The organism is Bacteroides mediterraneensis (assembly GCF_900128455.1).
Taxonomy (GTDB): domain Bacteria; phylum Bacteroidota; class Bacteroidia; order Bacteroidales; family Bacteroidaceae; genus Phocaeicola; species Phocaeicola mediterraneensis.
Map to the genome: position 1 here is coordinate 3,551,916 of NZ_LT635783.1, position 57,671 is coordinate 3,609,586.

The 57,671-nt window shown below is 45.0% G+C and carries 34 protein-coding genes and 3 pseudogenes (2 of these 37 cut by a window edge); 19 read left to right on the top strand and 18 right to left on the bottom strand.

Annotated elements, in window-relative coordinates:
- Positions 1–271, bottom strand: the 5' portion of a protein-coding gene (locus BQ7480_RS15235) for a RagB/SusD family nutrient uptake outer membrane protein (protein ID WP_072543511.1). 1,178 nt of this gene lie to the left of the window's left edge; only the first 271 of its 1,449 coding nucleotides appear in the window; the start codon lies at positions 269–271; its stop codon lies beyond the left edge, outside the window.
- A gap of 19 nt (positions 272–290) precedes the next feature.
- Positions 291–3,173 (bottom strand): SusC/RagA family TonB-linked outer membrane protein, encoded by a 2,883-nt coding sequence (locus BQ7480_RS15240; RefSeq protein ID WP_072543512.1) that lies wholly within the window; start codon positions 3,171–3,173, stop codon positions 291–293.
- Positions 3,174–3,413: 240 nt separating this feature from the next.
- Here BQ7480_RS15240 and BQ7480_RS15245 point away from each other — a divergent pair, with 240 nt between their 5' ends.
- A complete protein-coding gene (locus BQ7480_RS15245) occupies positions 3,414–4,970 on the top strand; it encodes an ATP-binding protein (protein ID WP_072543513.1) in 1,557 nt (518 codons plus the stop codon).
- Between the two features lie 95 nt (positions 4,971–5,065).
- Here BQ7480_RS15245 and BQ7480_RS15250 read toward each other — a convergent pair whose 3' ends face one another.
- The 3 genes from BQ7480_RS15250 to BQ7480_RS15260 form a co-directional block, all read right to left on the bottom strand.
- Positions 5,066–6,520: a SusD/RagB family nutrient-binding outer membrane lipoprotein gene (locus BQ7480_RS15250; protein WP_072543514.1), complete on the bottom strand. Its 1,455-nt coding sequence runs from the start codon at positions 6,518–6,520 to the stop codon at positions 5,066–5,068.
- Between the two features lie 18 nt (positions 6,521–6,538).
- Complete coding sequence (locus BQ7480_RS15255; RefSeq protein WP_072543515.1) at positions 6,539–9,520, bottom strand: SusC/RagA family TonB-linked outer membrane protein; 2,982 nt, start codon at positions 9,518–9,520, stop codon at positions 6,539–6,541.
- A gap of 347 nt (positions 9,521–9,867) precedes the next feature.
- Positions 9,868–11,031 (bottom strand): site-specific integrase, encoded by a 1,164-nt coding sequence (locus BQ7480_RS15260; protein ID WP_072543516.1) that lies wholly within the window; start codon positions 11,029–11,031, stop codon positions 9,868–9,870.
- 340 nt (positions 11,032–11,371) lie between these two features.
- Here BQ7480_RS15260 and BQ7480_RS15265 point away from each other — a divergent pair, with 340 nt between their 5' ends.
- Both BQ7480_RS15265 and BQ7480_RS15270 read left to right on the top strand, forming a co-directional pair.
- Positions 11,372–14,539, top strand: a complete 3,168-nt coding sequence (locus BQ7480_RS15265; protein WP_083581846.1) for a SusC/RagA family TonB-linked outer membrane protein — start codon at positions 11,372–11,374, stop codon at positions 14,537–14,539.
- Between the two features lie 25 nt (positions 14,540–14,564).
- A complete protein-coding gene (locus tag BQ7480_RS15270) occupies positions 14,565–16,163 on the top strand; it encodes a RagB/SusD family nutrient uptake outer membrane protein (protein WP_072543517.1) in 1,599 nt (532 codons plus the stop codon).
- A gap of 144 nt (positions 16,164–16,307) precedes the next feature.
- Here the strand turns inward: BQ7480_RS15270 and BQ7480_RS15275 are convergent, their stop codons facing one another.
- Positions 16,308–17,213 carry a glycosyltransferase family protein gene (locus BQ7480_RS15275; RefSeq protein ID WP_072543518.1) on the bottom strand — a complete coding sequence of 302 codons (906 nt, stop codon included), beginning with the start codon at positions 17,211–17,213 and terminating at the stop codon, positions 16,308–16,310.
- Between the two features lie 133 nt (positions 17,214–17,346).
- On the opposite strand from BQ7480_RS15275, the gene BQ7480_RS15280 reads away from it, so the two are divergent.
- The 15 genes and pseudogenes from BQ7480_RS15280 (at position 17,347) to BQ7480_RS15350 (ending at position 39,923) form a co-directional block, all read left to right on the top strand.
- Complete coding sequence (locus BQ7480_RS15280) at positions 17,347–21,963, top strand: translocation/assembly module TamB domain-containing protein (RefSeq protein ID WP_072543519.1); 4,617 nt, start codon at positions 17,347–17,349, stop codon at positions 21,961–21,963.
- Positions 21,938–24,271: a translocation and assembly module lipoprotein TamL gene (gene tamL, locus BQ7480_RS15285; protein WP_072543520.1), complete on the top strand. Its 2,334-nt coding sequence runs from the start codon at positions 21,938–21,940 to the stop codon at positions 24,269–24,271. Before BQ7480_RS15280 ends, tamL begins: the two co-directional genes overlap by 26 nt.
- A 105-nt stretch (positions 24,272–24,376) precedes the next feature.
- A complete protein-coding gene (locus tag BQ7480_RS15290) occupies positions 24,377–24,781 on the top strand; it encodes a hypothetical protein (RefSeq protein WP_139255797.1) in 405 nt (134 codons plus the stop codon).
- A 109-nt stretch (positions 24,782–24,890) separates the two neighbouring features.
- Entirely contained in the window at positions 24,891–25,241 is a 351-nt protein-coding gene (locus tag BQ7480_RS15295; protein WP_072543522.1) for an NADH-quinone oxidoreductase subunit A, read from the top strand.
- Positions 25,232–25,822 carry an NADH-quinone oxidoreductase subunit B gene (locus BQ7480_RS15300; protein ID WP_072543523.1) on the top strand — a complete coding sequence of 197 codons (591 nt, stop codon included), beginning with the start codon at positions 25,232–25,234 and terminating at the stop codon, positions 25,820–25,822. The genes BQ7480_RS15295 and BQ7480_RS15300 overlap by 10 nt, the downstream gene beginning before the upstream one ends.
- A 14-nt stretch (positions 25,823–25,836) precedes the next feature.
- Positions 25,837–27,456 carry an NADH-quinone oxidoreductase subunit D-related protein gene (locus BQ7480_RS15305; protein ID WP_072543524.1) on the top strand — a complete coding sequence of 540 codons (1,620 nt, stop codon included), beginning with the start codon at positions 25,837–25,839 and terminating at the stop codon, positions 27,454–27,456.
- Positions 27,457–27,513: 57 nt separating this feature from the next.
- A complete protein-coding gene (gene nuoH / locus BQ7480_RS15310; RefSeq protein WP_072543525.1) occupies positions 27,514–28,605 on the top strand; it encodes an NADH-quinone oxidoreductase subunit NuoH in 1,092 nt (363 codons plus the stop codon).
- 16 nt (positions 28,606–28,621) lie between these two features.
- Complete coding sequence (locus tag BQ7480_RS15315) at positions 28,622–29,071, top strand: NuoI/complex I 23 kDa subunit family protein (RefSeq protein WP_072543526.1); 450 nt, start codon at positions 28,622–28,624, stop codon at positions 29,069–29,071.
- A gap of 16 nt (positions 29,072–29,087) precedes the next feature.
- Complete coding sequence (locus tag BQ7480_RS15320; RefSeq protein WP_072543527.1) at positions 29,088–29,603, top strand: NADH-quinone oxidoreductase subunit J family protein; 516 nt, start codon at positions 29,088–29,090, stop codon at positions 29,601–29,603.
- 12 nt (positions 29,604–29,615) lie between these two features.
- Positions 29,616–29,933 carry an NADH-quinone oxidoreductase subunit NuoK gene (gene nuoK / locus BQ7480_RS15325; protein WP_007557857.1) on the top strand — a complete coding sequence of 106 codons (318 nt, stop codon included), beginning with the start codon at positions 29,616–29,618 and terminating at the stop codon, positions 29,931–29,933.
- A gap of 26 nt (positions 29,934–29,959) precedes the next feature.
- Positions 29,960–31,849, top strand: coding sequence for an NADH-quinone oxidoreductase subunit L (gene nuoL, locus BQ7480_RS15330; protein WP_072543528.1), 1,890 nt, complete (start codon positions 29,960–29,962; stop codon positions 31,847–31,849).
- Positions 31,850–31,869: 20 nt separating this feature from the next.
- Entirely contained in the window at positions 31,870–33,351 is a 1,482-nt protein-coding gene (locus BQ7480_RS15335; protein ID WP_022355004.1) for a complex I subunit 4 family protein, read from the top strand.
- A 24-nt stretch (positions 33,352–33,375) separates the two neighbouring features.
- Positions 33,376–34,794, top strand: a complete 1,419-nt coding sequence (locus BQ7480_RS15340) for an NADH-quinone oxidoreductase subunit N (protein WP_072543529.1) — start codon at positions 33,376–33,378, stop codon at positions 34,792–34,794.
- 280 nt (positions 34,795–35,074) lie between these two features.
- Positions 35,075–38,119 (top strand): annotated as a pseudogene (locus BQ7480_RS15345) (SusC/RagA family TonB-linked outer membrane protein).
- Positions 38,120–38,132: 13 nt separating this feature from the next.
- Positions 38,133–39,923, top strand: coding sequence for a RagB/SusD family nutrient uptake outer membrane protein (locus BQ7480_RS15350; RefSeq protein ID WP_072543530.1), 1,791 nt, complete (start codon positions 38,133–38,135; stop codon positions 39,921–39,923).
- Between the two features lie 242 nt (positions 39,924–40,165).
- Here the strand turns inward: BQ7480_RS15350 and BQ7480_RS15355 are convergent, their stop codons facing one another.
- From BQ7480_RS15355 to BQ7480_RS15365, 3 genes and pseudogenes are all read right to left on the bottom strand, one after another.
- Complete coding sequence (locus BQ7480_RS15355; RefSeq protein WP_235816700.1) at positions 40,166–41,266, bottom strand: RagB/SusD family nutrient uptake outer membrane protein; 1,101 nt, start codon at positions 41,264–41,266, stop codon at positions 40,166–40,168.
- A 14-nt stretch (positions 41,267–41,280) separates the two neighbouring features.
- Positions 41,281–42,441 (bottom strand): annotated as a pseudogene (locus tag BQ7480_RS15360) (SusC/RagA family TonB-linked outer membrane protein); the annotation flags it as partial.
- Positions 42,437–44,917, bottom strand: a pseudogene (locus tag BQ7480_RS15365) (SusC/RagA family TonB-linked outer membrane protein); the annotation flags it as partial. The pseudogenes BQ7480_RS15365 and BQ7480_RS15360, both read right to left, overlap by 5 nt.
- A gap of 294 nt (positions 44,918–45,211) precedes the next feature.
- Between BQ7480_RS15365 and BQ7480_RS15370 the strand changes: the two are divergent.
- Positions 45,212–46,498, top strand: a complete 1,287-nt coding sequence (locus tag BQ7480_RS15370) for an IS1380 family transposase (RefSeq protein ID WP_048318236.1) — start codon at positions 45,212–45,214, stop codon at positions 46,496–46,498.
- A 448-nt stretch (positions 46,499–46,946) separates the two neighbouring features.
- Here the strand turns inward: BQ7480_RS15370 and BQ7480_RS15375 are convergent, their stop codons facing one another.
- The 9 genes from BQ7480_RS15375 to BQ7480_RS15415 all read right to left on the bottom strand — a co-directional run.
- Complete coding sequence (locus tag BQ7480_RS15375; protein WP_072543531.1) at positions 46,947–47,834, bottom strand: helix-turn-helix domain-containing protein; 888 nt, start codon at positions 47,832–47,834, stop codon at positions 46,947–46,949.
- Between the two features lie 132 nt (positions 47,835–47,966).
- Complete coding sequence (locus BQ7480_RS15380) at positions 47,967–49,619, bottom strand: MFS transporter (RefSeq protein WP_072543532.1); 1,653 nt, start codon at positions 49,617–49,619, stop codon at positions 47,967–47,969.
- A gap of 37 nt (positions 49,620–49,656) precedes the next feature.
- The gene (locus BQ7480_RS15385) at positions 49,657–50,733 is read right to left on the bottom strand and encodes an HlyD family secretion protein (protein WP_072543533.1); all 1,077 of its coding nucleotides are present in this window, start codon (positions 50,731–50,733) and stop codon (positions 49,657–49,659) included.
- Between the two features lie 23 nt (positions 50,734–50,756).
- Positions 50,757–52,094: a TolC family protein gene (locus tag BQ7480_RS15390; RefSeq protein ID WP_072543534.1), complete on the bottom strand. Its 1,338-nt coding sequence runs from the start codon at positions 52,092–52,094 to the stop codon at positions 50,757–50,759.
- A 170-nt stretch (positions 52,095–52,264) separates the two neighbouring features.
- A complete protein-coding gene (locus BQ7480_RS15395) occupies positions 52,265–53,425 on the bottom strand; it encodes a TlpA disulfide reductase family protein (protein ID WP_072543535.1) in 1,161 nt (386 codons plus the stop codon).
- 98 nt (positions 53,426–53,523) lie between these two features.
- Positions 53,524–55,590, bottom strand: a complete 2,067-nt coding sequence (gene mutL / locus BQ7480_RS15400) for a DNA mismatch repair endonuclease MutL (RefSeq protein ID WP_072543536.1) — start codon at positions 55,588–55,590, stop codon at positions 53,524–53,526.
- Complete coding sequence (locus BQ7480_RS15405; protein WP_072543537.1) at positions 55,587–55,883, bottom strand: hypothetical protein; 297 nt, start codon at positions 55,881–55,883, stop codon at positions 55,587–55,589. The genes mutL and BQ7480_RS15405 overlap by 4 nt, the downstream gene beginning before the upstream one ends.
- 3 nt (positions 55,884–55,886) lie before the next feature.
- The gene (locus tag BQ7480_RS15410; RefSeq protein ID WP_235816701.1) at positions 55,887–57,620 is read right to left on the bottom strand and encodes an OstA-like protein; all 1,734 of its coding nucleotides are present in this window, start codon (positions 57,618–57,620) and stop codon (positions 55,887–55,889) included.
- A gap of 15 nt (positions 57,621–57,635) precedes the next feature.
- Positions 57,636–57,671, bottom strand: the final stretch of a protein-coding gene (locus BQ7480_RS15415) for a peptidylprolyl isomerase (protein WP_139255834.1). Its footprint extends 1,323 nt past the window's final position; 36 of the gene's 1,359 nt are visible here — the last part of the coding sequence; its start codon lies off the right edge, out of view — the gene reads right to left on this strand; the stop codon is at positions 57,636–57,638.

Here is a 57,671-nt window from a genome sequence, read left to right on the forward strand (position 1 = left end):
AAGTAAAAGCACTATAACTGTACATGTGCCCAGATGAAGCACTTCCTGTACTCATGCCGCTACAGAAATCACCGACAGTGGTTGCATAATTTCCCAGAAAAGGATAACTTCCTACCCGATAATAAATACCATTCAAGCTGTTTTCAATATCTTTCAGCGTAGTATAGGCTCCCTCTCCCTCTTTCTGATCATAGATTTCAGAATCAAGGCTACAGCTTCCCAAAGTTAATGTGCATGCCAAGCCTAATATCAAATATTTTTTTATCTTCATGTAATTTTCCTCCTTAATATTAAATTCCTACTGTGACACCGAACATGAAGCTACGTGCTTGCGGATAGTTCCACCACTGAACTCCATTGGCATCGATACCGGCTGGATCGAATCCGATATAATCGTCTGCAGTAAACGTATAAAGATTTTCTGCTTCCATGAATATACGTACATTATTCAGGAAAGTACCACGTAACCATGATTTAGGCAATGTATAGCCAACCGACAATGAACGAATTTTCAAGTAATCACCATTCATCAAGAAGCGTGAAGAACCTTGGTTTGCCTGTGAACCGTCTGTGTCCAAACGGGGGACATTGGTAATATCACCGGGCTTCTGCCAACGATTATCATAAACATAATTGATATAGTTCTCATAAAATGCAGAACCGATGTTGGCATCATAGCGCAAGTTATCACCATAGATCTTGGCACCCGTAGAGTAGTTGAACTGAACAGCCAAGTCGAATCCGTATGCTTCCAAGTTTGTGCTGAAAGAACCGAAGAATTTAGGATTGGCATCACCCAGATAGCGTTTTGCAGCTTTGTTGTAATCTGTGGTTGTTTCGTTGCCTTCTTCATTTAAATACCACATTGCGTCACCGGTTTCAGGATCAACTCCTGCATATTCCTTCATCTTCCACTGATAAATAGGATAGCCAACTTCTGTAGTTGATATGCTGCCTTCAATCGGGTAGTCTGTAGAAAGTTTCTTTACCTTATTTTTGTTGATAGAACCATTCCATGCAAATGTCCATGTAATATCCTTATTCTTGAAAAGTACGGCATTCAAACTTGCTTCAAAACCTTTATTTTCCAATTTACCTACATTCTGATAGATAGAAGACATACCGGTAGCAAAAGACAAAGGTACAGAGAATACCATGTCTGTAGTCTGGTGGTTATAATAGTCCAAGCTGATGTCAATACGTTTGAACAAGTTCAAATCTACACCGACATTGAACTTCTTGGTCATCTCCCATTTCAGGTTTTCATTACCGAACTGTTCCAGCTGCATACCCGGTTTGCTGTTATAATTATATCCAAAACCGTACAAGTTAGAAGCTGCATAATAACCACTTCCTACTTCCTGATTACCAGTTGTACCGTAGCTTGCACGAATAGTCAGGTTAGACAACCAGTTGCTTGTGGATTCCATGAATTTTTCTGCAGTCAAACGATATTTACCGCCGACAGACCAGAATGTAGCCCAACGGTGTCCATCCGCAAAACGTGAAGAACCATCAGTACGTAAGCTGGCAGACAAATAATATTTATGATTATAGTCATACTGACCGTTGAAGAAGTAAGAGTTCAGTAACAACTGCATTTGAGTAGTTGCAGCAGAACTTGGAGTTGCAGCCAAAGACACATCATTCAAATCTTCTACAGGGTAGTTAGAACCAGCCAGATATGCTTGTTTGTAGTTTTTCTTCTGTCCTTCCTGACCTACCATCAAGTTCAGATTATGTACATCACTAAATGTTTTAATGTAGTTCAACGTGTTGGTGATGGTCAACATGATACGAGTTGTGTTGGCATTTTCACCCATCGCATTCATTTCAGCACCTTGAGGTTGAAGGAATGACCAGTAGCCAAACTCATCAATAAAGTAAGCATCTACACCTCCCCGGCTCATGAAGAAAAGTTCCGGAGTAAAGTTAATCTGTACATACGGACTTAACAATACACGATATTGTTTAGCCAAGCTCTTGTCACCATATTCAGAACGGATAGCTACAGGGTTGTAACCAGTAGTCGTATCAAAATTGAATTCACCTTCAGAATCATATACGTTTGTCATAGGGTTCATCATGTAAACCTGGGTCAGCGGGTCAGAGAAATAACCACCACCTGCACCCATATTGGTTCTGGTGTATGACAAGTTCGTATTAAATCCATATTTCACCCATCTTGATGGCTGATGGTCCATATTGTAACGGAAAGAATAACGTGTCAAATCTTTTCCCTTCATTACAGACTCGTTGTTATCATACGCAAATGAAGCATAATATTGCGGAGCATTTTCAGAGTTACCACCTCCACTAATATCAAATGCATATGACTGAACCAAACCAGTACGAGTAATTTCATCTATCCAGTTGGTCTGTTTGCCTGTGTTTCTATAATTTGAAACCCAACCGCCAGTATACCAATCATAGAATCCTTCTGCTCCAGCCTGATCATAAGTATAACCCAGACCATAACCTTCGTTATAAGAACCAAAAGTAGAATTTGCTCCGTACGTATTGTAAGAGTTCAGCAATGCTTCCGTTGCCAGTTCAATATTTTTATCTGCATCCACCAATTTATATCTATCGGTATAAGAAGGCATCTGGTTGAAGCCGACTTTTGCAGTCACATTTACCTTAGGTTTACCGGCCTTACCTCTTTTAGTGGTAATCACAATCACACCGTTAGCTGCACGTGCACCATAAATAGAGGTTGCTGTTGCATCTTTCAATACAGTCATGCTTTCAATGTCCTGTGCATTTAATGTAGACAACGGGCTGGTTGTTTGTCCTTCGTCAGAACGGATACCTACCGCATCGTTATCGAAAGCAACCCCATCAATTACGTATAAAGGTTGAGTTCCAGAATTTAAAGAGTTACGTCCACGAATAAAAATTGTGGCAGGAGCGCCCGGCTGACCAGAACCGATATTCATCTGCAATCCCGGGACTGTACCTTCCAATGATTTAATAGGGTTCGGGTCTACTCTATTTCCAATTTTCTCAGCATCCAGCGTACTTGCAGCACCTGTAAATGCTGACTTCTTAGTAATGCCATAGCCTGTTACTACAACCTCGTCAAGTACCTCAGCATCAGACTTTAACACTACTTTTACCATCGGAGCAATTTTCACTTCCTGAGTCTGCATTCCGATGAAGGAAATGACCAAAGTTCCCGCCGAACTAAAGAATCCTTATAATTGTCTTGTAATCAAGCTTATACATTTTTTCTAAATATTTCCTCTTCATAAGTTCTAATAATCTACAAGAGGATGTTTTTCACAATTTTTCTACCCAGAATCTACTCCCTTTTTATTATAGAATCCCGGTTATATTACAACTTATATTTCTTAATTTTGAATGAGTTATAAGATAAAAAAACTAACTTTGTAAATAAACACTTTAGCAAGATGAAAAAATATCCTGTAGGTATACAAAGTTTCGAGAGCCTTCGTAAAGGAGGCTATCTGTATATAGATAAAACTGAACTTATTTATCGTTTGGTATCGACCGGAAAGTATTATTTTTTCAGTCGGCCAAGACGATTCGGGAAAAGCTTGTTGATATCTACGTTGGAAGCCTATTATTCCGGGAGAAAAGATTTGTTTCAAGGATTGTATATTGACCAGGTGGAAAAAGAGTGGCTCTCTTATCCAGTTTTACATATTGACCTAAATGCGCAAAAATATGACACACTTAAAAGCCTTGATGATATTTTGAATGATATCTTAACAAAATGGGAAAAAGTCTATGGAACAGAGCCGAGCGAAGTATCTTTATCCTTGCGTTTCCAAGGAATAATTCAGCGTGTAGCCGAAAAGACCGGAAAAAATGTCGTGATTTTGGTAGACGAATATGATAAGCCCATGCTTCAGACTATCGGAAGCAATGAACTGCAAGACAGTTATCGTGATACATTAAAGGCCTTTTATGGAGCATTGAAAAGCAAAGATCAATATATTCAATTCGCATTATTGACAGGTGTTACCAAGTTCAGTAAGGTAAGCATATTCAGCGATTTGAATAATTTGATGGATATATCCTTTGACCAACGATATGCTGCACTTTGTGGAATTACGGAAGATGAGATTCATACTTGGCTGGAAGAAGACCTGCATGAATTGTCTGTTCATACCAATATGAGTTATGAACAGGTCTGTCAGTCTTTAAAAGAGCGTTATGACGGATATCATTTTACTGAAGATTCCATAGGATTGTATAACCCATTTAGCCTTTTCAACACGTTTGCTAAAATGAAGTTCGGCAATTATTGGTTTGAAACAGGTACACCGACTTATCTGGCCCAATTGCTTAAACAAAACAAATGCAATTTGGCCCGTCTTTCAAATGAAATGGTTACAGCTGATTTACTGAATGGCGTAGAGCCTTTGGCAAATAGCCCTATCTCAGTCCTATATCAAAGTGGATACCTGACGATTAAAGACTATAATTCCCGTTTTAACATATATACTTTGGGGTTTCCCAACAAAGAAGTAGAAGAAGGTTTTATTAGTTATCTGTTGCCATATTATGCCCATGTACAGCCCACAGAGTCAGCATTTCAAATGATGAGTTTTATAGAGGAAGTAGAAAAAGGAGAGATAGATGCCTTCTTTTCACGCCTGCAAAGTTTTTTTGCGGATACTCCCTATGAAATGATACGCGATTTGGAGCTACATTATCAGAATGTACTTTTCATCATATTCAAACTGCTTGGTTTCTACACAGAGGCAGAATATCATACCTCAGAGGGCCGCATAGATCTGGTGATAAAAACAAACCATTTTATTTATGTGATGGAATTTAAACTGGACGGTTCTGCTGAAGAGGCATTGAAACAGATAAATGACAAACACTACGCAATTCCTTTCCAAACAGATGGGAGGAGGGTTTTCAAAATAGGCGTAAACTTCAGCAATAAGACACGGAATATCCAGAAATGGATTGTGGAAGACAGTTTAAGATAAAAAACAACTTACCCAAGAATACGCTCCAAACGTAAACTTGGGTAAGTTTTTCTTTATTTAGTTGAGAAGGATAAAATATCCAGCAAAATCATGTTTTATTTGCCACCGTTTATCCATGTTTTTTCAGAGTAGATGTAATACCCATCTCCGTATGCACTACTTACGTTTGGATTGCTTAACACACTACTGTTACCGTATGGCAAGCGTTCCGGATAACGATTTACCCCTCCTTGTGTGTTGTAAGGATTGGTCAGGACTACATAACTTTCTCCCATTGCTTTCAAACGGCGTAAATCATTGTAAGTTTCCACTTGCTCATCCGCACATTGAGCAATGTACTTCTGTTCAAAAAGCGTCTTGAGCGTCGGTGTTCCCAATGAATTTACGTAAGCACTGGCATCGCTATCATCTCCACACCATCCCAATATTTCACTGATAGAAGCGGTTACAGCCTTTTGGAATTCACTGGTAGCATCTTCATTCAGGCGTAATTTAGCTTCAGCCAAGATGAAATATAATTCAGACACGCTGAACAGATGAAGAGGTTGAGTACCTAAATCATACCATTCGGGGAAAGCCAGACTTCCGTCGGCAACTTGTGCGGCAGCTTCATCTCCAGGAGTATATGATTCTCCTGTTTCATAAGTGTAATAAGTAAAACGAGGGTCGTCACTACCCATTAAATCCGTAACGGTTTTTGAAGAAGCAATATAATATCTGCTCCATAGATAAGCGCTCCAGGGATTGTCACAAGTAACGCCGTTGAATTCTTTAATCATGAATCCTTTGAAACCCAGTTCGACAGCCTTCCCTGCCGCAGCTTTCACCTCTGTCAATAGTGCATTCCTATCTTCGGTTACAGCCAGCTGATGAATCAAATAGCGAGCTTTTAAAGCGTATGCTGTGGCCATCCACTGTTCATTATCGTTCTTAAACGCGATGTCTTGATTTCCGGCAGACTTTAAATCTTTTCCTTTTTCAAGATTGCTGATAGCATCTTCCAGTGTCTTTAATATACCGACATACACATCCTTTTGTGCATCCAGTTTAGGCTGGAGATTATTTTGTCCCAGCAAAGCCTCACTATAAGGAATATCTCCATGCATATCTGTCAATACTCCAAAATTCAGGGCTTCCAGCACTTGGGCCATACCCAACAAGTCATATTTACCGGCATTGCCTTGAGTTCCGGTGTTGATTTTGTCAATCATCTGACGAATGTTCATCAAATTTCCGTATGTGGAATTCCAGACATTGTTAAAGGTTGTAGACGCAGCCCATTCAGAAGAGTTACGTAATTCAGCTCTCATCAGCTGATTGTTTCCCACGCCAATTTCTTGCTCATTGAGAGAAGAGAGATAAAAAGCATAATCCCCAGAAACAGTACTGAAACCTGTGGCCATGATTGCATCTGTCAGCTGAAGTGCGGCCGACACGTTTTCAGGAGCAGGATGCTGATTATCTTTGTTGATATCGTCCATTATATCCTCGGTGCAAGAGGTCAGTCCGAGAAATGCAACAGACAAAACGGATAATATATATTTCTTCATGTTCGAATCGTTTTTATATTAAAATTTAATAGTAAGTCCACCGCCAAAGCTTGAAGTATTAGGCACAGAGAAACGTTCAAAGTATCCACTCATGTTATTGTTACCCTGTGATGATTCCGGGTCAAAATTAGGCAAGTTGGCCCAAACCAAGATATTGCGGGCAAATCCATAAACTGAAATATCGAATATACCCATCTTAGGCAGCTGGTAAGTCAGTGTGACGTCACGTAGTTTCACGAAGCTCGTATCATATATACCTGATTCAGAGATATTGTAATAGGCCTGATAGTAAGCTTGTTTGCTGACTTCAACCGTGTTTTTTTCTCCCGTAGCTTCATCAATACCTTCTGCCACCATCGTTCCTTCGTGATAATCAAGAGATTCCTTGGTCGCACCGAAATAGTTCAGTGTCATGTTCGTGCCATGATACATCTTACCGCCTTGCTGCCAGCTCCATGTAGTCTCCAAAGAAAGACGTTTGTAGCGTCCGCCGAAAGTGATACCTGTGGTGAAGTCAGGTGAACAGTTGCCCAAGTTCTGGCTGTCTCCTGTAGCCTGTGGCAGACCGTTAAGCAAAAGAAGATTTCCTTCGCTGTCGCGTTTGAATGCTGCGCCATAGATATTAGGATATGTACATCCTGCCTGAGCTCTGATCTGCGGTTCTACAAAACCACCCAACATGATTGATTCCACACCCGGAGCCAGTTCTACCACTTTATTAACAATCCGAGTGAAGTTAATACCTAAGTTCAAATCATAATCTTTACTCTGCAAGATGGCTGCATTGATTGAGAATTCATGTGCATGTGTACGCATTTTTCCTGCATTAGTCATCATATACTGATAACCTATAGTACCATCTGTCGGTACAGAGAATATCTGGTCTTTTACATTCTGCAAACTATATGTATATTCCATTTTGATTCTACTGTTGAACAGATGCAAGTCAATACCGGCTTCATAGTTGACCGTATTCTGTGGTTTGAGGTTTTCATCATAGACTACATAGTAGGGAACGTATGATGAAACACCGCTTGGAAGAGGATAAGACACCGGAGTATAGGCTAAGAAACCTCCGCCATAAGACGGGGTATAATAGAAATTATTGTAATAATTTCCAGCCTGACCGACTTGTGCAAATGAACCTCTTAATTTACCATAGTTGATTACGCTGTTACCTTCAAGGAAAGGTAGTTTGGTAAATTCCCATCCCAAAGAAACAGAAGGATAGAAGAAGCTACGGCTACCTCTAGGCATTGTGGATACATAGTCATTACGTCCGGTAACAGTCAGATACAGCTGGTCTTTCCATGATACAGATGCACTTCCAAAGAAACCGACCGTACGTTCCCGTCTGGTATATTCACTGGCAGAAGCCAGGTTGGTAGCATTCCCGATAGTGGTAAACCCAGGGAAATTGAAATTACTTGCATAATAGTCCCATGTACGGATATTCTCATCATTGAATTCATTACCTAAGATGATATTCAACCCCCATTCGTCTTCATTTCCGAACCGTCCGTCAAAATTGATGGTAAACAAGTTATTGAATACGTTGTGCTGAGAACCATAATTCTCAATATCACCTCCGGTTAAAGCTGTGGTTGAACCCATTTCTCTTACATCCGAATAGTTGGATGTCCAGATATCCAAACCTGCCTGCTCACGGAACTTCAATGTAAATCCATCTCCCCAGTTCAATTTAGGTTGGTATTCAAGGTAAGCATTTCCAAACACACGATTCGTATGCTGCAAGTATTCGTTGTTGTCTGCCCACCAATAAGGGTTCACGAAAGAAGTGGAACGGAACAATACCTGATTGGTGACATCTCCTGGAGCATGAGTCGGAATGCCTTTCAAGTCATATTCTGCCGGAGCCGAATAAACCACATTCATGATACCATCGTTGGCACCCGGAGCTGAAGTAATCTTCGTAGACGAATAGTTTGCAGAAAAACCTGTGTTCCATTCCTCATTGATTTTCCAGTCAACCAATCCTCTTGCTCCCCAACGGTTCATTCCTGTAGACGGAATAATACCGTTCTGATAAGAGTTGTTCAGACCAAATGAATAATTTACTCCATTAAGGCTCTGAGATATATTCACATTGGTATTTTCAGTGAAACCTGTACCAAGAAAATCACCTACATTGTCATAAATTTGAGGGGTAGTCCAACCGTCCAGTCCTGCTTTAGCACGCTGGGTATTATAATATTGACCTTCGTGCATGCCATATTTAGCAGTATAATCATTATTTGCATTTCCTCCATAAACAGGATCATTAGGCAAATCACTGATTTTAGGTCCCCATGTGCTGGAAGAAGAAGGATTATATGCACTGATGTTATCTCCCTGTGCATACACTGTCTGACGTTCAAATTTTCTTGATACCCGTTGAGCACTCAAGTTTGTAGAGATAGTGACAGCTGGTTTGTTCAGGTTGTTTTTTGCTCCACGTTTGGTTGTAATTACAATCACACCGTTGGAAGCACGGATACCGTACAAGGCAGAAGCAGCCTGTCCTTTAAGTACGTTAATTGTTTCAATATCTTCAGGATTGATATCAATGCTACGGTCGGCATAGTTCGCACCAGTTACAGAACTTCCGGTATCGAAGTCGGCAGAGGTATTAATCGGCATGCCATCAATCACATACAGAGGCTGGTTGTTTCCATCGAACGAGCGGGCACCACGGATAATGATTTGTGAAGAAGCTCCCGGTGCACCAGAAGACTGGCGAACTTCGACTCCAGTCAATTTTCCTTGTATGGCATTGGCCAATGAAGTTGTACCACTTTTACTTAATTCATCAGATTTTAAATCCTGTGCTGCATAACCCAACGCCTTACGGTCGCGTTTGATACCCATTGCGGTTACAACAACCTCATCAAGCTGTTCAGCATCAGATTTCAAAACTACCTTCACCACCGGTTGTACCTTCACTTCCTGTGACTGCATTCCAATGAAGGAAATGACCAAAGTTCCCGCCGAACTAAAGATACTTATAAGTTGCAGACAAACAACACGTTATAAAATCTTCTATTTGTATATGGCTTCTTTAGAACCATTCATAATGGTGAAAATAGCATAGGTTTTCTACCTTGTTTTTACTGATAGAAACAGGAATCTAAAGACATTAATTATTAACTTGTTTGGCATATTCTATGTTTCGTATGTGGAAAACGTATGTTTCCCAATGCAGAAACGTACATTTCCCTATAGGCGAACATACGTTTCTGCCTCAGAAAACATAAAACGTAACAGGACATTGTTCCACCATTGCCCATACTTTTTCATGTTTGCCTGTCCCTTTGATAAAATAGCTATATATCTTTATATAAGGAATACTAGAATTTGCATTTCTTCAAGTCCTTGATGATTGTACTGGAAAATATCTCACTGTAACCTTGCGTTGTTTTTACACTTTGATGACCTAATAGTTTTTGAACCGTAGTTATCTGTGCTCCATTATATATTAAAAGCGTAGCATTCGTATGTCGGGCCGTATGAAATGAAAAATGTTTATCAATTCTCGCCATTATCCCTATTTTCTTCAAATCCTTGTTCACCGATGAATTCGATTTCAAGCGGAAAAAGGAGTTTAAGTCATGTTTGTATTCTTGCAAAAGAAGAAGCGCTTTTCCCTGAAATAACAAATACAATGGGATACTTACCTCTGTATTTGTTTTTACGGTTTTAAACATAAGCCATTTTCCCCCTTTTACCTTTATTATATTCTTCTCGTTAAGGTGTATAAAATCAGAATATCGGACTCCTGTATAACAGCAGAACAGAAATGCCTTCAAGCTGTGAGTCAAAGATTCGGGAAAAGAGGATAAATTCAGTTGCTCCAACTTCCGGATTTCTTCGGGCAACAAAAATGTATGTTTGCTTTGTACTGTTTTTATCTGATAATTCCTGAACGGATAACTTTCAGCTGTCATATAACCTCTTTTTATTGCTTCATTGACGAAGGTCCTTAGTTGCCTCATGTGTTTGGCTATTGTATTCGTTTCATAAAATTTCTGGCGCATGAAGTTCTCAAAATCCTGAAGAAACGAATAAGTGATATCTTCAAAATCAATGGAAGGATGGAAATGATTCAGCAAATCAAGTGTAGTTAGCAAATTCTTTTTTGTGTATTCTTTGCGCGACGATTGTTCTACCCAGTTTCTACCAAAGTATAAAAATGTCATTTTTCCCGTATTCGAATGCACTTTTAGCTTTCGAAAAACAGATAGGTTGACAGGAATATCACGTTTCCAGTACTTCAATTCTTCCCATTGTAGTTCCAACATAAATTCCTCCAACATTCTATTCAGTTCTTCTGCATGAGGGTGATGAATGATTCTACTTCGTGAATTGTCCCATTGTTGCGGATTTACGTAGATTCCTGACGAAATGTAAATCTTTTTGCGATTTTGATATACTTCCACCTGAATAAGGGCTTTTCCACACTTGTTTAACTTCTTTTTGCGATTATACACTAATCGAAAATGGATTTTGTTCATAATATGTGATTTTTAAAAGAATATGCAAATAATATGCATTTTTAGAAAGTCTAATACGTATTTATGTCTGTCCGATTTAAATTAAAAGAAAGAAACTGTTTATGGAAAAAGATTTATATTTCCTTATAGCAAAAAAGTGTAAAGACAAAAAAAGCATATTAATTACTTCTTAAAAACATACTTTTGCACAGAACTCCCTCAGAAAAGTGTTAAAAAGCAACCTTTTGGCTGATTTTTCTTGAAAAAGGTATAAATATTAAAAAATATATCATTACTTTTGCCCCCTGTTAGAGTGAATGAATTTTTATTAATGTAAAGTTAAACTTTAAGAGAGATTTTTATGAAAAGAAAATTGATGCTGTTAATGACCTGCCTGATGATAGGTATCGGTCTGGTAAACGCTCAAATCTCGAAGGTAACTGGTAATGTTACTTCTGAAGAAGATGGTTTACCTGTAGTGGGCGCATCAGTATTGGTAAAAGGTACCACTGTAGGTACTGTTACCGACATTGATGGTAATTTTACGTTGACTAACGTGCCAAGTTCGGCGGGAACTTTGGTCATTTCCTTCATCGGAATGCAGACTCAGGAAGTGAAGGTTGCTTCTGTCGTAAAAGTGGTGTTAAAGTCTGATGCCGAGGTGCTTGATGAAGTTGTGGTAACCGCTTACGGAACCGCTAAAAAAGGAACATTTACAGGTTCTGCCGCAGTTATGAATGCGGATAAGATTGAACAACGTCAGGTTTCGAATGTAACCAATGCCTTAGCTGGTGCTGTAGCTGGTGTACAAGTCCAGAGCTCAAATGGACAGCCTGGTACTTCGGCCACGATTCGTGTACGTGGTGTGGGTTCTATCAATGCGGGACAAGATCCGTTGTATGTAGTGGATGGCGTACCATTTGATGGTGACCTTTCCTCTCTCAACACATCTGATATTGAATCACTCACAGTATTGAAGGATGCCGCTTCTACCGCATTGTATGGTGCACGTGGTGCTAACGGTATCATTATGATTACAACCAAAAAAGGTAAACAAGGTAAGGCGGTCGTTAATTTTGACGCAAAATGGGGTTCAAACTCTCGTGCTATCAAAAACTACGATGTATTAACTAGCACTGCCGAATACTTGGAAACAGAATATCGCGCCATCTATAATACTGGATTATATAGCTTAGGTTACGATGCCGCAGCAGCACATGCCTACGCTAACAGCAAAATCATGACAGGCACAGAAGGTGGTAACGGTTATCAAATCTATACTTTACCTGAAGGAGAATCATTGATTGGTACAGACGGTAAATTGAATCCAAATGCAAAACTCGGCTATAGTGACGGTACATATTATTATACACCGGATAACTGGTCAGACGAAATGTTCAAGCCGACATTGCGTGAAGAATACAACCTGTCAATTTCCGGTAGTACAGACCGCAATAACTTCTATGCTTCTTTGTCATACTTGAATGATGGTGGTCTTATTTCTGGTTCAGGTTTCAAGCGTTATTCAGGACGTGTCAGAGATGACTATCAGGTTAATAAATGGTTAAAGGTAGGTGCAAATGTAAATTACAACTACTCAAAAAGCTATTATCCGGGCGACCAGACAACCTCAAACTCTAGTGGTAACGCATTTATGATGGCTAACTGGATTGCTCCTATCTACCCAATGTATGTTCGTGATGCAAATGGAAATATCATGACCAACCAAGGGCGTAAAGTATATGATTACGGTGATGGACAGTCTACCAATTTCTCACGTACATTCATGTCTATATCTAACCCGGCCGGCCAGCTGGCTTATGACAAGACAGAATATTTAATGGATATCCTGAACTCTTCATGGTATGCTGAAATCTCACCGATAAAAGGTTTGACCATCACAGCACGCTATGGTTTGAATATTGACAACACCCGTTACCACAGCTTGCAGAACGCTTATATGGGACAGTTTGCTTCAATGGGCGGTGCTGCTTATCAGGTACAAATGCGTACAACAGGTTTTGACCAGCAATATGTGGCAAATTACCAATTCTCTTTAGCCGACATCAACCATTTCGATATCACTGCCGGTTATGATGGCTACACATACAATTATGAAGAAGTAAGTGCTTCCGGCTCATGCCTGTATAACCCTGAAAGTTTCTTTGTAGGAAACGCTATCAACCAGAAAAATGGTAGTGGTTATGCTGATCAATATACGACGAAAGGTTATTTTGCCCGTGTAAACTATTCTTATGACGATAAATACATTGGAAATGTTTCTTACCGTCGTGATGCTTCTTCACGTTTTGCTCCAGACAAACGTTGGGGTGACTTCTGGTCTGCTAGTGCTGCTTGGGTTATCTCAAAAGAAAACTTTATGCAAGATTACGATTGGATTAACATGTTGAAGCTGAAAGCATCTTTCGGACAGCAAGGAAACGATGCAATTGGTAACTACTACGCATGGCTTGACCAGTATTCAATAAGTGGCTCCAACAGCATTTTCTCTGATGGTACACTTTCATATAAAGGAAATCCGGACTTGACATGGGAAACCTCTACTTCATACAATGTGGGTGTGGATTTTGCCTTGTTCAACAGCAGATTGAATGGTACAGTTGAATACTTCGGACGTAAATCCACAGATATGCTTTACTACAAACCAGTTGCAGGTAGTCTTGGATATAGCCAAATTCCTATGAACGTAGGTTCAATGACTAACTCTGGTGTAGAAATTGATTTGAATGGAGTGATTTTACAAAACAAGAACGTGGATTGGAGCGCCAACTTCAATGCTACCTTCCTGAACAACAAAATCAATAAGCTGCACCCGGACTTGAAAGGTCAGTTGATTGATGGTACCCGTATTTATGAAGAAGGTGAATCAATGTATAGATTGTATTTGCCAGAATGGGCAGGTGTCAATCCAGAAAATGGTGTTGCTCAATATTGGGCTGAAGACGAAAACGGCAATAGAATTAAAACGGAAGATTTAAATATCGCAAACCAATATAAAGTTGCAACCGGCGACTTGCTGCCGACTGTCTATGGTGGTTTCGGTACTTCAATCAACGCCTTTGGCTTCGACGCTTCTATACAGCTGTCTTATCAGTTAGGTGGTACAATCCTTGATTATGGTTATCAGATGTTGATGCACAATGGCTATGAATCAGATGCCGGACGTAACTTCCACACAGATATCCGTAACGCATGGACACCTGAAAATACGAATACAGATGTACCTCGTCTGAGTGCTTCTGACAAATATGCAAACAGCAATTCTACCCGTTGGTTAACTAGTTCTGACTATTTGTCATTAAACAATATCACTATTGGTTATACATTACCGACTAACCTGATTTCAAAGATTGGCTTAAGCAAATTGCGTGTTTATTTCACAGCAGACAACCTTGCCTTGTGGTCAGCTCGTAAAGGTCTTGACCCTCGTCAGAGCTTTACATCAGCTTCAACAGCTACTTATACAGCAATCCGTACCATCTCAGGTGGTGTTAGTTTAAGTTTCTAATTATTTAATCTAAGCAAACTATAAAATGAAGACAAAATATTTTTTGACATTAGCTGCAATTTCCTCTATAGCCTTAAGCAGCTGTGAAGATTTGGATACGCTTCCAGATGGCTCAACTGTAACTTCTCAGCAGAAGGAAGAGATTGCAGAAAACAAACCAGAACGTGCAGAAGCGGGTGTAACAGCTATCTTTGCCCAATTTACGCAATACGGGCCTAACTATACAGCTTTTGGCGGTTTGAGACACAATGACATCGGTTATCCAAGCATCATGATGGCTACAGATGCCAACGGTCAGGATGTCGTAATGGAAAACAATGGCTATAACTGGGCTGCAAGCAGCTTGGATTATTCAGACAGAACCAATACCAGCTATGAATCACAAATGGTTTGGAATGATTTATATCAAATTATCTTCAATACCAACAATGTGATTTCTTCTATTGACCCTGAAACAGAAGATTCTCAGAGCCAGTTCTTTTTGGCACAAGGATTGGCTGGAAGAGGATTTGCTTATCTGACATTGGCCCAATTGTATCAATTCAATTATAAAGGACATGAATCATCTCCTTGTGTGCCGTTAATCACGAATGAAAATTCAAATGAGGCTGCATTAAATGGAGCAGAACGTTCCACTGTATCTGAAGTATTTACATTGATTAAACAAGACTTGGATACGGCCATTGAATTGCTGAGCAAATCTGATTATGCACGTAAAGACAAACGCTATATTGATTTAGCGACAGCATACGGATTGCGCGCTCGTATGAATCTGGTCATGCAGAATTATCCAGAAGCCGCAGCAGATGCTACATCTGCAATAGAAAATTCTTCTGCAACTCCGTCGTCACTGGATGAGACTGGTTTACCGGCATTTTGGGATTCTGAATCTGAAAACAACTGGATGTGGGGAATCATTGTTGCAGAAACAGACGATGTGGTATCTTCAGGTATTGTAAACTGGATTTCACACAACGGAACCTTCAATTATGGATATTGTTGGTATAGTGGTGGTCATCAAATAAGCAAATCATTATATAACACGATATCTGATACAGATGTACGCAAGAGCTGGTGGAGTGATGGAGAAGGTAAAAATACCAGATTAACTCCTGCCTATCAACAATTCCTGGTAGATTATGGATATCGTCCATATACAAGCTGCAAGTTTGCTCCTTACGGAGGTTACAGCGATGCAAACCTGGGAGCAGATACGAATGCCAATGATATGCCGTTGATGAGAATTGAAGAAATGTATTATATCAAGGCTGAAGCTGAAGCCATAACCACGGGAAGCACAGCAACTTTAGTTAATTTTGTAAAGACATATCGTGACCCGGAATATCAGTTTAACGGTGGAAATGTTCAGGACGAAATATTACGCCAAAAAAGAATTGAGTTTTGGGGTGAAGGCCTTATATGGTATGACTTTATGCGCTTGAATAAGGGTATTGACCGCCGTGGTGCCGGTTATCCAAACTCAACTATGGTATTTAACATCCCAGCTGGTGACAATATTCTGCTGTGGCGTATCCCTGAAACTGAAATTCAGGCTAATCCGGCATTGACAGAAGATGAAAACAACCCTGTTGCACCAACTCCTTCACCAGTTGCAGATATTTAAAAATCTACAAAGTAGCAATTTACCTTTGGAGAGGCTGTCACTGAAAGGCAGCCTCTTTCTTTTTTCCAAAATCACAGGCAGAAAAAAGCCGGAACCACAGTTCTCTGCAGTTCCGGCTCCAGTTTATATGATTATCCGTTGTTATCAGAACAGTTTAGAAGGATACTCACCTGCATCCACCAAAGCCTGAATCTTGTCCACCACGCTCTGACGGTCGGCAGCGTATGTCACACCGAACCACTTGGAAGTAGTATCCAGCACTTTTACAGTAGCAGTACCCTCATTAATCAATTTATTCACCATCAACGGAATGAAGTATTCACATTTCAAGTTTTCAATGTTAGCTTTCAGGAACTCTACGAAATAGTCTTCAGAATATTTGAAATAATCTGGAGTGAATCCCCACATGTTCATTGAAACAGGCGTATTGTCTTCAATACCTACCCATTCGCCTTTTTCATCTTTATAAGAAACGACTCCGTTCACACGCATGATTTCCGTACGTTCTACCACAGTAGTCAGATGGGCATTCTCGTCGGTAGAACAGATGCCACGGGCTACAGAACCGCTATCAGACAATGTATTTCCTACACGGAAACCAACCATACAGTAATCGTTCTTTGTCCCTTCAGGAAGTTCTGACAAGTATTTGCCAATTACGGCAAAACTGTCACGACCATAGAAGTCATCTGCATTGATTACCGCAAACGGTTCTTTAATCACATCTTTTCCCATCAATACAGCATGGTTTGTTCCCCAAGGCTTCACACGCCCCTCCGGACAAGTAAAACCTTCCGGCAAGTTTGTCAAATCCTGGAACACGACTTCTACAGGAATATGATTTTCATATTTACTTACAATCTTTTCACGGAAATCTTTTTCAAAATCACGACGGATTACGAAGACCAATTTCCCGAAACCACCACGAATCGCGTCAAAAATTGAATAATCCATGATTGTTTCACCATTAGGACCCAGTCCATCAAGTTGTTTCAAGCCACCGTAACGACTCCCCATACCGGCAGCCAATACAAATAAAGTTGGTTTCATAAAGTTGTATATAAATTTAGTAACTCCACAAAGGTAAACAAATAATGTGATTTCAACCCACAGTTCATAAACAAAATGTATCACTATTTGGTTCTTTTTTGTATATTCGCAATATCTAAGTGCTCAAAAGCGTATGAAAAAGTATATAAAATGGGGAGGAATTGTACTGGCAAGTCCATTCATTCTTTTCATCCTACTATGCATATTGATTTATATACCCCCTGTCCAGAACTTTATTGTGGACAAGGCCACCGCGTATGCTTCAGAGGCTACAGGCATGCAAATTCATATACAACGTATTTCTTTGTCGTTTCCGCTGAACCTGGTCGTACATGAAACCACCGTAAAAAACCAGAAAGAGACTCTGCTGGACGTAGAAGAACTGACCGTGAGAATCCAACTGCTTCCCCTGCTGAAAAAACAAATAGAAGTGGATGGAGTGGGACTGAAAAATGCGTCTGTAAATACGTCCAACCTGATTGAAGGTATGTCGCTGAAAGGAAGTCTGGAGGAATTTTTTCTGAAATCGCATGGTGTGGATCTGACGCCGGAAACAGCCGTTCTCAATGAGCTGACATTGAAAAATGCGGATTTAAAAATGTGTCTGGCCGATACCACCGCTCAGGATACCACCCAAAGCGCACCGACCTTCTGGAAATTCAGACTGGAAAAAATCGACCTGCACAATGTCAGCTTCCAAATGGATATGCCACTCGATACGATGAATTTCGGAATTGTAGTAAAAAACGCTTCTCTGCGTGACGGACTGGTCGATCTGCATAAAGAAGCTTATTCGGCCAATAAGTTCAAACTGTTGAACAGCCGTCTATTCTATAATTCAGGGAATTCAGCTCCACAGGAGAAAGGCTTGGACCCTTCACATATTGTGCTTTCTGATGTAAACCTGCAACTGGACTCCCTCTATTATCAAGGTAACAATATCCGTGCGTTACTGCATCAATTCGAATTAAAAGAGCGTTCCGGACTGGAAATCACCTCTTCGGAAGGTAAGTTACAGGCAGACGACAAAGCAATCCGTGTACCAGGACTGCAAATCAAAACCCCCAATTCTTTCATAACCTTCAACGCCACTGCCGACTGGTCTGTGACCGAACAGAATCAAGACGGAGTACTAGAAGGACAGTTAATGGCCGAAATCGGGAAAACTGATTTGTTCAAACTTATTCCCGACATGCCGAAGGAGTTTATCCAAGCGTTCCCGTCTGCCCCATTGCAAATCCGAATGGACATAAACGGAACCCTACAGGATTTAAAGCTGGCAACGTGTCAGATGAAAATTGCAGATTGTTTCCGGATGGAAGCTAACGGTACAATCAAACATGTACTTGACAGCATATCCAGAGAGGGTGTCATCAACCTGAATACGAATTTCTACCGGATGAATTTTCTGGAAAGCCTGACGGGAGGTATGCTAATTCCTTCGGGGACACAACTTCAAGGTAAGGCGCAAATGAAAGGGAATGACCTGCAGGCAGAAACCCGATTGAACCACAAGGAAGGCTATGTGGAACTGGACGGGAAGTATAACCTTTTGACAGAAGCCTATCAGGCGGATTTGAATATAGACCAACTGAATCTGCATAATTTTATGCCGATGGACTCTCTGTTCGCACTGTCTGCCCAGGCACACGTAAAAGGAAAAGGTTTCGACTTCTTCTCCCCTCGTACGTGGTTAAAGGCAGATGCCGCACTTTCTCATCTGCAATATGCCTCACACACACTTTCCGGAGTACAGCTTCACGCAGGACTAAAAAACTCACAGGCGAACATGACACTGAACATCAAAGACAATGTCATGCAAATTTCCTCTCAACTGGACGCTTCATTGCATCCGTCACGCGTCAAAGCCGACGGACTGATTCAGATTGCTGATTTAGACTTATATGGAATGGGGCTAGTCAAAACGCCTTTTAAGACTGCAAGCAACATTGATCTTCATTTGAACACCAATATGAAGAAAAGCCATGGAATACGAGTGTCTGTCAAAGATATCCGGTTAATCACAGAGAAACAGACCTACAAGACAAAAGACCTTCACATGGGATTTACCACGGCACGCGATTCCATTCATAGTTTTGTGAATGCAGGCGACCTGACCTTCCTGTTCCGAAGCAAGGGAGGGATTGACGAGCTGGGCTATCAGTTCAACAAGCTGACACAGGCATTTGATACCCAATGGAAAAACAGACATATCGACCCGGCCCTGCTGAGAGAACTATTGCCTAATGCCCAACTTCGTATCTTTGCAGGCAAAGACAATCCGGTATCCAACACACTGGCCATCCGTAAAATCAATTTCGACCGCATGAATGTAAACGTGCAGACCTCGCCAGAAAACGGTCTGAACGCAAGCATGAATCTATACGGATTAAGGACCGACAGTCTGGCACTGGACACGATTTTCTTCAATGCATCACAGCAAACCGAGAAAATCATACTCAGCAGTGGTATCATTGCGAACGACAAGCCTTTCCAAGAGGCCTTCGACATCACTCTCCACGGAGATGTGGATACAAATAAAATAAATGCAACCATAGAATATCTGAATGGGAAAAAGGAATGTGGGGTCAATATCGGCATGACAGCCGGATTGCAGAAAAAAGGTATCAGTCTGCATATCAACCCCTTCGACCCGACACTGGTGTATCGGAAATTTACGGTAAATCCTGACAACTACATCTATCTGAGAGACGACGGGCGTATTCTAGCCGACCTTTCCATCCATGATGAAATGCGTACAGGCATCAGTCTTTATTCTACTCCTGATTCTACGGCGCAACAGGACCTTACCCTTACATTAAACCAGATCAATATTGGAGAATTCAAACGGGTCATTCCTTACATGCCGGATATCAGTGGTGTCATCAATGCCGAGGCACATTACGTGCAAACAGACGGCACAGACATGATTTCGCTGGAAAACAGTGTAGACCAACTGGCCTATAACGGCATTGCATTGGGCGACTGGACATTAAGTGCGGTTTACTTACCCAAACAAAGTGGAGAACAAAGTATCAATGGTTTCATTACCCGAAACAATCAGGAGATTGCGAGCATAGACGGTTCCTATTTCCCGGCAAAAGAAGAAGGCAACGACCATATCAATGCAGAAATGGCTCTACACCATTTCCCGCTGGAAATTGCCAATTCTTTCATACCCGACCAAATGGCTATCTTGAGTGGAGACATAGACGGAACCATGAAGGTCTCGGGTAACAGCGCCAGCCCTTTGATGAACGGACAAATCAATCTGGACAGTGTGAATATCTACATTCCACAAGCTTCCCTGAATCTCCGTTTTGATGACAGACCTGTGGAGGTGAAAGATAGCAAACTGACATTCAACCGCTTTAAGATTTTCACCAAAGGGAAAACACCGTTTACCATTGACGGAAGCGTAGATATGGCAGACCTCAGTCAAATGAAAATGGATTTGAAAATGGATGCCAACAACTTTGAGCTGCTGAATGCCAAACAAACCAAACGTTCGCTCGTATTCGGAAAACTATACGTAGACTTCCACTCTACACTCAAAGGTACTCCGGACAACATGACCATACGTGGCAACATGAATATATTAGGCAACAGTGACTTTACCTATATATTACAGGATTCTCCTCTTACCGTGGAAGACAAGCTGGGAGAAACGGTAACATTCATGAACTTCAGTGATACGACTTCTGTCAACCGGAGAATATTACCGGCTCTGACATTGGGAGGTATCGACATGTTGATGACTCTCCACATTGATGAAGCTGTGCAATGCCGGGTCAACTTGGATGAGAAAGGAAGCAACTATATGTATTTTGAAGGAGGGGGCGACTTATCTTTCCAATATACTCCCGCTGGAAGCATCATATTAAGCGGAAAATATTCTCTTCTGAGCGGAGAAATGAAGTACCAGCTGCCTATCATTCAGCTGAAGACATTCCACATACAAAGCGGAAGCTATATACAGTGGAGTGGAAATGCCATGAATCCGCAACTGAACATCAAGGCAACGGAAAGGGTACGTTCGTCTGTGACACAGGAAGGGCAGGCTTCACGTATGGTCAATTTCGATGTAGGCGTAAATATTACCAACACATTGGAGGACTTGGGATTTACCTTCATCATCGATGCGCCGGAAGATGGTACCATGCAGAACGAACTGGCTTCCATGTCGGCCGAAGACAAGAATAAGGTGGCTGTCACCATGCTGGTGACCGGCATGTACCTGACGGAAGGAAGTACATTAGGAGGTGGAGGCGGAAGCAGTGTGATGAACTCATTCCTGCAAGACCAGATTTCGAAAGTGGCCGGAAGCGCCCTCAAGACCATCGACGTGAACTTCGGCATCGAAACCAACAATGGCGAAGAAACCGGACAGACGAGCACGGATTATAACTTCCAGTTTGCCAAACGGTTCTGGAACAACCGTATCCGGGTTGTCATTGGCGGAAAGGTCTCCACCGGAAATAACGTACAACAGGATGAGTCTTTCATCGACAATATTTCATTGGAGTATCGTCTGGACAATAGCGGAACACGATATGTAAAACTTTTCCACGACAAGAACTATGAAAGTATCCTCGACGGAGAAGTAACCGAAACAGGCGTAGGTATCGTATTGCGTAAGAAAGTAAGCAAAGTAGGTGAATTGTTTATTTTCAGGAAAAAAGAAAAAGCACCCGTTGAAGCTGTAAAAAAAGAGGAAGATGAGAATGAAGATGAAAATAAAGATAAATAGCCGTTTCCTGACAGGACTTCTGCTGCTAGTGATAATGGCCGCATGTTCTACCACCAAGCATCTCCCGGAGGATGAGCTGCTTTACATCGGTACGCCTTCTCCTCAGATTGTAGGATACAACCCGGAGGATGAGGGGGAAGCCACTCTGGAAGAAGTACAGGGAGCTTTGAACGTGGCACCGAACAATTCCTTTTTCGGCAGCCCCAATCTTCGTATCCCTTTTCCACTTGGATTGTGGGTATATAACCGTTTCGAACGTTACGAGAAAGGCATCGGAAAATGGATTTTCAAGAAACTGGCAGCCGACCCTATCTATGTGTCGACGGTCAATCCGGAAACCCGTACCAAAGTAGCCAGCAACTTGCTGCGTGAAAACGGTTTCTTCCAAGGAAACGTAACGGTAAAAGTAGATACGGCCAAAAATCCCAAGAAGGCAAAACTACTGTATACCATTTATACGGGACAACGTTACAAACTGGATTCAATAAGCTACGTGGGATTCTTTGGTAAAGCAGATACGTTGATTCAAAAATCCTATGAAGAGCGCTTGCTTAAAAGGGAGGATGAGTTTTCCGTCAGCAAACTGGACGAAGAAAGAAACCGGCTGGTGGAATTGTTCCGTAACAACGGGTATTACTATTATCGTTCCGACTTTATTACATTCTTGGCCGACACACTGATTCGCCCGGGATATGTCAATTTAAAAATCGTACAGAAGCAGAATATTCCGGAAGACGGATTGCGTACTTACTACATCGGGAATACGAAAATCAACTTAATCGGATACAATGGGGAACAGCCGGAGGACTCCCTGAATTTTCATAACTTCACCATCAATTATGCCGGGAAAAGACCAGGCATACGGTATGGAGTGCTTCGCCGACGTTTCCTGTACCGTAGCGGAGAAACGTATTCGCAAATACGCCAAGACTATACACAGCAGGCTTTGTCAAGACTGGGGGTATTCAAGTTCAATGACTTTAAATATACTCCCCGTCCGGGAAAAGACACCCTGGACATTACGGTCAATGCCATGTTCGACCTGCCTTATGACAGCGAGCTGGAACTGAATGTCACCACCAAAAGTACGAAACAGACGGGGCCGGGAGCAAAGTTCAACCTTTCAAAGAAGAATTTTAAAAGGATGGGTGCCTCATTGAACCTGGAACTGTCAGGGTCTTACGAATGGCAGACCAGTTCTACGGTGGACGGTGAAAGTTCCGTAATGAATTCATACGAATTAGGAGCGGCGCTGTCATTGAACTTTCCCCGACTGATCCTCCCGTGGATACGAAACCGGGTAGACCCGTTCCGCTTTCCGTCGGAAACTAACTTCAAGATTTATGCCGAGCAATTAAATCGCGCACGTTATTTCAAAATGTTATCATTCGGAGGAACCGTGTCCTACAGTTTCCAGCCCAAACGCAGTATCAAGCATACGGTCACACCGCTACATCTGGCCTTCAATACCTTACAGAACCGTACGGCCCGTTTCGACTCCATCGCGAATGCCAACCCGATGCTGTTTCATAGCTTGGATGACCAGTTTATTCCTTCGCTGACTTACACCGTTACCTACGACAACAGTTTCCGGAAGAAAAAGAACCAGATATGGTGGGAAAACTCGTTGACCTCGGCCGGTAACGTAACTTCCATGATTTATGCAGCCTTCGGTCAAAAGTTCAGCACCAAAGAAAAGAAACTGTTGGGAACCCCGTTCGCACAGTTCCTGAAATACTCTTCAGAAATCCGGTTCCTTCACCATATCAGTGAAAAGCAGCAAGTAGCCGCACGCCTCATGGGAGGAGTTATCTGGGCATACGGAAACAAGACAATCGCACCCTACAGTGAGCAGTTCTATGTGGGAGGTGCCAACAGTATCCGTGCTTTTACGGTCCGCTCCATTGGACCCGGAAGATTCCACCCCACGAACACTGCCAGCTATTCCTACGTGGACGAAACCGGTGACATCAAACTGGAGGCCAATCTGGAATACCGTTTCCGCATTCTGTCGAATTTCATGGGAGGCAACCTGAACGGTGCCACTTTCCTGGATGCCGGCAATGTATGGCTGATGCGGAAAGACGAGGCCCGTCCGGAAGCAGAATTCAGTCTGGATAAATTCTTCGACAGCATCGCACTCGGAACAGGAGTCGGACTACGCTACGACCTCTCCTTCCTCATCCTGCGTCTGGACTTCGGAATCGCTCTTCACGTGCCTTACGAAACTGGTAAAAAAGGATATTACAACATTCCTCGATTCAAAGACGGGATGGGAATTCATTTTGCCATAGGATATCCATTCTAATCTCCGGCAACCGGATTGACAAGAAAATTTAATGCAATTACAGATTATGGTATCAAAATAATTACCTACCTTTGCAGCGTTTTTGAAGGTATTAAGGTTTGTGGAATGAATAAGTGGAAGATTTTTGCTTTTCTATCAATAATCACTCTTATGACATTATTCATAGGAGGTGACCTTTATGCCTTCTATCCAGACTTCCGGCAAGAAGAAAATGCAGTAAAAGAACAAACAGAAAGCTGCATCCATTCGCATCCAGACCATACTACTTCAAAAGCTGTGGAGCATTTGATTTCCAACGGGAAAGCAAACATTCCTCATAAATTTCTGTGCGTACAGGCACAAAAGGAGTTTGACGGGAAATTTTTCCTTACGGCTTGCTGGACAAAAGAATATCTGACACACAGGCCTCCTCTTTATTTGCATACCTCCTATCAAAAGCATTCTAAACACCCTTATACACATTTAAATCGAATCTACTATTTATATACCCTCGAAAAAATCCTGATTTAATACTATCTAAGATTCTTCACTGTTTCGGATACACCACTTGGACAAACAGAGGTTTGACGTATCAGAAACAGCCACACCTATTTATGTATCATCAAAAATTCTTAGATATATGTTTTTTACATTTATTATTGTAGTTATTCTGACAGCCGTCGTTCTTGTCGCTGCAGCAATGGCCATTGCAAAGTTACTTGCTCCAAGGTCATTCAACCCCCAGAAGGGAGAGCCGTACGAATGTGGTATCCCTACTCGCGGACAATCATGGGTACAGTTCAGAGCTGGTTACTACCTGTTCGCTATCCTGTTCCTGATGTTCGACATCGAAACGGTATTTCTTTTCCCGTGGGCAGTAGTGGCAAGTCAGGTAGGAGTATATGCACTGGTCAGTGTAGGATTCTTCTTGGTTGTCTTAATTTTAGGCCTGGCATACGCCTGGCGGAAAGGAGCGCTTGAATGGAAGTAAAAAAAGCAACCTCCATCCGTTCTATGAAGTACGAAGACTTCAAGAACAACGATTATTTGGAAGAGATGGTACGTCGTCTGAACATGGACGGGGCAGGTATCATCTTAGGTACAGTAGACGAACTGATCAACTGGGGGCGAAGCAATTCTTTGTGGAGCCTTACCTTCGGAACCAGCTGTTGCGCCATCGAGTTCATGGCCTTGGGAGCAGCCCGCTATGACATGGCCCGCTTCGGATTTGAAGTAACCCGTAACTCTCCTCGTCAGGCAGACATGATTATGGTACTGGGAACCATCACCTACAAGATGGCTCCGGTATTAAAACGTCTGTACGACCAGATGGCCGAACCGAAATACGTGGTGGCAGTAGGCGGATGTACTATTTCCGGTGGTCCGTTCATCAAATCCTATCACGTTGTAAACGGTATTGACAAAATTATCCCGGTAGACGTATATATTCCGGGATGTCCTCCACGACCGGAAGCCTTCTTCTACGGAATGATGCAACTCCAGCGTAAAATCAAAGTGGAACGTTTCTTAGGAGGCGTAAACCGCAAAGAAAAAGAGGAATCAACCAAGTAAAAAAGAAAATGCAAATGGAAATTGAAAAAATAAAACGCATTACTCCTGAAGCGGAAATCAGCCAGGCTGGTGAAACGGTGGTCAAAATACCGGCAGACAAGCTGCATGCCACAGCCAAAGCCCTGCACGATGACAAAGAGGAGCCCATGGATTTCTTGCGTGACATCGTAGGAATGGACTGGGGAGAAGAAGGGCTTGGAGCGCTCTATCTTTTGGAGTCTACTCGCACAGGAGCCAAAATCATCCTCAAATCTGTAGCAGCCGACCGGGAAAAAGCATTTTTACCGACTGTTAGTGATTTGTGGAAAACAGCCCTCATCAAAGAGCGTGAAGTGTACGACTTTTTCGGCATCTGCTTCCTGAACCATCCGGATATGCGCCGTATCTTCCTGCGTGAAGACTGGAAAGGTTATCCGATGCGCAAGGATTATGACATGAACTCCAATCCGCTGCAGATGGACAACGAAGAGAACGCCGACCTCACCGACGAATACTTCCTCCGCCCGGACGGTACACTCGAAGGACGCAAAAACGTAGTGTTTGGAGAAGATGACTTCGTAGTGAACATCGGTCCTCAGCACCCTTCTACGCATGGTGTATTGCGTATGCGCACCTCACTCGACGGTGAAAACATCCGCAAGATTGACCCGATTCTGGGCTACATCCACCGAGGCATCGAGAAAATGAACGAAAGCCTGACTTATCCGCAGACATTGGCCCTGACCGACCGTCTGGATTACCTGAGTGCCCATCAGAACCGTCACGCCTTGTGTATGTGTATCGAAAAGGCGGCGGGAATCGAAATCCCGGAACGTGCCTTGTATATCCGTACCATCATGGACGAACTGCAACGTATCGATTCTCACCTGCTGTTCTATTCTTGTCTGGTGATGGATATGGGTGGACTGACTCCGTTCTTCTATGGTTTCCGTGAACGTGAAATGATTCTGGATATCTTTGAAGAAACTACTGGAGGACGTCTGATTCAGAACTATAACATGATTGGAGGTGTACAGGCCGACATTCATCCCACTTTCCAGCAGAAAGTGAAAGAATTCATCAAGCACCTGCGCAGTGTCATTCAAGATTATCACGACATCTTCACTTCCAACGTCATCGCCGACACCCGTCTGAAAGGCGTGGGAATTCTGTCAAAGGAAGATGCCATCTCACTGGGTTGTACGGGAGGTACCGGACGTGCTTCCGGATGGGCCAACGACGTACGCAAACATCATCCTTATGCCCTGTATGACAAGGTAGACTTCAAGGAAATCACTTATACAGAGGGAGACTCCTTTGCCCGTTACATGGTACGTATGGACGAAATCATGGAATCTTGTCACATCATCGAACAGCTGATTGACAACATTCCGGAAGGCGAATTCCGGGCAAAGACCAAACCTATCATCAAGTTGCCGGGAGGCGTGTTCACTTCCTCAGTTGAGACCAGCCGTGGAGAGTTCGACGTGGTGCTCGAGAGCCATGGAGACAAGGTGCCTTACCGCCTGCACTACCGCTCTACGGGACTTCCATTGGTTCATGCCATGGATACGGTTTGCCGCGGAACAAAGATCGCAGACTTAATCGCCATTGGAGGTACACTCGACTTTGTCATTCCTGACATTGACCGATGATATTCCGGTCAAACAAGTGGACAATCATCACAGTAAAACTGAAAAATTAAAAGAAATATGTTTTTAGATTATTATAATTTCAGCCCGCTGCTCATGCAGATTCATGCCTTTCTGTGCAGTGTGATGCCCGAGTGGCTGGCACTTACCCTTGAAGGCCTCGTGGTTGGCGTGTTCATCCTCGTCATGTACGCCGTACTGGCCATCATCCTTATCTATATGGAGCGTAAAGTCTGTGCGGCTTTCCAGTGCCGTATCGGTCCGAACCGTGTAGGAGGAAAAGGCGGATTGCTACAGGTTCCGGCCGACGTATTGAAAATCCTGACCAAGGAAATCATCAGCCTGAAAAATTCCGACCATTTCCTGTACAACCTGGCTCCGTTTCTGGTCATTCTGGCCTCTATCCTCACCTTCTCCTGCCTGCCATGGAACAAAGGAGGAGAAATCCTGCACATGAACATCGGTATCTTCTTCGTGCTGGCGGCTTCTTCCATCGGTGTATTGGGTATCCTGCTGGCCGGATGGAGTAGTAACAGCAAATATACGCTGATTGGTGCCGTACGAAGTGGTGCCATGATTATCAGTTACGAACTTTCCATCGGCCTCAGCGTATTGACCATGGTGGTTATGAGCGGAGCCATGGACATCCAGACCATCGTAGAAGGACAGGCCAACGGATGGAACATTTTCAAGGGACATATCCCAGCCATCATGGCGTTCATCATCTATCTGATTGCCGGTAATGCAGAAGCCAACCGTGGCCCGTTCGACCTGGCCGAAGCAGAACAGGAGCTGACCGCCGGATACCATACGGAATATTCCGGTATGCACTTCGGATTCTTCTATCTGGCCGAATATCTGAACTTGTTTATCACAGCCGGTATCGCTACCACTCTGTTCCTGGGTGGATGGATGCCTTTGCACATTGCCGGACTTGACGGTCTGAACATGGTGATGGACTACATCCCCGGATTTGTCTGGTTTATCGGGAAGACTTTCTTCATCGTCTTCCTGCTGATGTGGATTCGCTGGACTTTCCCACGTCTGCGTATCGACCAGGTGCTGACACTGGAATGGAAATACCTGATGCCGCTTTCACTGGTGGTTTTGTTACTGATGACCGTATGCAAAGTGTGCGGCCTGACATTTTGATTAAAAAATTTTGGATATGAATGAATTGAAAGAATATTTAAAAGGATATGTCGGTGGAGTAAAGAGCCTGCTGGTAGGTATGCGTACCTCCATGAAAGTGTTCTGCCAGAAGAAAGTAACCGAACAGTATCCGGAGAACCGCCACACGACTCTCCATATTCCGGAACGTCACAGAGCCATGCTCGAAATGCCGGTCGATGAGAACGGAAACAACCGGTGCATTGCCTGCGGCCTGTGCCAGATGAACTGTCCGAACGGAACCATCCGCCTGACCACGGAAATGCGGGAAACTGAAGACGGCAAAAAGAAAAAAGTACTGGTGAAATACGAATACAACCTGGGATCATGCATGTTCTGCATGCTGTGCGTCAATGCCTGCCCGCACGATGCCATCCGGTTCACGAATGACTTCGAGAATGCGGTATTCCAGAAAGAGAAACTCGTAATGACACTGAACAAGAAATAAATAAAACGAAACGGATATGAATATATCACTTCAAGAAATCGTATTTTATATCGTAGGTGCCTGTATCATTGTCAGCTCCATTCTGGCTGTCACTACAGGAAGACTGCTGCGTGCAGCCACTTACCTGCTGTTCGTCCTTTTCGGCACAGGAGCCATCTACGGAATTCTGGGTTACACCTTCCTGAGTGCAGTCCAGCTGATGGTGTATGCCGGAGGTATCGTGGTATTGTATGTGTTCTCTATTTTGCTGACCCAGTCGGACAAAAATATGAAATACCGGCAAAACCGTGCCAAACTCATCAGCGTACTGATAACCACCGTGGTGGGAGCCGTGCTGGTACTCTTCCTGGTCATGACCAACGGATTTGCCCTGAACCTGATTCCACAGGGAGTGGAACTTCCGGTCGACCAGATTGGACACGCTTTGATTGGTACCGACAAATACCAGTTCGTCCTGCCGTTTGAAGCCGTCAGCGTATTGTTATTAGCTTGTATGATTGGTGCGATATTGATTGCACGCAAAGAAAAATAATACAGTAAGATTATGGAAATAGAAATTCATGTAGTTCACTACCTCGTCATCAGCACCGTCATGCTTTTCTGCGGCATCTATGGTTTCTTCACCCGCAAGAACCTGCTGGCACTGCTGATTTCAGTAGAATTGATGCTCAATGCCACCAACATCAATTTCGCGGTATTCAACCGTTATCTTTTCCCCGGACAACTGGAGGGGCATTTCTTCAGCCTGTTCGGAATAGCCATCGCCGCAGCCGAAACCGCCGTGGCCATTGCCATCATTATTAATGTGTATCGCAACCTGAAACAGGTGCTTACCGATGATATAACCGATTTGAAAGGATAACTTTCTTATACATTATTAAATTGCTTATGGATTATACAATTCTGATACTTGCCCTCCCAATGCTGAGCTTCCTGCTTCTGGCACTGGCCGGCATGAAAATGCCTCATCGTGTAGCGGGCGCCATCGGCACACTTTCACTGGGAGTGGTAGCCGTACTGAGCTATCTGACGGCATTCAGCTATTTCACGGCTCCACGTACTGCGGAAGGCCTCTACCCTACGCTGACTCCGTGGAACATTGAATGGCTGCCGTTCACTTCGTCTCTTCATATTGACATGGGTATCCTGCTGGACCCGATTTCCGTCATGATGCTGGTGGTCATCTCCACCGTTTCCCTGATGGTACACATCTACTCTTTCGGTTACATGAAAGGAGAGGTCGGTTTCCAGCGGTATTACGCCTTCCTGTCATTGTTTACTTTCTCCATGCTGGGACTGGTCGTTGCAACCAATATCTTCCAGATGTATGTGTTCTGGGAGCTGGTGGGTGTGTCTTCTTACCTGCTCATCGGTTTCTACTACACCAAACCGGAAGCCATTGCTGCCAGTAAGAAAGCGTTTATCGTAACCCGTTTTGCCGACCTGGGCTTCCTAATCGGTATCCTGATTTACGGATATTACATGCAGACCTTTACCTTCACTCCGGGCACGGAACGTCTGATGCAGGCCGGGATGGTACTTCCCCTTGCACTGGGACTGATGTTCGTGGGTGGTGCCGGTAAGAGTGCCATGTTCCCGTTGCATATCTGGTTGCCGGACGCCATGGAAGGTCCAACTCCGGTATCTGCCTTGATTCATGCCGCCACCATGGTGGTAGCCGGGGTGTACCTGGTAGCCCGCATGTTCCCGCTGTTCATCGGTTATGCGCCTCACACCCTGCACATCGTGGCCTGGGTAGGTGCTTTCACTGCCTTCTACGCAGCCAGCGTAGCCTGCGCACAGAGTGATATCAAACGTGTACTTGCCTTCTCTACCATCTCACAGATTGGTTTCATGATGGTGGCACTGGGTGTCTGCACTGCAGCCGACCCGCACGAAGGCGGTCTGGGTTACATGGCCGGCATGTTCCACCTGTTCACTCACGCCATGTTCAAAGCCCTGCTTTTCCTGGGCGCCGGATGCATCATCCATGCCGTTCACAGCAACGAAATGGAGACCATGGGCGGCTTGCACAAATACATGCCGATTACTCACATCACCTTCCTGATTGCCTGTCTGGCCATCGCCGGTATTCCTCCATTCTCCGGATTCTTCTCCAAGGACGAGATTTTGACGGCCTGCTTCCAGTACAGCCCGGTCATCGGATGGATTATGACGATTATCGCCGGAATGACCGCTTTCTACATGTTCCGTCTGTACTACTGCATCTTCTGGGGCAAGGAAAACAAGGAACTGCATGCACACCATGTACCGCATGAAAGTCCGCTGACCATGACCTTCCCACTGATGTTCCTGGCACTGGTTACTATCGTAGCCGGATTCATTCCTTTCGGCCACTTCGTATCTTCCAACGGACACGCCTACGACATTCACCTCGACTGGGGAGTAGCCGGCACAAGCATCGTCATTGCCGTTATCGCCATTGCCTTGGCCACTTGGATGTATGCCCGCGAAAAACAGCCTGTACCCGAGATGCTGGCACAGCGATTCAGTACCCTGCACCGTGCAGCCTACAAGCGTTTCTATATGGATGAAATCTGGTTGTTCGTCACTAAAAAAATCATCTTCCGCTGCGTATCCACTCCGCTGGCATGGTTCGACCGCCACGTCATCGACCAGTTCATGAACTTCATGGCATGGAGCACCAACGCCGCTGGAGAAACCGTACAGCCGATACAGAACGGTAAAATCCAGACATACACTCATTATTTCCTGGCAGGTATTATTGTACTGACAATCATCTTGCTGCTGAACTAACAAAGAAGAATCTATAACGTATGAATATATTAAGTCTTTTCGTATTGATACCTCTGCTGATGCTGCTGGGACTGTGGATTGCCCGCAACGTCAATCAGGTCAGAGGAGTGATGGTGGCCGGCTCGTCCATCCTGCTGGTGCTTGCCGCCTACCTCACGGTGTCTTATATCGGACAGCGCCATGCCGGAGCCACGGCTGAGATGCTTTTCACAGACAGCATCACGTGGTATGCCCCGCTTCACATCTGCTACTCGGTGGGAGTAGACGGCATCTCAGTCGTCATGCTGCTGCTGAGTTCCATCATCGTATTTACTGGTACATTCGCATCTTGGAAACTAAAGCCGCTCACCAAGGAATACTTCTTGTGGTTCACCCTGCTGAGTACCGGTGTATTCGGTTTCTTCATCTCTACCGACTTGTTCACGATGTTCATGTTCTATGAAGTAGCCTTGATTCCGATGTACCTGCTGATTGGCGTATGGGGAAGTGGCCGCAAGGAATACGCCGCCATGAAACTGACCCTGATGCTGATGGGTGGTTCCGCCTTCCTGTTAATTGGTATCCTGGGCATATACTACGGAGCCGGCGCAGAAACCATGAACATTCTGGAAATCGTGAAACACCAGATACCGACCGAAATGCAACGCATCTTCTTCCCGATGGTCTTTCTGGGATTCGGCGTATTGGGTGCCCTCTTCCCCTTCCATACATGGAGTCCCGACGGTCATGCTTCTGCCCCAACCGCAGTAAGTATGCTGCACGCCGGCGTACTGATGAAACTGGGAGGTTACGGATGCTTCCGTATCGCCATGTACCTGATGCCGACCGGAGCTGCCATCTGGGGAGACTTCTTCCTGGTGCTGACAACCATCTCTGTAGTGTACGGTGCCTTCAGTGCCGTAGTACAGACCGACTTGAAATACATCAACGCCTACTCTTCCGTAAGCCACTGCGGACTGGTGTTGTTTGCCTTGCTGATGATGACCCGTGTCAGTGCGACGGGTGCCATCCTGCAGATGCTGAGCCACGGATTGATGACCGCCCTGTTCTTCGCCCTCATCGGTATGATTTACGGACGCACGCACACCCGTGACATCCGTCAGCTGAGCGGACTGATGAAAATCATGCCGTTCCTGTCTGTCGGCTATGTCATTGCCGGTCTGGCCAACCTGGGTCTTCCGGGTCTGAGCGGATTCATTGCCGAAATGACTGTCTTCGTAGGTTCCTTCCAGAACCATGATATGTTCCACCGCGCCTGCACCGTCATCGCTACGATGAGTATTGTGATTACAGCAGTATATATCCTGCGCGTAGTCGGAAAAATCCTGTATGGTACCTGCCATAACCCGGAGCACCTGAAACTGACCGATGCCACCTGGGACGAACGTCTGGCTGTAATCTGCCTGATTGTGGCCGTAGCCGGACTGGGACTTGCTCCATACTGGGTGAGCAACGTCATCAGCGGAAGCGTAGAACCTATTATCAGCCAACTTATCCGATAACCCGAATAAACAAAAAGAAATTATATGAGCGAATTATTTACTATGCAGGCTGAAATAAGCCTGGTCGCTATCATCCTCCTCATGCTGCTGGCCGACCTGATTATGAAGACGCCCAGCCATAAGCCGCTCCAGTATATGGCTTGCGTGCTCATGGTCGTTCAACTGGCCTTGAACATCGTTCCGACCAGCGGCGAAGCATTCGGAGGAATGTATCATGCCACGCCGATGGCATCTATCGTAAAAACCATCCTGACCGCCGGTACCCTGCTCGTATTCCTGCAGTCGGGCGAATGGCTGTCACGCGAAGATACTCGCCACAAAACCGGTGAGTTCTACATGCTGACCTTGAGTACGCTGCTGGGAATGTATTTCATGGTGAGTGCCGGAAGCTTTATCCTGTTCTACGTCGGACTGGAACTGGCCAGCATCCCGATGGCCTGTCTGGTGGCTTTCGACAAATTCCGTCATCACAGCGCTGAAGCCGGAGCGAAGTTTATCCTGAACTCCATGTTCTCTTCTGCCCTGATGCTGTATGGTATCTCTATGGTGTACGGTACTACCGGAACCACTTATTTTGCCGACGTGACGGCCGCACTGACCGGCACGCCACTGCAAATCATGGCCATGGTGTTCTTCTTTGCCGGACTGGGATTCAAGCTGAGCTTGGTGCCGTTCCACATGTGGACCCCCGATACTTACCAAGGAGCCCCGACCAATGTGTCGGCCTACCTGTCTGTCATCTCCAAAGGTGCAGCTGCCTTTGCTTTGATGAGTATTTTGGTGAAAGTGTTCGGACAGATGGCAGCCAACTGGAGCCTGCTGCTGAGCATCGTCATCGTGCTGACCATTACTATTGCCAATATCTTCGCTATCCTGCAGGAAGACCTGAAACGATTCATGGCCTACAGTAGTATCTCACAGGCCGGCTATATCATGCTGGCCGTACTTGGAGGGAACGAACAGGGAATGGCTTCACTGGTGTACTACCTTGTAGTGTACATCGCCGCCAACCTCGCTGTATTCGGTGTAATCAGTGTCATTGAACAACATACCGGAGGTAAAGTGGACCGCAGTGCATACAACGGACTCTACAAGACCAACCCGCGCCTGACCTTCCTCATGACGCTGGCCTTGTTCTCTTTGGCCGGAATCCCGCCGTTTGCCGGATTCTTCTCCAAATTCTTCGTATTTGCCTCTGCCTTCCACAGCGGCCACTGGCTGGTAGTGTTCCTGGCATTGGTGAACACCATCATTTCCCTCTACTACTACCTGCTGATTGTGAAAGCCATGTACATCACTCCCAACGATACGCCGATTGCTACTTTCCGTACACCGGCCCTGGCACGTACAGGATTATTCATTTGTCTCATTGGAGTCATCATTCTGGGACTTTGCAGCGGAGTGTACGACTTGTTCAGCCACGTAGCCGGATTAGGATTCTGATCCGATAATCATATTATCATTTTTATAGAGGTCATCTCAAAGTCGATTTGAGATGACCTCTTTCTTTTTAATCACAAATCCATTTTTCACATTTCTTTCCCTCTCCCAACCCAAAACCACAAAACAATTTATCTAAATGTGATAAATACAGCTATTCTCTTATCATTATGTTATTACATAAAATAAAATAACTTCATAATGATTTTATATTATAAAATTATATTACTTTTGCGGCGTACTAAAACATATAAATTAAACTATTATCAACACAAAATTCACTATGAGTTCTAAATCATGTTTTTCAAAAAGTAGCTGCTTCCTACTGGCAAGTGCCTTAATCGGCACCTCTCTGCCCGCTTTTGCTACTTCTTCAGAGACCAGTACTAACCTGGTTGTCCAACAACAAAACCAAAAACTAAAAGGACAAGTCATTGACGCCAAAACAGGTGATCCTGTAATCGGAGTGAACATTCTGGTAAAAGGAACAACCAACGGAACCATCACAGACATCGATGGGAAATATGAAATCAATGCTCCCGTAGGTTCCCTTCTTCAAATCTCTTTCATCGGATACCAGACAGTAGAAATAAAAGCCACAGCCGGTGAACAAACCATCAAGCTGCAGGAAGATACCGAAACTTTGGATGAAGTGGTAGTAGTAGGTTATGGCGTACAGAAAAAGGAAAGTCTGACTGGTGCCATGTCTACACTGAAAGAAAACAGACTGAAAGATATCACCACACCGACTGTGGAAAACATGCTGAACGGTAAAGTCTCCGGAGTATATGTAGCGCCGGGCTCAGGACAGCCGGGTTCTAACGGAGCCGTACAGATTCGTGGACGTGCCACACTGAGTGGAAGTACCTCTCCGCTATGGGTAATCGATGGAGTCATCGTAGGTGAAGACCCCGGCGTACTGAACCCCTCGGATATTGAGAACATGACCATATTGAAGGATGCGGCCTCAACTGCCATCTATGGCTCACAAGGTGCAAACGGTGTCATCATCGTGACCACAAAAATGGGAAAGAGCGAAAAGATGAAAATCAATGCCTCTGTCAAACTGGGGGTCAGCACCATGACCAACGGAAAGATGGAAGTGATGAATGGAGCAGAACTCTACGATTATTATGCATCCTTCCCCAACTAGGAAGACATCAAATTCTCACGCTGGAATCCCGATTTGAGAAACGCCAACTTCGACTGGGGAGACTTGGCCTCACAAGCTGGATTTACACAAGACTACAATCTTTCCTTATCCGGAGGAAATGAAAAAATGAGTTCCTATTTCTCCTTGGGATATTATAGCGAGGAAGGAACCGTAAAAGGATACAAGTACGACCGGTACAGCTTCCGTTACCGTTCCAACTACAAGCCCTTCTCCTGGCTGACCATCAAACCGAACATTTCAGGCTCGATGAAGAATACCAACGACGCCCAGTATGATTACACCGCCAAATATACCATGTTCCCTTGGGATAGCCCATACGATGAAGATGGCAATCTGGTTCCCGACCGTTACAGCGGATGGGTGGACAGCTCTGACCTGAATTACCTGAATGCCCTTTCTTATGGAAACCATACCACACAAAAAACATACGAGTTCTCCGGCAATTTCGACTTTGATATCAAAATAACGGACTGGCTGACTTTCACCTCGGTCAATAACTACCGCTGGACAGGGTACTTCCAGTCTACTTATACAGACCCGCGTACAGACAGTGCCTCCGGTGTGCAGGGACGTGTGGAGGAAGAGCAGACCAACAACATTCAGCGTTACACCAACCAATACCTGACTTTCAACAAGATGTTCGGAAAACATTCCGTACAAGCCTTACTGGCCTACGAATTCATGGATACATCGGCCAAAGTCATCAATGCCAAAGGTACCGGTATCGTTTCCGGATTTGAGGTACTGGATGCAACTGCCACCCCGGAAGAAGTCGGAGGAAATCTTACCGAATGGGCCAAACAGTCTGTGTTTGCAAAAGTAAACTACGCTTACGACAACCGTTACCTTGCGGAAGCCTCCATCCGACGAGACGGTGCTTCCAACTTCGGTGACGACAAGAAATACGGTAACTTCTTCTCCATCAGTGCCGGATGGAACATCAACCGTGAGAAATGGTTCAAGGCCGACTGGGTAGACGTATTGAAACTCCGTGCCTCATACGGTTCGGTAGGTAACATTCCTTATTCCAAATATCCGCAATATGGCTTGTATTCCGTTTCTTCCAACTACAACGGTATTCCGGCCATCCTGATCAGTCAGGTGGGAAACAAGGACCTGACATGGGAACAGACCTATACCGCAGGAATCGGTGTAGATGCCAATTTCTTCGACAACCGCCTGCGTTTCGTATTCGACTACTACAACAAATATACTTCCAACATCTTGTACCAGGTTCCGGTTTCCGGACTGACCGGAATCACCAGCCGTTGGCAGAATGTAGGAGAAATGCGTAACTCCGGTATAGAAATCACCATTGGAGGCGACATTATCCGTACAAAAGACTGGTTATGGAGCATTGACCTAAATATGGGTTACAACAAAAACAAACTGGAGAAACTGTATGGCGACGATCCGGACATGATGATTATCGGTGGTGGCGGTAATGATACCAGCATTGCCGGAGCAGCAGAAAAAGTGTTGAAGGTAGGTTACAGCACCGACCGCTACTATCTGCGTGAATGGGCCGGAGTTGACCCGAAAAACGGTTCCCCTCTGTGGTACAAGAACGACGGAAGTGGAGAAACGACCAGCAACTATTCTGAAGCCCAGCAAGTCATGACAGAAGCTACGTCACCTAAATTATTTGGTGGATTCAATACCACTCTGACCTGGAAGAACATTGATTTGAACGCTTCATTCGGCTACTCTTTAGGAGGTAAAATCTACAACTACTCCCGTCAGGAATACGACTCAGACGGTGCCTATACAGACCGTAACCAGATGAAGTTGATTGACGGCTGGTCACGTTGGGAGAAAGAAGGTGATATCGCCACTCACCCACTTGCCTCTTACGGAAACAACAGTAACTCAAACAAAGCCTCTACCCGTTACCTGGAAGATGGAGATTACCTGAAACTGCGCTCATTGTCCATTGGCTACAATTTAAACCTGTCGAAATATTATATTCAAAACATGCGTATCTATTTCACAGCTGAGAATGTATTTACGGTGACCAAGTTCTCCGGCATCGACCCTGAAGTGCCGGCCTACTATGATGAAACTACCGGTACCTACAAAGCCATCGGCACTGCCGGAGCCAACCTTTATCCATCTACACGTAAATTCATGTTTGGTATTAACTTAACTTTCTAATCAGCACACATTTATGAAAAAGATAACTTCAACCCTACTTTTATCCCTCGGTATCACAGGAGGAATACTCACATCTTGTGACATAGACCGGTTTCCCAATAATTACATGGCCACAGACCAGGTAGCAGAAAACCAGGAAGTACTTTTCGACAACATGTTGAACGGTATGTACGCACAGCTGAAAACCTGGTCAGACCCGATGCACCGTCTTGGTGAATATGCCGGCGACAACATGATGATCCGTGGCGCCTCAACCGATGCATTTTATGAATTCATCACTTATTCACGTACCCCCGACAACTATCGTCTACAGAACTTCTGGGACTATGGATACAAAGCCATTGCACAGGCTTCCAATATCATCAAAATGGCCGGAGAGACAGACGACTCTGCTATCAGGAGCAAGCTGGGAGAATGTTACTACGTGCGAGGGATGATGTATTTCTACCTGTGCCGGGCCTTCGGACGCCCCTACTACCAGGCACCCGACAAGAACCTGGGAGTACCTATCGTCAATGGAACGCCGGATGAAGAAGAAATCAGCAACCTGTCTTTACCCGACCGTTCTACGGTTAAAGAAACCTACCAACAGGCCATCAACGATTTGCGTACAGCGGAACAGATGATTACCACCTCGTTCCAAAATGCGGATTTTGCTTCCAAAGAAGCGGCCCAGGCCATGTTGTCACGTGTATATCTCTATATGAGCGGCACTTATGAAAATCCCAACACGGAATACGCGGATTCCGCACGCTACTATGCCGATTTGGTAATCCAATCTCCCAACTTCCATCTGGTATCGCGTGAAGACTATATGAAGTCACCGCGAACAGCCCCTGAAAACTATCCGGAAGATATTTTCGTCATCAAACGTCTGGCAGCCGACTTCCCTGGCGATGAATACTACTACACCATTGGAGGTATGTACTCCAACCTTGGAGGTATGGGATGGGGCGAAATGTATGCCAGCGCCAAATACCTTGACCTGTTGAACGAAACCAAACGTAACGACTGGAGAAAGGGAGATGACGGAATCGTAGATGCGAGAGCCAAATTCATTGAACCTCAATACACTACAGACGACAACGGAAACTATACCGAAGTCTTGCGTTTCATCACTCCGAATGCAGCGGGTACCGGATATACTTATGTACAGCTTCCGGTGAACGACACCTATACGGAATGTTATACAGTGGACGAGAACGGCAATCCGAAAGACAAATATGCCATCACTCCTTATACGACAGGCAGAACAGCTGACGAACAGTACTACACCATCAACTACGGGGGCGCAAGCTACGTCGGTGTAATTGATTATCAGATGTCACTCAACAATGGCTATCCGATGTTCTACATTACCAAGTGTTCTCGAGAAGATAACCTGGAATCACAGCTACATTCACCCATTATCTCCCGTCTGGATGAAATGTACCTGAACCGTGCAGAGGCCTATGTAAAACTGGGACAGCTTGAAAAAGCAAGAGCCGATATCAACACCATACGTACACGAGCCATCAATGACCAAGCCGCTTACGATGCCACTACATTCGCAGCCAACGCAGCCCAACTGGTTGACAAAGAACGTCAGCTGGAACTGGCTTATCAGGCTGAACGCAGCTATGATGTGTTCCGTAATGGAGGCACACTGACCCGACAGTATCCGGGACCTCATCCGATAAGTGACGTACCTGCCACGGATTATCGGGTGACCTATTACATTCCGCAGACAGCCATCAACTCTTATCCAAGCGGAAGCACGCTGACACAGAACCCGACCAGTGACGAAGGTGTAATTACGCATTAATAAAAATTCACTAGACGCGGAGAGGCCGTCTCAAAAACTTTGGGATGGCCTTTTTTGTCGTCTCTCTTTCCTTTGAACCGGAGCAAGTTCAGAATATCCAGTAAAGCCCTTTTAACGACAATCACTATTATTATACGCAGGAAACCAATGCCTGTAAGTTCATCAGAATCTAGGTTCCTCCCTATATAAAAACAAGAGAGGCTGTTTCAATGTAAATATGAAACAACCCCTCTCAAAGAATGTTAGGTATCTAACTTATTTTTCTNCAGGAAGCTTTCAATATATCCTTTCAACAAGCCGTTATAACCACCTGTCACGATATAAGCCGGAACGCCGTGATTGATATTCGAAGAGCCCACTGTTCCGTAAGCCTTCCACATCAGGACTTCACTGATGCCCGACAAATCCTGGCTATTATACATTTCAAAGTAAGGGTTCCATCCATTTGTCGGAGACAACGGGTCCTGGTCAAGAGCACCAGTATTTTCTGTCAAAGTAACTCCGTCGGCTACAAGTTTGGCAGCTTCCATAGCCTGAGTCAGTAAGTCCTTGACATGGGCTGTCACGTCAAACTGATAGTTTGGATGTAATTTTGCTCCTGGCCATCCTTCATCACCCGGTACCCGTCCAGTACCTTTATGGTATGTTTCAAAAGAAGCCTCATACAAAGCGACACGTGACTTTACAAGTTGTGCCACCTGCTTATTAATACGGTTATTGGCCGCAAAGCCTTTGTCCTGTAAAAATCCGATGGCCTTGTCCAAATCGCTGAGAATAAAATCTGCGACTTCATTTCTCGGCATACGTGTACCATGGGCAATCAAATCTTCCTTGTTATCCGTTACCACCTCGGTTACAATCGGATAATCGCCATAAGTTTTCAGACGTGAGAAATAAACCCATGCCCGGATGAAATACATTTCACCAATGTAATGTTTGGCATTGGCCAAATCACTGTCATACATGCCAGCTTCGTATTTCGGAAGCACGTTCTCAAAGAAATAGTTGCAATAACGGATCAGGCTGAATCCCAAATCTCCAGATTGTGAAACCTTCCAGTAATCCTTCGTAAAATAACTCTGGCTTGCGTCTCCGCTTACCATATTGTCAGTATTGGCATCCCCTGTCAGGATGGCTCCTTGTCCCCATCCGCTGGGAGCTGTAAAAATACTGTTATACTGTGAGATACTATAGGCCCCCAACTGGTCGGCACTTTGAAAATAGACCTCCGGAGTAACTTCATCCAACGGAGCCAAATCCAAGAAGTCATTACATGAAGTAATTGCCAAACCCGATCCGGCCAGCATACATGCTACAAATAAACTTTTATATGTTGTTTTCATTTTCTCTTCACTATTTAGAAGTTAATATTAACACCTACTGATACAACGCGCTGCAACGGATAAGTCTTACCGGCGTCACTATACAGAGAACCAATATTTTCCGGGTCAAAAATGCTGCTTACATGACTAAATGTCAACAGATTATCACCTGAGATATAAATACGTACGTTTTCCATGGAGGCTTTCTGAGTCCAAGCCTTCGGCAATGTGTAACCCAATGTGATATTCTTCAGACGGAGATAAGCGCCATTCTGCAGATAGCGTGTCTGGGTCTGGTGGTTGCGGCTGGTCCAAGACGGACGTGCATAATATGCATTCGGGTTTTCAGGAGTCCAATAATCCAAGTGTTCCTCAAACACGTTAGACGACCACATACCTCCATTCGTACCCCAGAAATACGTACCAGGCAACCACAAATCACGTTTCCCGATACCCTGGAAGAACAATCGTAAGTCAAATCCTTTCCAGGAACCATCAACTGTAAAGCCATAATTGTAACGCGGAGTAGAATTACCGATTACACGCAGGTCGCCCGGATCATCCGTTGTATAGGAACCTGTATTTACACGTCCATCACCATTCAAGTCGGCATACATGATATCACCGGCACCCCATCCGCTGCCTAATGAACTCTGGTCTACTTTTGCCAGGTGAGCGGCCATTTCCTCATCACTCTGGGCAATGCCGATGGTGGTGTATCCCCAGATTTCGTTCAGCATCTGGCCTTCATAATAGGTGTTCAAAGAATTTGACGGGTTCGGATAACGGGTAATTTTCTGCTGTGCATCAGACATGTTGAATGATACGCCATATTTGAAATCACCAATCTGGTCACGCCATCCCAGTTCAATTTCAAAACCGTAAGATTTCATATCACAGTTATTTACCTTGGGAACAGTGGCGCCCAGCAATGAAGACAATTCAGGAGCCGGACCTACCATGTCCAAAGTCTTGCGAACGAAGTACCCGACGCTACCCGTCAAACGGTTGTTCAGCAATGCAAAATCAAGACCCAAGTCCCAAGACTGGATGGTTTCCCATGTCATCAAAGAGCTTACCAGTCCCGGATTGGAAGAATAGCTGGGCAAAGAGCCGTTTACAATCCAGGAATAATTTGTTCCTACCGGCATAGACTGATAGAACGGATACCAGTCGTCGGTATTCGTATTACCAAGTNTCGTTCAGCATCTGGCCTTCATAATAGGTGTTCAAAGAATTTGACGGGTTCGGATAACGGGTAATTTTCTGCTGTGCATCAGACATGTTGAATGATACGCCATATTTGAAATCACCAATCTGGTCACGCCATCCCAGTTCAATTTCAAAACCGTAAGATTTCATATCACAGTTATTTACCTTGGGAACAGTGGCGCCCAGCAATGAAGACAATTCAGGAGCCGGACCTACCATGTCCAAAGTCTTGCGAACGAAGTACCCGACGCTACCCGTCAAACGGTTGTTCAGCAATGCAAAATCAAGACCCAAGTCCCAAGACTGGATGGTTTCCCATGTCATCAAAGAGCTTACCAGTCCCGGATTGGAAGAATAGCTGGGCAAAGAGCCGTTTACAATCCAGGAATAATTTGTTCCTACCGGCATAGACTGATAGAACGGATACCAGTCGTCGGTATTCGTATTACCAAGCTGTCCCCACGAAGCTCTCAGCTTCAACGTAGAAATGGTACTCTTTTCACCGAACTTCTCGAAGAAACCTTCACGTGCTATGTTCCATCCCAGAGAGAATGAAGGGAAGAAGCCCCATCTCTTATCTCCGACAAAACGGGAAGAGCCGTCATAACGGCCGTTAATTTCTGCCATATAACGATCTTTGTATGCATAGTTGATACGGCCAAAGAAACCGGCCACCGCATTATGCGCATATCCACCAGTTGCAATATCTGCATCAACGGCAGTATTCAGCGTGGGAACTTCCGGTGAAATCAAACCGTCACGCTGTCCTGTAATACTACGGGTCGAATATTTTTCAGCATTGAAACCAAGCAGGACCTTAAAGTAATGACCGCTCTTGAATGTTTTTGAATAGTCCGTATAAATATTGGTGGCATAGTAATTTTCTTTGTAACCATACTCATTTACCCGGCTTTGTCCTGGAGAGTAAGTTCCGTCTCCCATTCCCCAAGCCATAGGCTGCTGGTTACCGTTTACGTCCCAGTAATAAACAGGGAGTACCTCCCAATGCTCAAAATCGGATTGGGTACGAATGGTTCCCTCCAGATTGATGTGCCAGTCTTTGATAGGTTCAAATACAACCGCCAACTGGTTGGTATAAAAATCCTTGTTTTTGGTCTGCAAACCGCCATTTTCCATCTGTTCGATTTCACTTTCATTCATGGGAAAGCCATTCGGGTCGTATGCAGGCTGGATAGGCCATTTACGGGCTACATTGTGGAAGAACAAACCACTCATATAAGACGGACGTCCATAATCTTCCCGGGTCCAACGGGTGGTATAAGTCAATCTGGCCCAGCTGGCAAGCTGTGTAGTGATTTTTCCATTCAGTGTATAACGGTTCATGTAATCCTCACCATGACGCAACAAACCGTTTTGTCCCAAGAAGTTTCCACTCAATACATACTGGGTCTTTTCATTACCTCCACTTACACTGAGGTTATGCTCCTGGGAAGGAACCCAGCTCTTATAAAATTCCTTAAACCAGTCCACATTATCATAAGCGCCTTCGTTCCACTTGGCCCATACATTACCATTAGCGACAGTTGACTGTGTCAGTTTGCCCTCCATGTAATCTTTAATATTCTGCATATACGCATCATTAAAGATAGGAGCATTACCGTCATTCACATTGGCTGCATTGAACATGGTGGCAAAGTCATAAGAATTGGCCATTTTCGGAATGCCGATACCGTCATTGAAACGAACGTTTCCAGAATAATTTACGTGAGTTTTTCCAGCTTTACCGTTCTTGGTTGTAATCAGGATAACACCGAATGCAGCACGTGCACCATAAATTGAAGAAGAAGAGGCATCCTTCAACACAGAAATGTTTTCAATATCGTTGGGGTTCAATGTATTCATATCACCTTCCACCCCATCAATAAGTACCAGAGGTGACGCACTTGAACCGGAACCCAAAGTACCTGTACCACGGATATTGAAGTTCATGGTCGCATCCAATGAACCACCGCTACTGCTTACAGACATATTCAAGCCGGGAATCTGTCCTTGCAAAGCCTGCGACACATTAGAAACAGGACGTGAAGCCAACGCTTCTGAATCAACCATGGATACGGCACCTGTTACATTGACCTTCTTCTGTGTACCATAACCAACGACTACCACTTCATCCAGAATCTGTGAATCATCTTTCAAGGTAATTTCAAGATTCTGGCCATTCCATACAATTTCCTGAGTCTTATATCCCACAAAAGAAATCTGGATGATATCCCCTTTTTTCACGCCAGATAAAGAAAAATCTCCATCTAACCCCGTAATCGTACCGTTGGCAGTACCCTTTACTACCACAGAAGCTCCGATTACGGTTTCCCCTGCAGCATCTTTTACGACGCCAGTACAAGTTGACTGCTGCTGTACGCTCCGAGTCTCATCAACTTCAGGTACAGCCACTGCATACGCTGCTCCCGTAGAAGATATTCCTGCCAGAGCCAGCAACATACTGACTGATTTCATTTTTTTCAACATAATCCAATGTTTTAAGTTAGTATTTAAAGTCTAGGAATCATCCCTTTAGTTCTTGCTTTATATATTAGAAACGAATATTTTCACATTTTTATTCATACAGGTCGCAAAGGTAAATCTTTTTTTAAAGCAATCCTAAATTCCGCAGCATTTTAGTTTAACTTATTTTATAAGTACCTGAGCAACAAAAAGTTGCTCAGGATTTTGCCATGTCAGATTTTTCACCTATCTTAGTGTTGCAAATCAAAATATGTATCAAACCCGACAGACATGGCAAAGGTAGCAATAAAATCTGAGAAACTCTCTCCTTTTGGAGGAATTTTTTCAATAATGGAGCAATTTGACTCCAATCTCTCATCTGTAATCGACTCAACCCTCGGTATGAGATGTAGGCTGTATGGTTATCAATACAGCGAAATCATCCGTTCGCTTATGAGCGTTTATTTCTGTGGCGGCTCATGCATAGAGGATGTCACCACTCATCTGATGTACCACCTCTCGCTTCATCCGACATTTCGCACATGCAGTGCCGACACGATTCTCAGAGCCATAAAGGAACTGACCCAGGATAACATTTCCTACACATCCGACACTGGCAAGACCTACGACTTCAACACGGCAGACATGCTGAATACACTGCTCCTCAATTGCCTATTGTCCACAGGGCAGCTGAAAGAGGGCGAGGGGTATGACGTTGACTTCGACCACCAGTTCATAGAGGCTGAGAAGTTTGATGCGAAACCCACATACAAGAAGTTTCTCGGGTACCGTCCAGGTGTGGCTGTCATTGGCGACATGATTGTCGGCATAGAGAACAGCGACGGCAACACTAACGTTCGTTTCCACCAGAAGGACACGTTGAGGAGATTCTTTGAGAGGATTGAACAGAAAGGATTGACAGTCAATCGTTTCAGGGCAGATTGCGGATCCTGCTCAGAGGAAATTGTGGAAGAGGTCGGAAAGCATTGCATGACTTTCTATATCCGCGCCAACCGCTGCGGTTCGCTCTACGATGACATCTTTGCACTCAGAGGGTGGAAGAGAGAGGAACTGGGCGGCATTGAGTTTGAACTGAACTCCATTCTTGTTGAGAAATGGAAAGGGAGGGCATACCGTCTTGTAATCCAAAGGCAGAAGCGAATTGACGGTGAGATTGACCTGTGGGAAGGCGAATACACCTACCGCTGCATCCTTACAAATGACTACGAGTCTTCCGAGAAAGAGATTGTCAAATTCTATAACCTCCGTGGAGGGAAGGAACGCATCTTCGATGAAATGAATAACGGATTCGGCTGGAACAGGCTTCCAAAATCCTTCATGGGAGAAAACACGGTGTTTCTTCTGCTTACGGCACTCATACGCAACTTCTATAAATTCATCATGGCGAGGCTTGACGTGAAGAGGTTCGGACTCAAAGCAACAAGCCGCATCAAGGCGTTTGTCTTCAAGTTCATCTCTGTGCCAGCCAAATGGGGCAGGACATCAAGGCAGTATGTGCTGAATATCTATTCATGCAACAACGCTTATGCTGATGTGTTCCAGAATGACTTTGGATAACACCGACAACTTATGGTCGTGACTTTGCGTATTGCCTCAAGTCGCATGGTGGGGTAAGGGGCGTTTATATGTCTTTATGGTGACATTCGATGCACTGTGCCCCCTTTTTACTAACGATGCAGATTATTTTCGCTTCTGTATCATATAGGCGCGTAGTTGCGGATTTGAGGGCAATCAAATATTTCAAATATTTTTCAGGAAATAAATAAAAAAGGAATGGATGATTTCGAAAAGTGTGAAAAAGGTGCTGAATTTTATAATGAATCTCCACTCTTACCTATCAGTTTTACAAGTGGCAGTACATGCACTTCAACACCTGTAAAAAAACGCAAGGACGTTTTAGTCCAAACGCACTTGCGTTTTAAGTAAAACGTCGAAGAGTTTTCCCTCAAACGCACTTGCGTTTTTCAAGAAATACCAATATATTGATAAACAAGGTTTTACAAATCTACATTCCAGACCTTTCTTCCTCTTCACAACGATAATGCAAAGGAGAAAGTCCAGTCTCTTTCTTGAAGAAAGTCCCGAAAGCGGAAGCATTGGGAAAATGAAATTCATCCGATATTTCCTGAATCGTTTTGTGGGAATTTTTCAGCAAGAGCATACTCCGGCGAATGATGGCCCGAAACACCAGTTCCTGTACCGTATATCCGCACACGGACTTTGACAAGGCTGAAAGATATTTGGGAGTCAGACAAAGCTTGTCGGCATAAAACGCCACTCCTCTCTCCTCCTTGTAGTATTTCTCCACCAGCCGAATCAGCTGGATAAAGGTGTCAATCTTGTGTCCGGCAGCCTTGTTCTCTTCCATCAACCGCCGGCTGTAAATGGCACAGAGCCGATAGGTCAGGGCCAGCAGCAACAGTTTCCGTTCATGATTTCCGAAAGGATTATCCGCGACATGCCGGTAACGGCTAATCAGTGTGATATAACGGGCAATGTCTTCTTCCTCCCCTGTGGCCCATACATAACAAGGTTCCGGAGTCAGTGTGGCATACAAATGCATGGCTACTACGGAACTGCCCAACAGTTCCCGGATAGAATCTACCCGATAGAACAAAATATCCACACGCAAGTCGTCCGTACATGTCCCTGCACAGAATTCCGTGGATTCGGACAAGAAAACCGTCTCTCCGGCTTTCGCCGTAAAAGGTTTCCGGTCCAAAGTAAACTGAAAACTCCCCTGCTCACAGACCACCAGTCCCAGATAATCCATCCGGAAAGTTTTCTGCAATATAGCTGGGAAAGCCTCCACCACGCCTCCCGAGCAACAAATATCCCTTCGTTCCACCAATGCCTGGTTCAAGCGCATTAAACGTTCTGTTTGTGTAGCCATAATATCGGTTCAAGTTATTTTTACCTGCACGAAGATACACAAAAAAGCGTCACGGCAGAGGCTTCCAGAAATATTCCCCGCCGAAAATCTAGATTAAGAAACGAAAGACCTCTCCGTGACGCATGACTACCTTCAAGAAACAGGAATACTGTCCAGCTTCCTTTTCTTCCAGGGGATAAGCAGGAAAAAGACCGCACAGCCCAGACAACCGTAGAAAGTCCAGCCGGACATCTCCTTGACCGCCGACAGCGTGGCTTGCACCTGTACAGTTCCCTTTGCCGACATAGCCGCCATCTGTTCGGCTTCCTGTCCGCTCTTACCCTGATACTGCATGCCTTGTACCGTCTGCACATAGGAAGCCGACACTTCCGGATTCAGCCGGTCGCGATTCTGTGCGAAACAGGTGACATAATGCTGCTGACGGTGCTGCATCACGTTCGTATAAAGTGCCGTACCGATGCCGGGGCCCAGCACCATCCGCACGGTAAGCATAATACAAATCCAGGTAGAGAGATACTTATAGGGCATCCGCTGGTTGGCATACACTGCCGTCAGCGAATACAACAGCATCATTCCCGTAGCCCGGATGACGACCGGATACTTCATCCGCTCATACAAGCCGGCAGTCTGCACCTCAAAGTACATGAACAGGGCCGAAAGTCCAATCAATACGAAACCCAACGAGAACAAGTATTTCAAATGTACTCCCTTACGTCCCAGCATGACAGCAATGACACAGCCGATGAAATATCCCGCCATGCTCCAGTTGTTCAGGGCCGCATTCTGCCAGTTGTCTATTTTCATCCCCACCCCGGTAAACACATTCACGAACAAGGCGCTGGAATTGAAAACCATCAACAGCAGGAACAACAAGATTCCTATCCGGATGGAACGCAGCTGAAAGATGTCCATCAAGAAATACGGAGAATGCTGTTTCTTTTCCATATACACAAAGAGAGCCGTAAAGCACACGGCACTCCCCGTAGCCCAGCAGATAGAAGGGTCATCGTACCAGTCGAGTACCTTGCCATACACCAGCACGTAAATCACCGAAGCACACATCAGACAGAAAATCACCACACTCCCGAATTTCCGGAAAGTGATGGGAAAACGGCGCGACACGTAGGTATGGTAGGGCATGGTGACAAACACCACCAGTATGGAAAGCAGCAACGCCCCCATCATGAAATAATAGACGTACTGCCATTCATATTCGTATGCCAGCCAAGCGGTCAGCGAAGTGCCCAGCTGTCCGAGAATCATAAAAAACAGGTAAATAGTCGGCATGCTGACGCTTTTCTCGCCATCCAGCCTGTCCCACCCATCTGCATCCACAGGGTCATTTCCCGGCGTAATGTTGCGGGTGGCTTCCATCCCGAACGCATACTTAATCAGCGTAAACAGATTGACCATCATCAGCACCATCCGCAGAAATCCCATTACCACACTACAGACAGCCAGCACATAAATGCTATCGGTCTTGGCGCAGACGTAGCTCAGCAGGTAAAGCAAAGAAAAACCAACGATGCACATCATCTTTTCCCGACGGAGGCACACCAGCTCGTAGAAGAAGGGCGAAAAGGCAGCCATTCCTACAGAGGTGAGAAAACCGACAAACTGAATATGTTCCGACTGGATGCCCAGTCCACTGAGCATTTCCCCACTATTGGCGGTATAAACCCCACTTGCCGTCAGAATCGGCACAAAAAGCAGGACCAGAATCAGGATGCCCAGCGGTTTGGGTACCCAGTTATAGAACGGATAATTTTTAGGACAGGAAGGCATAATTCTTCTTTTAAAGAAATCCTTGAAAACGTGATACTCACAATTTGGCCTTGACGACCACCATCATACCGGCAGCCAGACGGGCATTGTCTTCCTCGGACAAGTCCGTGAAATCAATGCGCACCGGAATACGCTGCTGAATCTTGACAAAGTTGCCGGCAGAATTGTCGGTAGGTACCAACGAATACTTGGCACCAGTAGCTCCGGAGATGGCCGTAATCTTTCCGGTAAACTCCCGGCCACTGAGGGCATCGACAGCAATCCGTACTTCCTGCCCCAGCTTCAGATTTTCCACCTGTGTTTCCTTGTAATTGGCCACTATCCACTTCTGACTGTCCGGAAGAATGTACGTCACACTTTGTCCGGCAGTGATGTACTGCCCTTCTTCCAAGGCCCGTCGCCCCAGTTTCCCGTCACAAGGAGCCAGCACCACGGTATAGGAGAGATTCAGGCGGGCCATCTCCAAAGCCGCCTTCGCCCGCTGTATGGCAGCCTCTGTACTCTCCTTCCGGTTAGATACCTCCTTGATACCCGACATAGCCGCCCGCTGCTGACGTCGGGTTGCTTCCAGCTTCTTGCGGGTAGCCTCGTATTCCGTTTCAATCTGTTCCAGCTGAATCGGAGTAGCCGCATTGCGCTTTACCAGATTCTCGTAACGCTGACGGTCTTTCTCCAGCTTGGCCAGACGGATTTCAATTTCGGCAATCGAAGCCTCATAGACCGAAGCCGTGGTCTGCGTGGTCTGCAAGGTGGCATCCATCACGGTAGCTCCTGCCATCGCATCTTTCAGCGCGGCTTCTGCCTCCATCATCCGAATCCGGTACTCCCGGTCGTCCAACACCAGGAGCGTATCTCCTTTATGCACTTGCTGATGCTCGGTAAAATAAATTTTCTTGATGTATCCCGATGCTCTCAGGTTTACCGGAGAGATATATTGTTCCACCTGTGCGTCGTTGCTCGTTTCCGTATGCTTGAAGTCCAGAAACATGCAGACCACTTCGACCACTCCCCACAAAAGGAGAACGATTCCCAAAAGACTGGCCAGTAGCTGGCGACGACGTTGTTTTTTCAATTTCAAGGCTTTTTCCTGAAGCGTATGATTTGTAGTTTTCATATACGATGCATATTAAAAGTGAATCAATGAGTGGTATTTGTCTGAAACAGGCGGTCCAGTTGCCCTGTCAGTTTCAGCAAGGTCAGGTTGGCCACCTGATAGTTGTAGTGTGCACTGAGGTAATTGTTCTGTGCCTCGCTCATGCGCATTTCATCCTGAAGAACCTCCGTCATGGAAGCGATGCCCTCCCGGTAGCGGTCGGTCGTCACCTGATAGACCTCTTCGGCCAGCAGGTAATTGTCTTTCTGCTTCTGGAAATTACGCTGGTTGTTCATCAGGTCGTTCGTGGCATTCAGATACTGCGTCTCCATATTCTTCCGCATATTCTCGTAGTTCAGCCGGGCGTTCTCCTCATCAATCCGGGCCTTCCGGATACGCGCCCGCTTGTCCAACCCGTCGAAAATCGGCACACGGAGAGTCAGCCCCAACCCGCTGGACGGATACCAGTGGTTGGAGGGGCCGGAATGAAACCAGTGAAGGGCCTTGTCGGTGTATGCCGAATACATCCAGCTCCCTGTCAGGCTCAGCGAAGGAAGATAACCTTGACGAATCAAATCTTTCTGCTGTCCGGCCAGTTTCTCCTGCGACTCCAGCAGCTGCAATTCATACAAGTCGCTGCGCAGCCCGGTCAAGGAGACCGACTCCACCTGCTCCGGATTCACCGGCGTCAAGGCAATCTCCTCTTCTGCCGGATAATCCATCACGTATTTCAACAGGTTCAATTGCTGCACCAGCATCGACTTCGCATTGTCATACTGCACCTGCAGGTTCTCCAGATTGATATTGACCCGCTTCACGTCCACCTCCATGGCCATACCGTTGTCGAAGAACGCCTGGGTAATGTCGCGCAACTCCTGCAACCGCACCCGGTTTTCCTGAATCAGGGCCAGCTGTTCCACCGTGTTCTGCCCCAGGTAATACATCTTGCTGATTTGCAGAATCAAGTCCTCCCGGGCCTTTTCGTACGACAAGCGGTTCAGCTCATTCATCGTACGGGCAATGTCAATGGCGGTGTACACCGTCTGGTTGTAAAGTGGCATCTGCAACTGCAAACCTGCCGACGCATTGTATTGCAGCGTCTTGGTCACGTTGTAGGGATTGCCGTATGCCGAACCGTCGGTAACTGATACGGGAGGATTAAAGTTATCGTTAAACCCGGCTACCGCACTGACTTGCGGCAACAACTTCGCCCGATTCTCGCTGAGCAGATGCTTGGCTTTCCGCAGCTCATTGCGGCTGCCTGCCAACGAGAGATTGTTCTCGATGCCTATTCTCAGGCATTCTTCCAACGTGAGTGTGCGCTGTGCCAAGACAGGGAACCACGTGAACAAGGAAGTTAAAATGACTACTAATTGCTTCATGTTTTTTCGTTTCTTAATCTGAAGCAAAGATAGTCTGTCAGCTACTTACGCGATTATTCAGAAAAGGAGAGGGACTGTTCAGATTTTCCTTTTTATCGATTATCTATAAAAAAAGACTCATCGGCAGGCAGATACTCCCCCAATGAGTCGCAGATAAATTATATACCAGATTATCTCATTATTTCATCCAGATATTCGTAGAACTCTCCGTCTTCCCCTACGACTCTCTTCTGGATATTTCCCTGACGGTCAATTACAATCTTAGTCGGATAACCTGATACTCCATACATCACCGCCACATCCGGTTGTCCGGCATTCCGGACGTTCACCCAAGGTATTCCATGTGCCGCCACCGCCTGTTTCCATTTTTCTTCCGTATCATTGCAATCTATGCCCACAAACACCACTTTATGTTTGTACTTGCGGTAAGCTTTTTTCATATCGGGCAATCCTTTGATACACCATCCGCACCAACTTCCCCAAAAATCCAATATCACATATTTTCCTTTCGCAGAGGAAAGTGAAAAATCGTTTCCTTGAATATCTTTCAACGTGAAATCGGGGGCAGGCATTCCTTCCTTAACCTTCTCCAACGCTTGCTGACGGGCCTTCCCTTTTTCACATTCCGACTGGATGGTCTGATACAGAGGCTGCATCACTCCGGTACGAACGTTCTCTGAAAGCATTTTCAGCAAAGAATCCACCACTTCCAGGTCCAAAGGCGTCTGTGCCAACAGGAAAACAGACAAATCTTGATTCGGATGCCGGCGAATATAGTCTGTGGAGACTTGAGTCATCGACCGTTCCCAGCCTTCGGCTGGCGCATACACCCGACGAATGGAATCTTCTGCAATCCCTTTCTGCTCCATCTCCCGACAAACGTCTCTCAGGGAATCCAGCTTGTGTTCATACACCTTTTTCTGTGTTAGGAGTTGGCTATAAGTATCATAAAAGGCATCACCACCCAGCGTATAGCCATCCAACGAACCATTTACCACTACCTTCTTGCCTGGAAGAAGTACGAAAGAAATGGCATCCATCGAGATAGCCGGAATACGTCCCTGCGCATCAGGAACCAAGGACGGTTTTTCCATAATCACCACCTGCTTCAGCACCGAATTTCCCAGCTGAAGTGCGAACTTTCCGTCTTTCAGAGGGACTGTATCTGTTACAATCTGGGGGCGGGACAACGGATTAATTGCAAACGAACGCACCAGCAACGTATCACTTTGTATGCCCGTCAATGTACCTGTCAAATTATACTGGGGAGAAGAAGTACAAGCTGCCAATAAACAACTGCACCATACTGCAAAACTTAAATATTTTTTCATCGTATTCAGATTTAATTTTTGTGCGGACAAATATACAACAAAATCCGGACTCCAATTTCTGAAATCCGGATTTTGCCAGAAAAACAAGTTCTATTATCTTATTTGAACATCTTTTCCAAGTCTTCTTCTTTCAATACCGCCAACACAGTCTTCCCGTCGGGCGTATAGTTCGGAGTAGATACGGCAAACAAGTCATCTACCAGTCTGTTCATTTCTTCATCGGTCAGAATCTGCCCCGGTACGATAGCGGCGGCTTTTGCCAAAGAAAGTGCCAGCATGCTCTGCACTTCCTCCTTCACCTTACAGCCTTTCTCAATAGCCGTATGCACCATATCCGTCACCAGCTTCTCGGGATTCAGTCCTTCGATACCCGCCGGAATCCCGTTGATGGCGTAAGTGCCTCCTCCCAGACTGCTAAGTTCAAAGCCCAATGCATTCAGGTCGTCCATAAATTCTTCCAGCACCGGAACTTCAGACGGCGAGAAATGTACCATATCCGGAAAAAGCATCCGCTGGGACGCATTTTTCCGGTTTTCTATCTGCGCCATATAGCGGTCGAAAAGAATCCGGACATGGGCCCGTTGCTGGTTGATAATCATCAATCCGGACTTTACGGAAGTCAGGATAAAGCTTCCTTTATATTGGTAATGACGCATGGAATTTTCCAGAGGAAGCCGATCTTTTTCTTCCTCTGCCACCATCGGCGAAACATTTTCCCCTTGAGGGGCCTCTTCCCATCCGGCAGGTTCAGCATACGACGGTCCGGACTCTTCTTCAGGCTGGATGTCCGACTGCCCGGAGGGATTGTGCTCCAGACCTTCAAAAAGAGGTTCCCATTCCACCCGGTTCTTATGGGCACCGAAAGAAGGCGTATAATTCCCACTCCGTCCAAAATCCGGCATCGCATCCTTACGGTTCATGGAAGAACGCACAGGAGTTTCTCTTTCACCGGAGGAAGGTCTCCATTCCGGTTCTTGCCCGAGGTCAGAAGAAATGCCTGTACCTCTTCCCGAAGCCGATGAATAGGCAGAAGGAGGTACAGCCGAGGTATTGAACGGATTGTAAGAAGGGTCGAAACTGGTAGGTGGAGGTGCCACACTATAAGGCGAATTTTCAAAGGCCGGGATATCCGGCATCCCTTCCGTATCGAAGTCGATGGAAGGTACGGCATTGAAACGGCCCAAGGTTTCCTTCACGGCTGCAGAAAGTATCTGCCATACGGCCTGCTCATTTTCAAACTTGATTTCCGTCTTGGTTGGATGAATATTCACATCGATATCCGAGGGAGCAACCTCAAAATAAATGAAATAAGAAACCTGCTCTCCCACAGGTATCAGGTTGTCGTACGCACTGGCTACAGCCTTATGGAAATAAGGATGACGCATATAACGTCCGTTCACGAAAAAGAACTGACGGGCTCCTTTCTTACGGGCAGATTCCGGACGACCGATATATCCATGGATTTTCACCATCGTAGTATTGATGTCCAAAGAAAGAAGCTCCTGATTCAGTTTCTTTCCAAACACCCCCATGATACGTTGGCGCAAAGGAATGGCCGGCAAATTCAACATTTCCGTACCGTTATGACTCAAGACGAACGAGACGTCCGGATTCACCAAGGCAATCCGTTCGAATTCGGTCACAATATTACTCAGCTCCGTCTGGTTTGATTTCAGGAATTTCCGACGAGCCGGTACATTGAAAAACAAATTCTTGACAGAAAAATCACTTCCTTGCTGGCAAGCTACCGCTTCCTGTTTTTCCACCTGAGAACCGGAAATCTGAATATAGGTCCCCAGTCCGTCTCCGTTACAGCAGGTTTTCAGTTCCACCTGTGCTACAGCCGCAATGGAAGCCAAGGCCTCACCACGGAAACCCATCGTATGAAGGGCAAACAAATCGGCAGCCTCACGGATTTTAGAAGTGGCATGACGCTCAAAAGCCATTCGGGCATCCGTTTCCGACATGCCTTTTCCATCATCAATCACCCGAATACAAGTCTTTCCCGCGTCGGTCACCAGCACTTCAATATTCTTTGCACCGGCATCTACGGCGTTTTCCACCAATTCCTTTATGACAGACGCAGGACGTTGTATCACCTCGCCGGCCGCAATTTGGTTAGCCACCGAATCGGGCAACAAACGAATTACATCTCCCGAGGTCATAATGTAAATTCTCCTGTAATCAGATAATGTAAAATATAAAGCAAGACAACAATGGCCACAAACATGACCCCATAACTCAGAGGTTTACGCCCGCTTTCCTTGCGGCGTTTCAGGTAAGTCGTTCCTTCCACGAACTTTCCGCGAATGTCTTCCGGCTTAAATTCTTTGGGAGGAAGCATTCCTAGTTCGCGCTTCGCAGTTTCTTCTATTTTCTGCAGCTTCTCCTTGCGTTCATCCACGTAAATATATTCGTGGTGATAGCCGCGAGGCTTTCTCATTGTAAACATTCCCATATTTTATTCCTCCTTCTTATTCTCAAACAAACGGGCATTCGGCAAGACTACCGGACCACGCACATTCTTCTTCAACTGGTCTTCCACCCTTTTCCCTCGCCAATTGAAAATATCGGCTTTATTCAGAGGGCGGATATAATCGAACCAGACGAAATTTTCCAGACGGTCTTTTCCGCCCGGAATCTGCGACATCGGATACAGCACACCGTTCGATTTCGGACTCATCACCATCCGTTCAATCTTCCGGTCTTGCAGATAAATTTCCAGCTTACTGGTTTCCGACACATTCATTCCAATCAATGTACTGTCGGAATCCATCGGATAATATACCACGCGTACAGAACCTATCACTTCTGTCTTGCGCATGTCTCCACCCTCGAAATAGGATTTCATCTCCTTTCCTGTCACCTGATTGTAAAGCACAGAATCGATTTGCTCGACCGAAAGTGCCTGCCCGATAATGTGCGACCAGTCAATGGTACTGTCATTCATATAGACTTTGATCACCTCACCCAAGAGCTGCTGGTTCTTATTCCAGATAATGGGATCGCGATACATGGTCAGACAGCTGTCTACCGTAGAAAACACCAATGAATCGGCCGTACCCTGCACATCCGTACGATAAAAACGGACTTTATGGAAAGCACGCATTTCGCGGAACATGGAATCCGTATTGATATGGAAAGTTTCCATCAAAAGCGTATCAGCATGCAAAAACAGACTGTCTCCCTGTGAATAGTCAATAGCTACGGCGCTATCGGTAGCAAAAGCATATCCCGTTTTCTCGTTGTAGAAGCCATACTCACCTGTCATCATATTCCGGTTGATAGTATCCGTCATCACCATCCGGCTGAATGCTTCTCCTATGCCCGTATTACGGTCATAAAAAAGCGAATCTCCGGTCAGTTGCTTGCCTTGGTTGGTCAGGACAGAACGATTGTACAAATCGGCCTTCCCAGTTACCGTATTATAAATACCTTTTTCAGAATAAATATGATTGGCATCGCTCCAGATATCTGAAGGCCCCACAATATCGGCTATCTTCGAAGCCGTGTTATAACGCAAGGTATCCGAAGTCAGTGTAAATTGCGGATTGACCAGTTTCACATTGTAATTGAATACGGATTGCTTGGTCTGCGGACTGTATTCTCCCCACTCCGAAGTCAGTACATTCTGTTCATCCATCAACGTACCCCCGTCAAAGAAATAGCCCAGATTGTACACCCGGTCATAATTCAGACTATCCGTCAGCAAGGTAGTCGTACGGTTCTCCATACGTACATTGCAGCGCATCTCCGCTATCTGAGTCAGTCCGTCATAGTACAAACGATCACCATAGAGAAACAAGGTATCCCCCTGTACCATCTTCACATTGCCAAAAGCCTCAAAGCTGCTGATTTTATCATAATAGCATGCACTGTCGCAATACATGTACACACTGTCATGACGAAACTCCACATTGCCGGTCACAATCTGGGCATCCGGATGCTGGGCATCCTTCCGCAACAAATCGGAATGCAACAAATAGACCTTGCTTTTGGCCACCGGACGTTTAGAATCTTCCTTCTTCTGTGAGGGTTTCGCCGAAGCCTGCGTTTTTTCCTGCTTTACCGGATGCTGAGGAACAGAAAGTCCTCCCTGAGCGGAAAGGCTCAGTATGGTCAAACAAAATGCTATGACCGGAAGAAGACGATGCATCCTTACGCGGCCTGATTTTTTATCTGTTTCCTGTTTCATGTGCAGGTAGTCTCATCACTGTTTAATCCATCCCGGATATTTAAAATCACA

Excerpts from the sequence above, each read along its gene's own strand:
- BQ7480_RS15245 (WP_072543513.1), top strand. The coding sequence starts at position 3,414 with ATGAAAAAATATCCTGTAGGTATACAAAGTTTCGAGAGCCTTCGTAAA.
- BQ7480_RS15250 (WP_072543514.1), bottom strand. The coding sequence starts at position 6,520 with ATGAAGAAATATATATTATCCGTTTTGTCTGTTGCATTTCTCGGACTG.
- BQ7480_RS15260 (WP_072543516.1), bottom strand. The coding sequence starts at position 11,031 with ATGAACAAAATCCATTTTCGATTAGTGTATAATCGCAAAAAGAAGTTA.
- BQ7480_RS15265 (WP_083581846.1), top strand. The coding sequence starts at position 11,372 with ATGAAAAGAAAATTGATGCTGTTAATGACCTGCCTGATGATAGGTATC.
- BQ7480_RS15270 (WP_072543517.1), top strand. The coding sequence starts at position 14,565 with ATGAAGACAAAATATTTTTTGACATTAGCTGCAATTTCCTCTATAGCC.
- BQ7480_RS15275 (WP_072543518.1), bottom strand. The coding sequence starts at position 17,213 with ATGAAACCAACTTTATTTGTATTGGCTGCCGGTATGGGGAGTCGTTAC.
- BQ7480_RS15280 (WP_072543519.1), top strand. The coding sequence starts at position 17,347 with ATGAAAAAGTATATAAAATGGGGAGGAATTGTACTGGCAAGTCCATTC.
- tamL (WP_072543520.1), top strand. The coding sequence starts at position 21,938 with ATGAAGATGAAAATAAAGATAAATAGCCGTTTCCTGACAGGACTTCTG.
- BQ7480_RS15290 (WP_139255797.1), top strand. The coding sequence starts at position 24,377 with ATGAATAAGTGGAAGATTTTTGCTTTTCTATCAATAATCACTCTTATG.
- BQ7480_RS15295 (WP_072543522.1), top strand. The coding sequence starts at position 24,891 with ATGTTTTTTACATTTATTATTGTAGTTATTCTGACAGCCGTCGTTCTT.
- BQ7480_RS15300 (WP_072543523.1), top strand. The coding sequence starts at position 25,232 with ATGGAAGTAAAAAAAGCAACCTCCATCCGTTCTATGAAGTACGAAGAC.
- BQ7480_RS15305 (WP_072543524.1), top strand. The coding sequence starts at position 25,837 with ATGGAAATTGAAAAAATAAAACGCATTACTCCTGAAGCGGAAATCAGC.
- nuoH (WP_072543525.1), top strand. The coding sequence starts at position 27,514 with ATGTTTTTAGATTATTATAATTTCAGCCCGCTGCTCATGCAGATTCAT.
- BQ7480_RS15315 (WP_072543526.1), top strand. The coding sequence starts at position 28,622 with ATGAATGAATTGAAAGAATATTTAAAAGGATATGTCGGTGGAGTAAAG.
- BQ7480_RS15320 (WP_072543527.1), top strand. The coding sequence starts at position 29,088 with ATGAATATATCACTTCAAGAAATCGTATTTTATATCGTAGGTGCCTGT.
- nuoK (WP_007557857.1), top strand. The coding sequence starts at position 29,616 with ATGGAAATAGAAATTCATGTAGTTCACTACCTCGTCATCAGCACCGTC.
- nuoL (WP_072543528.1), top strand. The coding sequence starts at position 29,960 with ATGGATTATACAATTCTGATACTTGCCCTCCCAATGCTGAGCTTCCTG.
- BQ7480_RS15335 (WP_022355004.1), top strand. The coding sequence starts at position 31,870 with ATGAATATATTAAGTCTTTTCGTATTGATACCTCTGCTGATGCTGCTG.
- BQ7480_RS15340 (WP_072543529.1), top strand. The coding sequence starts at position 33,376 with ATGAGCGAATTATTTACTATGCAGGCTGAAATAAGCCTGGTCGCTATC.
- BQ7480_RS15350 (WP_072543530.1), top strand. The coding sequence starts at position 38,133 with ATGAAAAAGATAACTTCAACCCTACTTTTATCCCTCGGTATCACAGGA.
- BQ7480_RS15370 (WP_048318236.1), top strand. The coding sequence starts at position 45,212 with ATGGCAAAGGTAGCAATAAAATCTGAGAAACTCTCTCCTTTTGGAGGA.
- BQ7480_RS15375 (WP_072543531.1), bottom strand. The coding sequence starts at position 47,834 with ATGGCTACACAAACAGAACGTTTAATGCGCTTGAACCAGGCATTGGTG.
- BQ7480_RS15380 (WP_072543532.1), bottom strand. The coding sequence starts at position 49,619 with ATGCCTTCCTGTCCTAAAAATTATCCGTTCTATAACTGGGTACCCAAA.
- BQ7480_RS15385 (WP_072543533.1), bottom strand. The coding sequence starts at position 50,733 with ATGAAAACTACAAATCATACGCTTCAGGAAAAAGCCTTGAAATTGAAA.
- BQ7480_RS15390 (WP_072543534.1), bottom strand. The coding sequence starts at position 52,094 with ATGAAGCAATTAGTAGTCATTTTAACTTCCTTGTTCACGTGGTTCCCT.
- BQ7480_RS15395 (WP_072543535.1), bottom strand. The coding sequence starts at position 53,425 with ATGAAAAAATATTTAAGTTTTGCAGTATGGTGCAGTTGTTTATTGGCA.
- mutL (WP_072543536.1), bottom strand. The coding sequence starts at position 55,590 with ATGACCTCGGGAGATGTAATTCGTTTGTTGCCCGATTCGGTGGCTAAC.
- BQ7480_RS15405 (WP_072543537.1), bottom strand. The coding sequence starts at position 55,883 with ATGGGAATGTTTACAATGAGAAAGCCTCGCGGCTATCACCACGAATAT.
- BQ7480_RS15410 (WP_235816701.1), bottom strand. The coding sequence starts at position 57,620 with ATGAAACAGGAAACAGATAAAAAATCAGGCCGCGTAAGGATGCATCGT.